The organism is Escherichia sp. 20412-1, assembly GCF_003027595.1.
Lineage (GTDB): Bacteria > Pseudomonadota > Gammaproteobacteria > Enterobacterales > Enterobacteriaceae > Escherichia > Escherichia marmotae.
The window spans coordinates 115,343-173,013 of the sequence record NZ_PYQM01000002.1; the positions used below are offsets into that span (position 1 = coordinate 115,343).

The following is a 57,671-nucleotide window of genomic DNA, read 5'->3' on the forward strand; positions in this document are numbered from 1 at the left end:
TCATTCTGCTGTTCGGTTTCCTCATCATCAAGATTGCCATGCTGTGGCTGATTGCCAGACCGTTGCAGGTGCCGAATAAACAGCGTCGCTGGTTTGCGGTGCTGTTAGGGCAGGGCAGTGAGTTTGCCTTTGTGGTGTTTGGCGCGGCGCAAATGGCGAATGTGCTGGAGCCGGAGTGGGCGAAATCATTGACCCTGGCGGTGGCGCTGTCGATGGCAGCAACGCCGATTTTGCTGGTGATCCTCAACCGTCTTGAGCAATCCGGCACTGAAGAGGCGCGCGAAGCTGATGAGATCGACGAAGAACAGCCGCGGGTGATTGTTGCCGGATTCGGGCGTTTTGGTCAGATCACCGGACGTTTGCTGCTCTCCAGCGGAGTGAAAATGGTTGTGCTCGATCATGATCCTGACCATATAGAAACGTTGCGCAAATTTGGCATGAAGGTGTTTTACGGCGATGCCACGCGTATGGATTTGCTGGAATCTGCCGGAGCGGCGAAAGCGGAAGTGCTGATTAATGCCATTGACGATCCGCAAACCAACCTGCAACTGACGGAGATGGTGAAAGAACATTTTCCGCATCTGCAGATTATTGCCCGCGCCCGTGATGTCGATCACTACATTCGTTTGCGCCAGGCTGGCGTGGAAAGGCCAGAGCGTGAAACCTTTGAGGGAGCGCTCAAAACCGGGCGTCTGGCGCTGGAAAGTTTAGGCCTGGGGCCATATGAAGCGCGAGAACGTGCTGATGTGTTCCGCCGCTTTAATATTCAAATGGTGGAAGAGATGGCGATGGGCGAAAACGACACCAAAGCCCGCGCGGCAGTCTATAAACGCACCAGCGCGATGTTAAGCGAAATCATTACTGAAGACCGGGAACATCTGTCATTAATTCAACGGCATGGCTGGCAGGGAACCGAAGAAGGGAAACATACCGGCAACATGGCGGATGAGCCAGAAACTAAGCCGTTGTAATCAAAAAGTGTGATGTGTCGCATGCTTTACAACTAACTGTTTGTTTTTGCGCAACTGTAATGCGGCGAGTCCAGGGACATAGCGTGGACTCGCCAGCAAAATAAAAATTTTCCTCAACATCATCCTCTCGCCAGTCGACGAAGGTTTACGCTTTACGTATAGTGACGACAATTTTTTTTATCGGGAAATCTCAATGATCAGTTTGATTGCGGCGCTAGCGGTAGATCGCGTTATCGGCATGGAAAACGCCATGCCGTGGAATCTGCCTGCCGATCTCGCCTGGTTTAAACGTAACACCTTAAATAAACCTGTGATTATGGGTCGCCATACCTGGGAATCCATTGGTCGCCCGTTACCTGGACGCAAGAATATTGTCATTAGCAGCCAGCCGGGTACGGATGATCGCGTAATGTGGGTGAAATCGGTTGATGAAGCCATCGCTGCCTGTGGTGACGTACCGGAGATTATGGTGATTGGCGGCGGTCGCGTATACGAGCAGTTTCTGCCGAAAGCGCAAAAACTGTATCTGACGCATATCGATGCGGAAGTAGAAGGCGACACCCATTTCCCGGATTACGAGCCGGATGACTGGGAATCGGTGTTCAGCGAGTTCCACGACGCCGATGCGCAGAACTCTCACAGCTATTGCTTTGAGATTCTGGAACGGCGGTAAGTTTGTATAGAATTGACGGCTAGTGCCGGATGCGACGCCGGTCGCGTCTTATCCGGCCTTCCTGTATCAGGCTGTGTTTAAGACGCCGCCGCTTCCCCCATATCCTTGTGCCGGTTCGACGGCTGGACAAAATACTGCTTATCTTCCCAGCGCAGGCAGGTTAATGAACCGCCCCAGCAGCAACCGGTATCCAGCGCGTAAATGCCTTCCGGTGTGCCTTTTCCTTCCAGCGATGCCCAGTGACCAAACACAATGTTGTACTCTTCGCTAACTGGCCCAGGAATGGTAAACCACGGTTTCAACGGTGCAGGTGCGTCTTCCGGCGACTCTTTGCTGTACATATCCAGTTGACCGTTCGGGAAGCAAAAACGCATCCGGGTAAATGCGTTGGTGATAAAACGCAGTCGCGCCAGACCACGTAACTCTGGCGTCCAGTTGTTCGGCATGTCGCCGTACATGGCGTCAAGGAAGAAAGGATAGGAGTCACTCGACAACACCGCTTCTACGTCGTGAGCACACTCTTTGGCGGTCTCTAAGTCCCATTGCGGCGTGATCCCCGCATGGGCCATCACCAGTTTTTTCTCTTCGTCGATTTGCAGTAAAGGCTGACGGCGTAGCCAGTTAAGTAACTCGTCGGCGTCAGGTGCTTCCAGTAAAGGAGTCAGGCGATCTTTCGGCTTGTTGCGGCTGATTCCGGCGAATACCGCCAGAAGGTGTAAATCGTGATTGCCCAGTACCAGACGCACGCTGTCACCTAATGATTTCACGTAGCGCAGGACATCCAGCGAACCAGGGCCGCGCGCGACCAGGTCGCCCGTCAGCCAGAGGGTATCTTTCCCAGGGGTAAATTCTATTTTGTGTAGCAATGCGATCAGTTCATCGTAACAGCCATGAACATCGCCAATAAGGTATGTCGCCATATTATTTTAATGAATGAGTATTGGAACGGAGAGTCGGAATACGGGAATATCGATGCTGAACGGAACGCCGTTTTCATCGATCATTTCGTAGTGACCCTGCATGGTGCCCATCGGTGTTTCGATAATCGCACCGCTGGTGTACTGGTACTCTTCGCCAGGGGCGATATGTGGCTGGACGCCCACCACACCTTCGCCCTGGACTTCGGTTTCACGGCCATTGCCGTTAGTGATCAGCCAGTAACGTCCCAACAACTGCACTGGCGCTCGCCCCAGGTTGCGTATGGTTACAGTATAAGAAAAAACGTAACGCTCATTATCAGGTGAAGACTGCGCTTCAATGTAAACACTTTGAACCTGAATACACACTCGGGGCGAATTGATCATCGTTAACTCTCCTGCAAAGGCGCGTTCTCCGCCAGATAGTTCGCCATCTGGCAATATTGCGCGACAGAGATGTTTTCCGCTCGCATCGCCGGGTCGATGCCCATTCCTGTTAACACCTCGACGCTAAACAGATTGCCGAGACTGTTACGAATGGTTTTACGACGCTGGTTAAAGGCTTCGGTGGTGATACGGCTTAACACGCGAACATCTTTAACCGGGTAAGGCATCGTTGCATGAGGAACCAGGCGCACGACGGCGGAATCCACTTTTGGTGGTGGTGTAAAGGCTGATGGCGGTACTTCCAGCACCGGGATCACGTTGCAATAATATTGCGCCATGACGCTTAATCGACCATACGCTTTGCTGTTCGGTCCTGCAACCAGACGATTCACCACCTCTTTTTGCAACATAAAGTGCATGTCGGCAATGGCATCAGTATAGCTAAACAGATGGAACATCAACGGTGTGGAGATGTTATATGGCAGGTTACCGAAAACACGTAGCGGCTGACCCATTTTCTCGGCCAGTTCACCGAAGTTAAAGGTCATTGCATCCTGCTGATAAATCGTCAGTTTCGGGCCTAAGAACGGATGCGTTTGCAGACGTGCCGCCAGATCGCGGTCAAGTTCGATGACCGTCAGTTGATCCAGACGCTCACCGACAGGCTCGGTCAACGCTGCCAGACCGGGGCCGATTTCGACCATCGCCTGACCCTTCTGCGGGTTAATGGCAGAAACAATGCTGTCGATCACGAACTGATCGTTGAGAAAGTTTTGCCCGAAGCGTTTACGGGCTAAGTGGCCCTGGTGGACTCGTTTATTCATTGGGTATTAACAATCATTTTGATGGCGAGATTAAGCGCCGTAATAAAACTGCCGACATCAGCTTTGCCACGTCCCGCCAGTTCCAGCGCGGTGCCGTGGTCAACAGATGTGCGAATAAAGGGCAGGCCCAGCGTAATGTTCACACCGCGCCCGAAGCCCTGGTATTTTAGCACGGGAAGACCCTGATCGTGGTACATCGCCAGCACCGCGTCGGCGTTGTCGAGATATTTAGGCTGAAACAGGGTATCGGCAGGCAGCGGCCCGTTGAGTTTCATCCCCTGCGCCCGTAACTCGTCGAGCACTGGAATGATGGTATCTATCTCTTCCGTGCCCATATGACCGCCTTCGCCCGCATGCGGATTCAGGCCACAGACCAGAATCCGCGGTTCGGCAATACCAAATTTCGTACGCAAATCGTGATGTAAAATAGCAATCACTTCGTGCAGAAGTTGTGGGGTGATGGCGTCAGCAATATCGCGCAGCGGTAAATGCGTGGTTGCCAGCGCGACGCGAAGTTCTTCGGTTGCCAGCATCATCACCACTTTTTTCGCCTGCGAGCGTTCTTCGAAAAACTCGGTATGACCGGTAAACGGAATACCGGCGTCGTTAATGACGCCTTTATGCACCGGCCCGGTGATCAGCGCGGCAAATTCACCGTTCAGGCAGCCATCGCACGCTCGCGCCAGCGTCTCCACCACATAATGCCCATTTTCAACCGCTAATTGACCCACAGTTACAGATGCACGTAGCGCGACAGGAAGCAGCGTTAATGTGCCCGCAGTTTGCGGTTGCGCAGGGGAGTTGGGGGAATAAGGGCGGAGGGTAAGCGGCAAACCGAGCATCGCTGCCCGGTCGGTAAGGAGAGTGGTATCGGCACAAACAACCAGTTCGACCGGCCACTCACGTTGTGCAAGCTGGACAACTAAGTCCGGGCCAATCCCGGCTGGCTCGCCGGGAGTGATCACAACACGTTGGGTTTTAACCATTAGTTGCTCAAAATTTTCACATAGGCGCTGGCGCGTTGTTCCTGCATCCAGCTTGCTGCTTCTTCCGAGAACTTACGGTTCATCAGCATCCGGTAAGCACGATCTTTCTGCGCCGCATCGGTTTTATCAACATTACGGGTATCCAGCAGTTCGATTAAATGCCAGCCGAATGAAGAGTGAACCGGTGCGCTCATTTGACCTTTGTTCAGACGGGTCAGCGCGTCACGGAAGGCCGGATCAAAAATATCTGGCGTAGCCCAGCCGAGATCGCCGCCCTGGTTAGCAGAGCCGGGATCCTGGGAGAACTCTTTCGCCGCAGCGGCAAACGTGGTTTTGCCACTCTTGATATCGGCAGCAATCTGTTCCAGTTTCACGCGGGCCTGTTCGTCAGTCATGATCGGAGATGGTTTCAGCAGAATATGGCGAGCGTGTACTTCGGTCACCGAGATATTTTTGCTTTCGCCGCGCAGGTCGTTAACTTTCAGAATGTGAAAGCCGACGCCGGAACGAATCGGACCAACAATATCGCCTTTCTTCGCGGTACTTAATGCCTGGGCGAAAATCCCTGGCAGTTCCTGAATGCGGCCCCAGCCCATCTGGCCACCGTTCAGCGCCTGCTGATCGGCAGAGTGAGCGATCGCCAGCTTACCGAAATCAGCGCCGTTACGAGCCTGATCGACAATGGCGCGCGCCTGCGTTTCCGCTTCGTTCACCTGCTCAGAAGACGGATTTTCCGGCAGCGGGATCAGGATGTGGCTCAAGTTCAGTTCAGTGCTGGCATCATTCTGATTACCGACCTGCTGCGCCAGAGCTTCAACTTCCTGCGGCAGGATAGTGATGCGACGACGTACTTCGTTGTTACGCACTTCAGAGATAATCATCTCTTTGCGGATCTGGTTACGATAGGTGTTGTAGTTCAGTCCATCGTAGGCCAGACGGCTGCGCATCTGATCCAGCGTCATGTTGTTCTGTTTGGCAATGTTAGCAATCGCCTGATCGAGCTGCTCATCGGAGATTTTTACTCCCATTTTCTGCCCCATCTGCAGGAGGATTTGATCCATGATCAAACGCTCCATGATTTGGTGGCGCAGTGTCGCGTCATCAGGAAGTTGCTGCCTTGCCTGGGCGGCATTCATTTTTACCGACTGCATTAATCCATCAACGTCGCTTTCCAGCACGACGCCGTTATTGACGACGGCTGCGACTTTATCGACTACCTGGGGGGCAGCAAAACTGGTATTCGCGATCATCGCGATACCGAGAAGCAGCGTTTTCCAGTTCTTCATACTTTTTCCATTTCAATTAACCGCACTGCGGATTACGTGGTAAATCAACAAATCACAAAGAGTTTTGATACGGCAGAATGTTCGAACGTAGCATCTCTTGCGTACCCAGACCGTAGTTGGAACTCAGGCCGCGCAGTTCGATGTTAAAGCCGATTGCGTTGTCATATACCGCATGTTGTTTATCGTTATCCCAACCGTTCAGCTTCCGCTCGTAACCGACGCGAATCGCATAGCAGCAGGAGCTGTATTGCACACCTAACATTGAGTCGGCCTGCTTGTTCGCATTGGTATCGTAGTAGTAGGCTCCAACGATTGACCAACGATCGGCAATCGGCCAACTGGCGACGGCACCTACCTGCGAAATACCGTTCTTATACTGTTCGGCAGTGGAATAGTATTTAGGCAATGTAGCCTGAATATATTCCGGGCTGGCGTAACGGTAGTTGAACTGCACCAGACGGTCTTCATCCCGACGGTATTCAATGCTGGAGCTACTGGTTGCTACGTTATCCAGACGAGTATCGTACTGAATCCCGCCACGCAGCCCCCAACGCTCGGAGATGCGCCAGTAAGTATCGCCTGCCCATACCAGTGAGCCAGTTTTGTCGTCATTCTCCCATTTTATGTTGTCATCGCCGGTGCGAGACTCCGTGAAATAGTAGATTTGACCAACGGAAATATTAAAACGTTCAACGGCAGCATCATCATATATGCGAGATGTGACACCGGTCGTCACCTGGTTAGCGGAAGAAATACGGTCAAGACCGCCGTAAGTCCGGTCCCGGAACAGGCCCGAGTAGTCGGATTGCAACAAAGCAGAATCGTAGTTGTAGATATCGCTCTGATCGCGATACGGCACGTACAGATATTGCGCGCGCGGTTCCAGCGTTTGGGTGTAACCCGGTGCCAGCATTTCCATATCGCGTTCAAAGACCATTTTGCCGTCAACTTTGAATTGCGGCATCACACGGTTAACGGATTCGTCCAGCTTGGTCGTGTTTCTGGAGTTATACCAGTCAAGATTGGTTTGCTGATAATGGGTTGCCAGCAACTTCGCTTCGGTATTGATGCTGCCCCAGTTATTAGAGAGCGGCAAATTGATGGTCGGTTCCAGGTGAACACGGGTTGCTTCAGGCATGTCGTCTCTGGTGTTAACAAAGTGCACAGCCTGGCCGTAAATACGCGTATCAAACGGACCAACATCATTCTGGTAGTAGTTAACGTCTAACTGCGGCTCTGCCGAGTAGCTACTGGTGTTTTGCTCGCTGAAGACCTGGAACTGCTTGGTTGAAACGGTGGCATTGAAGTTTTGCACCGCATAGCCAACGCTGAATTTTTGCGTTGCGTAACCATCAGTACTGGAACCGTACTTGTTATCGAAATCATTGAAATAGGTAGGGTCGCTAACTTTGGTGTAGTCAATGTTAAAGCGCCACACCTGATCCATGACCCCGGAGTGTTGCCAGTAGAACAACCAACGACGTGAATTGCTATCTTCTGGATGTTCATCTTCATAGACTTTATCCGAAGGTAGATAGTCCAGCTCCATCAAGCCAGCACCCGCCTGGGTGAGATAACGGAATTCGTTTTCCCACATAATGTTGCCACGACGATGCATATAATGCGGCGTGATGGTGGCATCCATATTTGGCGCGATGTTCCAGTAATATGGCAGGTAGAACTCAAAATAGTTGGTAGATGTGTACTTGGCGTTCGGGATCAAGAAACCTGAACGGCGTTTGTCACCCACCGGTAACTGCAGATACGGGCTATAAAAGATCGGAACCGGACCCACTTTAAAGCGGGCGTTCCAGATCTCTGCGACTTGTTCTTCGCGGTCATGAATAATTTCGCTACCTACCACGCTCCATGTATCAGAACCAGGCAGACAGGAGGTAAAGCTACCGTTATCCAGAATGGTGTAGCGGTTTTCGCCACGCTGTTTCATCAGGTCCGCCTTACCGCGCCCCTGGCGACCCACCATCTGGTAATCACCTTCCCAGACGTTGGTATCTTTGGTGTTCAGATTCGTCCAACCTTTCGGCCCCTTGAGGATCACCTGGTTATCGTCGTAATGGACGTTACCGAGCGCATCAACGGTACGTACAGGTTCCGGTTGTCCTGGTGCCTCTTTTTGATGGAGCTGCACTTCGTCGGCCTGCAGACGGCTGTTACCTTGCATGATATCCACGCTGCCAGTAAACACGGCGTCATCGGGGTAATTCCCCTTTGCATGGTCAGCATTAATCGTCACGGGTAAGTCGTTAGTATCGCCCTGTACCAGAGGACGGTCATAGCTTGGCACGCCCAACATACACTGTGAGGCGAGGTCGGCTGCCAGTCCCTGTTGACTATAAAGGGCGGTGGCAATCATGGTGGCCAGGAGAGTGGGGATACGTTTTTTCATACGTTGATTTTATTGTTCCATCATCGGTAACGTTGCGCGTGACAAACGGTCAGAGACTAACGTACTCGTCATCTCTACGCTAGTGTTAATCCTGTCCGAATAGCGTCAGTGGTGTTAGGCACGGCATTGAATGACAGGTATGATAATGCAAATTATAGGCGATGTCCCACAATTGACCGCAGCCGGAAAACGGTAAAAGCACCTTTATATTGTGGGAGATAGCCCTGATATCCGTCTGTCGATTTGGGGAATATATGCAGTATTGGGGAAAAATCATTGGCGTGGCCGTGGCCTTACTGATGGGCGGCGGCTTTTGGGGCGTTATATTAGGTCTGTTAATCGGCCATATGTTTGATAAAGCCCGCGGCCGCAAAATGGCGTGGTTCGCCAACCAGCGTGAGCGTCAGGCGCTGTTTTTTGCCACCACGTTTGAAGTGATGGGGCATTTAACCAAATCCAAAGGACGTGTTACTGAGGCTGATATTCATGTCGCCACATTGCTCATGGATCGGATGAATTTACACGGCGCTTCCCGTACAGCGGCGCAAAATGCGTTCCGGGTCGGAAAATCAGACAATTACCCACTGCGCGAAAAGATGCGACAGTTTCGCAGTGTCTGCTTTGGTCGTTTTGACTTAATTCGTATGTTTCTGGAGATCCAGATTCAGGCGGCGTTTGCCGATGGTTCGCTGCATCCAAATGAACGCGCAGTGCTGTATGTGATTGCCGAAGAGTTAGGGATCTCCCGCGCCCAGTTTGACCAGTTCTTGCGTATGATGCAGGGCGGTGCGCAGTTTGGTGGCGGTTATCAGCAACAGTCTGGCGGTGGCAACTGGCAGCAGGCGCAACGAGGCCCGACGCTGGAAGATGCCTGTAATGTGCTGGGTGTGAAGCCGACGGATGAGGCGACCACCATTAAACGTGCCTACCGTAAGCTAATGAGCGAACATCATCCGGATAAGCTGGTGGCGAAAGGTCTACCGCCGGAGATGATGGAGATGGCGAAACAGAAAGCACAGGAAATTCAGCAAGCGTATGAGCTGATTAAGCAGCAGAAAGGATTTAAATAAGTTTCAAATTGTAGGCCTGATAAGACGCGGCCCGCGTCGCATCAGGCAATCGGCGCAAAATTGCCGGATGCGGCGTGAACGCCTTCTCCGGCCTACCGAACTTCGCCAGCGTGACGATTAAAAATCCGCTGGCGCTTTAAACGTCATACTATTGCCATATGCCGGATGGGTAATCGTCAACATCTCTGCATGTAACAATAACCGCGGTGCCATCGCTCTCGCTTCTGGTGAAGCATAAAAACGATCGCCAAGAATCGGATGACCCAGCGCCAGCATATGCACACGTAGCTGATGAGAACGTCCGGTAATCGGCTTTAACACCACTCTTGCGGTGTTATCCGCCGCATACTCCACCACTTCATATTCCGTCTGCGCAGGCTTACCCGTTTCGTAACAGACTTTCTGTTTCGGGCGGTTTGGCCAGTCGCAAATCAGTGGCAGATCGACCAGACCTTCGGCGGGGGATGGATGCCCCCAGACGCGAGCCACATACTGCTTTTTCGGCTCGCGCTCGCGGAACTGACGTTTTAATTCTCGCTCCGCGGCTTTAGTCAGCGCCACTACAATCACGCCGCTGGTGGCCATATCCAGGCGATGTACCGATTCCGCCTGCGGATAATCACGCTGAATGCGCGTCATCACGCTGTCTTTGTGCTCCTCCAGACGCCCCGGCACAGACAACAACCCACTCGGCTTGTTGACCACCATAATGTGATCATCCTGATACAGGACAACCAGCCAGGGTTCCTGCGGCGGATTGTAGTTTTCCATCCCCATCTTCGGCTCCGTTACTGATGCGTTACAACGATCAAACGCAGGGCATCCAGACGCCAGCCTGCCTGATCCAGACTTTCCATAACCTGCTGACGGTTGCTCTCAATGGCAGCCAGTTCGTCGTCACGAATGTTCGGGTTAACCGCGCGCAGTGCTTCCAGACGCGACAGTTCCGCAGACAGTTTTTCGTCGGCTTCGTTACGTGCCGCATCAATCAATGCACGGGCAGACTTCTCAATCTGCGCTTCGCCCAGTTGCAGAATGGCGTGAACCTCTTGTTGCACAGCGTTAACCAGCTTGCTACCGGTGTGGCGATTCACTGCGTTAAGCTGACGGTTGAAGGTTTCAAACTCTACCTGCGCCGCCAGGTTGTTGCCGTTTTTATCCAGCAGCATACGCACTGGTGTCGGCGGCAGGAAGCGGTTGAGTTGCAACTGCTTCGGTGCCTGTGCTTCAACCACGTAAATCAGCTCCAGCAACAGCGTGCCTACAGGCAGCGCTTTGTTTTTTAGCAGCGAAATCGTGCTACTGCCGGTATCGCCAGAAAGGATCAGATCCAGACCGTTGCGGATCAGCGGATGCTCCCAGGTAATAAACTGTGCATCTTCACGCGCCAGCGCTACTTCACGGTCGAAGGTGATGGTAATACCGTCTTCCGACAAACCCGGGAAGTCCGGCACCAGCATATGATCGGAAGGCGTCAGTACGATCAGGTTGTCGCCACGATCGTCCTGGTTGATACCAATAATATCGAACAGGTTCATGGCGAAGGCGATCAGGTTGGTATCGTCATCCTGTTCTTCAATGCTTTCAGCCAGCGCCTGGGCTTTTTCGCCGCCGTTGGAATGGATCTCCAGCAGACGGTCACGGCCCTGCTCCAGTTGCGCTTTCAGGGCTTCATGTTGCTCGCGGCAATTTTTGATCAACTCATCAAAGCCTTCGGTTTGATCCGGTGAAGCCAGGTAGTTAATCAGATCGTTGTACACACTATCGTAGATAGCGCGTCCGGTCGGGCAGGTGTGCTCGAATGCATCCAGACCTTCGTGATACCAGCGCACCAGTACCGACTGGGCTGTTTTCTCCAGATAAGGTACGTGGATCTGAATATCGTGCGCCTGACCGATACGATCCAGACGACCAATACGCTGTTCCAGCAGATCCGGGTTGAACGGCAGATCGAACATCACCATGTGGCTGGCGAACTGGAAGTTACGCCCTTCAGAACCGATTTCTGAGCACAGCAGTACCTGCGCGCCGGTGTCTTCTTCTGCAAACCAGGCGGCAGCGCGGTCACGTTCGATAATCGACATGCCTTCGTGGAACACGGCTGCGCGGATACCTTCACGCTCGCGCAGTACCTGCTCCAGTTGCAGCGCGGTGGCAGCTTTGGCGCAGATCACCAGCACTTTCTGCGAGCGGTGGCTGGTCAGGTAGCCCATCAACCACTCAACGCGCGGATCGAAGTTCCACCAGGTGGCGTTATCGCCTTCAAATTCCTGATAAATACGTTCCGGGTAGAGCATATCGCGAGCGCGATCTTCCGCACTCTTACGTGCGCCCATAATGCCGGACACTTTAATTGCCGTCTGATACTGCGTCGGCAGCGGCAGCTTAATGGTGTGCAGTTCGCGTTTCGGGAAGCCTTTTACGCCATTACGCGTGTTACGGAACAGCACGCGGCTGGTGCCGTGGCGATCCATCAGCATGGAAACCAGCTCCTGACGGGCGCTCTGGGCATCTTCACTGTCGCTGTTTGCGGCCTGCAATAGCGGTTCGATGTCCTGCTCGCCAATCATTTCACCTAACATGTTCAGCTCGTCGTTGCTCAGTTTGTTACCAGCCAGCAGCATGGCAACGGCATCGGCCACCGGACGATAATTTTTTTGCTCTTCGACGAATTGCGCGAAATCGTGGAAACGGTTCGGGTCCAGCAGACGCAGGCGGGCAAAGTGGCTTTCCATCCCCAGTTGTTCCGGGGTTGCGGTCAGCAGCAGAACGCCAGGCACATGCTCTGCCAGTTGTTCAATGGCCTGATATTCACGGCTCGGCGCATCTTCGCTCCACACCAGGTGGTGCGCTTCATCGACAACCAGAAGATCCCATTCGGCTTCGCACAGATGTTCCAGACGCTGTTTGCTGCGGCGGGCAAAATCTAGCGAGCAAATCACCAGTTGTTCGGTATCGAACGGGTTGTAGGCGTCGTGCTGGGCTTCGGCGTAACGCTCGTCATCAAACAGCGCAAAACGCAGGTTGAAGCGGCGCAGCATTTCTACCAGCCACTGATGTTGCAAGGTTTCCGGCACGATAATCAGCACACGCTCGGCAGCGCCAGACAGTAGTTGCTGATGCAGGATCATCCCGGCTTCAATGGTTTTCCCTAAACCGACTTCGTCAGCCAGCAGGACACGCGGCGCATGGCGGCGGCCGACATCATGCGCGATGTTGAGCTGATGCGGGATCAGGCTGGTACGCTGACCGCGCAGGCCACTGTACGGCATACGGAACTGTTCGCTGGAATACTTACGCGCGCGATAACGCAACGCAAAGCGGTCCATACGGTCAATCTGCCCGGCAAACAGACGATCCTGCGGTTTGCTGAACACCAGCTTGCTATCAAGGAAAACTTCACGCAGAGCCACGCCGGACTCTTCGGTATCCAGGCGAGTACCGATATAGGTCAGCAAGCCATTTTCTTCTTTTACTTCTTCGACTTGCATCTGCCAGCCGTCATGGCTGGTAATGGTATCACCAGGGTTGAACATCACGCGGGTCACGGGAGAATCACTGCGTGCATACAGACGGTTTTCACCAGTAGATGGGAAAAGTAAAGTGACAGTTCGCGCATCCACCGCGACAACGGTTCCAAGTCCTAATTCGCTTTCTGTATCGCTGATCCAGCGTTGACCAAGTGTAAAAGGCATATGTGTTTGGCTCTATATCTTTAATTGCAGGCAATAACTACCCGCTACCAAGCTAATGCGGTAGTGGTGTTATTCAGGTCCAGGAATGGAAAGGGCGCTATGGTACTGGATGGCGGCGCTTTCGTCACGCATCAAAATGGCATCTGACGAACTCTTTTTTTGCTCAAAATAGCCCAAGTTGCCCGGTCATAAGTGTAGCAAAATTATCCTCAATAAAGGGGAGTATTCCTTCCGCCACAGGTTGAAGCTGGCGGGTCAGATAGTGTTCGTAATCCAGCGGCGAACGTTGATAGTCCAGCGGCTCCGGGCCGTTGGTGGTCCATACGTACTTAATGGTGCCGCGGTTCTGGTATTGCAAGGGGCGGCCGCGCTTTTGGTTTTCTTCATCGGCAAGGCGAGCAGCGCGTACGTGAGGCGGCACATTTCGTTGATATTCGCTTAGCGGGCGGCGGAGCCGTTTACGGTAAACCAGTCGGGCATCCAGTTCGCCCGCCATCAGTTTGTCGATAGTTTCGCGCACGTATTCCTGATACGGTTCATTGCGAAAGACACGCAAATACAGCTCCTGCTGAAACTGCTGAGCCAGCGGTGTCCAGTCGGTACGCACGGTTTCCAGTCCTTTAAACACCATCCGTTGCTTGTCGCCTTCCTGAATCAGCCCGGCATAACGCTTTTTACTGCCGGTATCAGCTCCGCGAATGGTAGGCATCAGAAAACGGCAGAAATGTGTTTCATACTCCAGTTCCAGTGCGCTGGTCAGCCGTTGTTTTTGCAGCGTTTCCGCCCACCAGGCGTTAACGTGCTGTACCAGTGCGCGACCGATTTTCGCCGCCTCTTCTTCGCAATGTGCGCCTTTCAGCCAGACAAATGTTGAGTCGGTGTCACCGTAGATCACGTCATAACCCTGTGCTTCAATTAACGCTTTGGTTTGTCGCATGATCTGATGGCCGCGCATGGTGATCGACGACGCCAGGCGCGGATCGAAGAATCGACAGGCGGTGGTGCCGAGCACGCCATAAAAGGCATTCATAATGATCTTCAGCGCCTGCGACAGCGGCTTATTGCCCTGGCGTTTGGCTTCATCACGCCCGTGCCAGATGTTAGTCACAATCTCCGGCAGGCAATGTTTCTCCCGCGAAAACCACGCATCGAGAAAACCTTCTGTGCTGTGCTCTGGATCAGGCTGCGCCATGCCTTCCACCAACCCGACGGGATCAATCAGAAAGGTGCGGATGATCGACGGGTACAGGCTTTTGTAGTCCAGCACCAACACCGAATCATAAAGTCCGGGTCGTGAATCCATCACATAGCCGCCAGGGCTGGCGTGAGGCGGCACTTCACCGAGATTGGGGGCGACATATCCGGCGCGATGCATACGCGGAAAATAGAGATGACCAAACGCAGCCACCGAACCGCCGTGCCTGTCAACCGGCAGGCCGTTCACCGTCGCTCGTTCGAGTAAAAATGGCATGATCTCGGTTTTATGGAAGATCTGTGTGACCAGTTCGCAATCTTTCAGGTTATAAGTCGCCAGTGCAGGCTTATCTTCGGTGAAACGGCGGTCAATTTCGTCCATGCGATCCCACGGGTTATCGATAGATTTGCCTTCGCCTAACAATTCCTGGGCAACGGTTTCCAGCGAAAACGAAGAGAAATTCCAGAACGCAGATTTCAGCGCTTCAATACCATCGATAATCAGCCGACCTTTGGCCTGGGCGAAAAAGACACCGTTTTTAAAGCCGTGCTCGCGCCACTCCAGCTCACTGTTATCGCGCCCCAGACGCAGGGGAATGCGATAACGCTCGGCATGTTTTTGCAGCATCCGTAGATCGAACTGCACTACGTTCCAGCCGATGATCACATCCGGATCGTGAGTTGCAAACCAGGCGTTGAGTTTTTCCAGTAGTTGCGGACGGCTGGCAACATACTCCAGATCGAAATTGAGCGCGGAGGCGTCGCCATTCTCTGGCCCCAGCATATAAACGATTCGCTGCCCGCAACCTTCCAGGCCGATACAGTACAGCTCACCGTGGCGGGTGGTTTCAATATCAATAGAAACCCACTTGAGCGGCGGACGATAGTCGGGATTAGGTTTCAGACGGGCGTTGACGATAGCGCCATCACGGAAATCACCGTCGACCCACACCGGAGCGGTGATAAAACGCTCCATCAGATAACGTTCTGGCGGACGCACATCGGCCTCGTAAACGGTGACGCCAGCTTCACGCAGGCGCTTTTCGTAATTCATCAACTGGCGATGGGCGCGACAGTAAAGGCCATGCACTGGCTGGCGGTGAAAATCCTTTAACGCCAGCGGCGTCAGACGAAATCCTTGCTCACTTTGCAAAATGAGCTGGGCGCGGAGAACCTGATCGGTGGGAATAAACGCCACGGATTCTTGCGGCGCAAGCGTAACGTGCAACGGCCCGTTGTCCGTCGCTAACCAAAAGGAAACTTCGGTTCCTTGCGGGGTATCCCGCCAGTGTCGGGTTAAGATAAAACCTGCCTGCGCCACGCTGAAAATCCATCAAAAAACCAGGCTTGAGTATAGCCTGGTTTCGGTCGATTGGCTGTGGTTTTATACAGTCATCACTGCCCGTAATACGCCTTCGCGCCATGTTTACGCAGGTAGTGCTTGTCCAGCAGCGTTTGCTGCATATCCGGTAACCGTGGCGCTAACTGGCGGCAGAAAATCCCCATATAAGCGACTTCTTCCAGCACGATGGCGTTGTGTACCGCATCTTCGGCGTTTTTACCCCACGCAAACGGGCCGTGAGAATGCACCAGCACGCCAGGCATTTGCGCCGCATCGATACCCTGTTTTTCGAAGGTTTCGACGATGACATTACCGGTTTCCCACTCATATTCGCCGTTGATTTCCGCATCGGTCATTTTGCGGGTGCAGGGAATGGTGCCGTAGAAATAGTCGGCGTGGGTAGTGCCAGTTGCCGGGATTGACTGGCCTGCCTGTGCCCAGATCGTGGCATGGCGGGAGTGGGTGTGCACAATGCCGCCGATGGACGGGAATGCCTGATAGAGCAGCCGGTGAGTTGGCGTGTCGGAGGAGGGCTTTTTCGTTCCTTCAACCACTTCACCGGTTTCGATGCTGACCACGACCATATCGTCGGCGGTCATGATGCTGTAATCGACGCCGGAAGGTTTGATCACAAAGACGCCGCGCTCGCGATCAACGGCGCTGACGTTGCCCCAGGTCAGTGTGACCAGGTTGTGTTTTGGGAGCGCCAGGTTGGCTTCTAATACCTGACGTTTGAGATCTTCTAACATGTTGACTCCTTCGTGCCGGATGCGCTTTGCTTATCCGGCCTACAAAATCAGCCTTCGGCTCGCAATCGCAGGCCTGATAAGACGCGCCAGCGTTGCATCAGGTGCTGAATGCCGGATGCGCTTTGCTTATCCGGCCTACAAAATCAGCCTTCGGCTCGTAATCGCAGGCCTGATAAGACGCGCCAGCGTTGCATCAGGTGCTGAATGCCGGATGCGCTTTGCTTATCCGGCCTACAAAATCAGCCTTCGGTTCGTAATCGCAGGCCTGATAAGACGCGCCAGCGTTGCATCAGGCGTTGCTTACCTGATGTCGCTAATTAGCGACGAAATCCGTAATACACTTCGTTCCAGCGCAGCGCGTCTTTAAACGCAGGCAGGCGGGTGTCGTTATCAATCACCGTGATTTCAATGTCGTGCATCTCGGCAAACTGGCGCATATCGTTCAGGTTCAGCGCATGACTGAAGACGGTATGGTGTGCGCCACCAGCGAGGATCCACGCTTCGGAAGCGGTTGGCAGATCCGGTTGCGCTTTCCACAGTGCATTCGCCACCGGCAGTTTCGGCAGGGAGTGCGGCGTTTTCACCGTATCGATGCAATTAACCAGCAGACGATAACGATCACCGAGATCAATCAGGCTGGCGACAATGGCCGGGCCAGTTTGAGTGTTGAAGATCAGGCGGGCAGGATCATCTTTACCGCCAATACCAAGGTGCTGAACGTCGAGGATCGGTTTCTCTTCCGCCGCGATCGACGGACAGACTTCCAGCATGTGGGAGCCGAGCACCAGGTCATTACCTTTCTCGAAATGATAGGTATAGTCCTCCATAAAGGAGGTGCCGCCCTGCAGACCGGTTGACATCACCTTCATGATGCGAAGCAGGGCGGCAGTTTTCCAGTCGCCTTCGCCCGCAAAGCCATAGCCCTGTTGCATCAGACGTTGTACGGCGAGACCAGGGAGTTGTTTCAGACCGTGCAGATCTTCAAAGGTGGTAGTGAACGCGTGGAAGCCACCTTGTTCCAGGAAACGCTTCATTCCCAGCTCAATCCGTGCCGCTTCCAGCACGTTCTGCCGTTTTTCACCGTGGATCTGTGTGGCAGGCGTCATGGTGTAGCTGCTTTCGTACTCATCAACCAGCGCGTTGACATCGCCATCGCTGATTGAGTTAACCACCTGCACCAGGTCGCCAACCGCCCAGGTATTAACGGAGAAACCGAACTTGATCTGCGCGGCAACTTTATCGCCGTCAGTGACCGCCACTTCACGCATATTGTCGCCAAAGCGGCAGACTTTCAGATGACGGGTATCCTGTTTAGACACAGCCTGGCGCATCCAGGAGCCGATACGTTCATGAGCTTGTTTATCCTGCCAGTGACCGGTGACCACGGCATGTTGCTGGCGCATACGAGCGCCGATGAAGCCGAACTCGCGGCCGCCGTGTGCGGTCTGGTTCAGGTTCATAAAGTCCATATCGATGCTGTCCCACGGTAATGCAGCGTTAAACTGGGTGTGGAATTGCAGCAGTGGTTTGTTGAGGATGGTCAATCCGTTGATCCACATTTTGGCCGGGGAGAAAGTGTGCAGCCACACCACCAGACCCGCGCAACGATCGTCATAATTGGCGTCACGGCAAATCGCGGTGATTTCATCCGGCGTGGTGCCCAGTGGTTTCAGCACCAGTTTACAGGGCAGTTTCGCTTCCGTATTCAGCGCCTTAACGACGTGCTCGGCATGTTGGGTGACCTGACGCAGGGTTTCCGGGCCATACAGATGCTGGCTGCCAATGACAAACCACACTTCATAATTATCAAAAATCGTCATTATCGTGTCCTTATAGAGTCGGAACGGCCTGGGCAGCCTGTGCCGGGGCAGAAGTTGGAAGATAGTGTTGTTCGGCGCTCATCGCCCACTGCTGATAGCGGCGATAAAGCTGTTCAAAGTGTTGTGCCTGTTCGCTGCGCGGTTGCAGCGTTTTCTCGACCGCGCTGGCCATTTTTTGTTGTGCTGATGGGATATCTGAGTGCACTTTTGCAGCAACGGCGGCGAAAATCGCTGCGCCGAGCGCGCAGCACTGGTCAGAAGCGACAATTTGTAGCGGGCGATTCAGCACGTCGCAGCAGGCCTGCATAATGACCTGGTTTTTGCGGGCGATGCCGCCCAGCGCCATCACGTTATTGACGGCGATCCCCTGCCCGGTGAAGCACTCCATAATTGCGCGCGCGCCAAAGGCGGTAGCGGCAATCAAACCGCCAAACAGCAGAGGAGCATCGGTAGCGAGGTTCAGATCGGTAATCACCCCTTTCAGGCGTTGGTTAGCGTTTGGCGTGCGGCGACCGTTAAACCAGTCGAGTACCACCGGCAGGTGATCCAGAGACGGATTTTTGGCCCACGCCTCGGTCAGCGCAGGTAACAGTTGTTTCTGGCTGGCGTTGATTTGTTCTTTCAGTTCCGGATGCCGGGCGGCAAGTTGTTCCAGCGGCCAGCCGAGTACGCGACCAAACCAGGCGTAGATATCACCAAATGCTGACTGACCGGCCTCCAGGCCGATAAACCCAGGCACTACACTGCCATCAACCTGACCGCAAATACCTTTCACTGCGCGCTCGCCAACGCTGTGTTTGTCGGCAATGAGAATGTCGCAGGTAGAAGTACCGATCACTTTTACCAGTGCGTTAGGCTGTGCGCCCGCGCCGACCGCGCCCATATGGCAGTCAAACGCGCCACCAGAAATCACTACGCTTTCAGGCAGACCGAGACGCTGCGCCCATTCCGGGCATAAAGTGCCAACTGGAATATCGGCAGTCCAGGTGTCAGTAAACAGCGGGGAGGGCAAATGTCGATTGAGGAGCGGGTCCAACTCATCAAAGAAACTGGCTGGTGGAAGACCGCCCCAGCTTTCATGCCACAGTGATTTGTGTCCGGCGCTGCAACGCCCGCGACGGATATCTTGCGGGCGAGTGGTGCCAGAGAGCAGGGCTGGCACCCAGTCACATAGCTCAATCCATGACGCGGCTGATTGCGCCACGGCGCTGTCCTGGCGGGTAACGTGGAGTATTTTCGCCCAGAACCATTCGCTGGAATAAATACCGCCAATATAGCGAGAATAGTCAACTTTGCCGGGTGCGTGACACAAGCGGGTGATCTCTTCCGCTTCTTCAACCGCTGTGTGGTCTTTCCACAAGACGAACATCGCGTTCGGGTTTTCAGCAAACTCCGGGCGTAGCGCCAGCACGTTGCCGTCGGCGTCGATTGGTGCAGGCGTGGAGCCCGTGCTATCCACACCAATGCCGACCACATCCGCGCGTTGTTCGGCGTTAAGCTCTGCAAGCACAGTTTTTAGCGCCGCTTCCATTGACTCAATGTAGTCACGTGGATGATGACGGAACTGGTTATTTGGGGCATCACAAAATTGCCCTTCCTGCCAACGGGGATACCACTCTACGCTGGTGGCGATCTCTTCACCGGTGGCGCAGTCCACCGCCAAAGCTCGCACAGAATCACTGCCAAAATCGAGGCCAATTGCAATCGCCATCGTTTCACTCCATCCAAAAAAACGGGTATGGAGAAACAGTAGAGAGTTGCGATAAAAACAGTCAGGCAGTATTCGCTAATCTTATGGATAAAAATGCTATGGCATAGCAAAGTGTGACGCCGTGCAAATAATCAATGTGGACTTTTCTGCCGTCATTATAGACACTTTTGTTACGCGTTTTTGTCATGGCTTTCGGCCCCCTTTGTTACAAAATGCTTTTCACAAGCGGGGTTGCCGGTTGGATTAGCGAGAAGAGCCAGTAAAAGACGCAGTGACGGTAATGTCTGATGCAATATGGACAATTGGTTTCTTCTCTGAACGGCGGGAGTATGAAAAGTATGGCTGAAGCGCAAAATGATCCCTTGCTGCCGGGTTACTCGTTTAACGCCCATCTGGTGGCGGGTTTAACACCGATTGAGGCCAACGGTTATCTCGATTTTTTTATCGACCGACCGCTGGGAATGAAAGGCTATATTCTCAATCTCACCATTCGTGGACAGGGTGTGGTGAAAAATCAGGGACGAGAATTTGTTTGCCGACCGGGGGATATTTTGTTGTTCCCGCCGGGAGAAATTCATCACTATGGTCGTCATCCGGAGGCTCGTGAATGGTATCACCAGTGGGTTTACTTTCGTCCTCGCGCCTACTGGCACGAATGGCTTAACTGGCCGTCGATATTTGCCAATACCGGTTTCTTTCGCCCGGACGAAGCGCACCAGCCGCATTTCAGCGACTTGTTTGGGCAAATTATTAACGCCGGACAAGGAGAAGGGCGCTATTCGGAACTGCTGGCGATAAATCTTCTTGAGCAATTGTTACTGCGGCGGATGGAAGCGATCAATGAGTCGATGCATCCGCCAATGGATAATCGGGTACGCGAGGCTTGTCAGTACATCAGCGACCACCTGGCAGACAGCAATTTTGATATCGCCAGCGTTGCACAGCATGTCTGCCTGTCGCCGTCGCGTTTGTCGCATTTGTTCCGTCAGCAGTTAGGGATTAGCGTCTTAAGCTGGCGTGAGGATCAACGCATTAGCCAGGCGAAGCTGCTATTGAGTACAACCCGGATGCCTATCGCGACGGTCGGGCGCAATGTTGGCTTTGATGATCAACTCTATTTCTCGCGGGTATTTAAAAAATGTACTGGGGCCAGCCCAAGCGAGTTCCGTGCTGGTTGTGAAGAAAAAGTGAATGATGTAGCTGTCAGGTTGTCATAACTGGTAACGAATCAGAGAATTGACGGCTTGACGGAGTAGCATTGGGTTTGCAGAATCCCTGCTTCGTCCATTTGACAGGCACATTATGCAAGCATTGCTGGAACACTTTATTACCCAATCCACCGTTTATTCGCTGATGGCGGTGGTATTGGTGGCTTTTCTGGAGTCGCTGGCGCTGGTCGGTTTGATTTTGCCCGGTACGGTACTGATGGCGGGGCTGGGAGCGCTGATTGGCAGCGGCGAGTTAAGTTTCTGGCACGCCTGGCTGGCGGGGATTGTTGGCTGCCTGATGGGGGACTGGATCTCTTTCTGGCTGGGCTGGCGTTTTAAAAAGCCGCTCCATCGTTGGTCGTTTCTGAAGAAAAACAAAGCGTTGCTCGATAAAACCGAACATGCGTTGCATCAACACAGCATGTTTACCATTCTGGTCGGTCGTTTTGTCGGCCCGACGCGTCCGCTGGTGCCAATGGTGGCAGGGATGTTGGATCTGCCCGTAGCAAAATTTATTACGCCAAATATTATCGGCTGCCTGCTGTGGCCACCGTTTTACTTCCTGCCGGGGATTCTGGCGGGGGCGGCGATTGATATTCCTGCCGGGATGCAGAGCGGTGAATTTAAGTGGTTGTTGCTGGCAACGGCGGTGTTTTTGTGGGTTGGCGGCTGGTTGTGCTGGCGGTTATGGCGCAGTGGCAAAGTAACCGATCGCTTAAGCCATTATTTGTCGCGTGGTCATCTGCTGTGGCTGACGCCGCTAATTTCTGGCGTTGGGGTAGTGGCGCTGGTGGTGTTGATTCGCCATCCGTTGATGCCGGTGTATATCGATATTTTGCGTAAAGTGGTTGGGGTTTAGGGGCATAGTCTTGTACGGGGCGCCTGATGCGACGCTTGCCGCGTCTTATCAGGCCCACAATACGCCCCCCGTAGGTCGGATAAGGCGTTCACGCCGCATCCGACAGTGCATATTAGCCTTTAATTCCCAACAGCGCCGAAGCACTCGCCTTACCGCTCAATAACTCATTTGTCTTCCCCTGCCAGGCGATGCGCCCGTCGGCAACCACCACCGAGCGCGTGGCGATCCGCGCGGCATCTTCTACGCTATGTGACACCATCAATAGCGTCATTTTTTGCTGCTGGCAGCTCGTGCTCACCAGCGTCAACATCTCCTGACGCAGCGCCGGATCGAGTGCGGAGAACGGTTCATCAAGCAATAAAATGGGCTGTTCACGTACCAGACAGCGCGCTAACGCCACGCGCTGCCGCTGGCCGCCGGAAAGCTCACCCGGTAACCGCGGCATTAAATTATCAATCCCCATCTGACGGGCGATTGCGTGCATTTTCTCCTGCTGTATTGCGTTCAACTTCAATCCCGGATTCAATCCCAGCCCGATGTTCTGCGCTACCGTCAGGTGGCTGAACAGGTTGTTCTCCTGAAACAGCATTGATACCGGACGGCGTGACGGCGGTGTCGTCGTGTGATCAATACCGTCGATAGTCAGCGAACCGCTGGCTGGCGTCAGAAAACCGGCGATCAAATTCAGCAGGGTACTTTTACCTGCGCCGCTTGGCCCGAGGATCGCCACTTGCTCGCCGCGTTCCACCGTTAAGCTAAAACGCATTGGCAAATGGTGATAAAGCCAGGTGATATCAGTCAGTCTTAACATTTCGCCCCGGTAGTTTTTCAATCATGGTAAACAGCAGAAAACAGAGCAGCAGCAGAATTAATGCGGTGACCGCGCCGTCCTGGCTGCGGTAAGAGCCAATTTGCTGGTAGAGATAAAACGGCAGGGTGCGGAAATCATCGTTACCGAACAATGCCACCACACCAAAATCACCAATCGACAGCACGCAGGCAAAAGCCAGTGCCTGCGCCAGCGGACGTTTCAGGGCGCGCAGCTCGACCACTTTTAAACGCGACCAGCCTTCAATGCCCAACGACTGACACAACATGCTGTAGCGGGCGGTGATATCGCGCATCGGGTTTTCCAGCACTTTCAGCGCGTAAGGGATCGCCATTAGCGCATTGGTGAAAATCACAATGCCGTCAGCAGATTGTGGCAGGCCAGTAGTGTTGTTGAGCAATAAAAAGAAGCCCGTTGCCAGCACAATGCCGGGCATGGCGAGGATCAGCATTCCGCTCATCTCCAGTGTCTGACCAGCCAGCATTTTCTGCCGCGCCCGCAGTTCGCGACTGCTCCACAGCAGCATCATGGTCAGCACTACGCACAATACGCCTGCCGCCAGCGCGATGCGCAATGAGGTCCACAGTGCCTGCCACAGTACCGGTTGTGCCAGCACTTCTGGCAACTGGTAATTCACGCCATCAACGATCACCGCCAGTAACGGTGGCAGCAACAACAGCAGCGCCAGCACGATCAGCACCGTATCGCAAATGCGGCTGTGCAGACGATCGTCCGGGTCGCGCCAACCGTGCAGCAGCGTAGTGCCGGGGGCGATGGCCTTACTTAATCGTTGGCTCAACAACACCAGTCCCAGACAGCACACCATCTGGATCAGCGCCAGCATTGCTGCGCGGGCGGGATCGTAGTCGTAACTCAGCGCCTGATAGATTGCCAGTTCGATAGTCGTCGCCTGTGGCCCGCCGCCCAGCGCCAGCACGGTGGCGAAGCTGGCGAAACAGAGCATAAAGATAAGCGCAGCAACCGGCGGGATTTGTCGCCGTAACCACGGCCATTCGACGAAGCGGAAAAAATGCCAGCCGCGCATCCCAAGCTGGGCGGCAAGTTGACGTTGTTCACCGGGGATGTTTTCCAGTGCCTGGAGTAATAAGCGGCTCGCCATCGGCAGATTAAAAAATACGTGCGCCAGCAAAATGCCTTGCAGGCCGTAGGGCGAAAAAGTCCACTCCAGCCCAAGCAATTGCCAGAGCGATGCCAGCCAGCCCTGGCGACCATAAACGCTAAGAATGCCGAAAACAGCGACCAGCACAGGCAGGATTAAGGTCATGGCGCACAGACGCAACAGCGCCTGCCGCCCCGGAAAGCGCCTGCGGTAGAGGGCGCGGGCGAGGAATATTGCGGGCACGACAGAGAGCAGCGCAGAGAGAAACGCCTGCCAGAAGGAGAAGCGCACCACATGCCACAGGTAGCTGTCCTGCCATATTGTTGCCCAGTCCCCCTGCGGCGCGTTCCACCACAGCGCGAGAAACGCCGCCAGTGCAACCACCACCACCAGCGTGGCGGCGCTTACACCTGGAATTAACCAGCCAGGAATTAACGGCTGACGGCGCGTTGCCATTCGCTAATCCATGCCTGACGTTGTGCCGCCACTTCGGCTGGCGTGAATTCCAGCGTGGTGGCCGGTTTGGTCAGTTGTTCAAAACCGGCAGGTAGTGCGACGTTTGCTACCGGATACATCCAGTTGCCGGTTGGGATCGCATTCTGGAAAGCCGGAGAAACCATAAACTGGAGGAATTTTTGTGCCAGCTCCGGCTGCTTGCTGGCAGCGGTGCGGGCGGCGACTTCCACTTGCAGATAGTGACCTTCGCTAAAGTTGGCGGCGGCGTAGTTATCTTTCTTCTCTTCGAGAATGTGATAAGCCGGAGAAGTGGTGTAGCTCAATACCAGATCGCTTTCGCCTTTTAAAAACAGGCCATAGGCTTCGCTCCAGCCTTTGGTGACGGTGACGGTTTTCTTCGCCAGTTTCTGCCAGGCTTGCGGGGCGTCATCGCCATAGACTTTTTGCATCCACAGCAGCAGACCCAGACCTGGCGTACTGGTGCGTGGATCTTCATAAATCACCCGCCAGTTTTGATCGCTCTCAACCAGTTCTTTCAGGCTTTGCGGCGGATTTTTCAGTTTGTTCTTGTCATAGACGAAGGCGAAGTAGCCGTAATCAAATGGTACGAAAGTGTCATTATTCCAGCCGCCGGGTACATTGATCGCATCCGCTGACACGCCGCTTTTGGTAAACAGCCCGGTTTTGCTGGCGGCATCTAACAGATTGTTATCCAGACCCAGCACCACATCGGCTTTGCTGTTTTTACCTTCCATCCGCAGACGGTTGAGCAGCGAGACGCCATCTTCCAGCGCCACCAGTTTCAGTTCGCAATGACAGTCGGCTTCAAAGGCTTTTTTGACTACCGGACCTGGCCCCCAGTCGGCAGCGAAGGAGTCGTAGGTATAGACGGTCAGAACAGGTTTCGCAAAAACGGGCGCTGTGCACAGCAACAGCAAAGGAAGACATTTTTTTAACACTTTGCACCTCAAAGAAGAGTGGCAAAGGACTTGAGAAGGAGCCTCAAATCCCTTCGCCGGCGTTATCCGGATCAGGTTCGACGGGTATTTTCTCAGCGCACGCATTTGCGTGGCACCCCGTTGAGAACGGCGTTAGTGTAGTGAGTTTGTTATCAACCAGCAATCATGGATCCGGCGGTGCAAACCACGCTGATTTAAAATCGAACCATCCAAGGGTATTCATGCGCAGGCCGCGCATACTGCGTTGCCCCTGAATGATCAGCCAGTGATGGATCAATGGCACCATCGCTTTGCTGGTCACTAACTGCTGGCACCAGTTCGCCAGATTCATCTCGCCATTGCGCCAGCGCGCGGCATCGGCTTGCCAGTCGATCGGAATACAGTGTTGTAGCAGCGGCACTTCGCACAAATGCGCGAACAGCGAAAAATCCAGCGGCAGCGTAAAGTTGGCGCTGTTAAGCCAGATATCGCTTTCGATCTCTCCCGCATGCCACTGATCGTAGCTGATCTCGTTGATGTTAAGCGTTACCTGATGACTCGCCAGAATTTGCTGCATGATCCTGGCAATTACCCGATGTTCAATATGATCCTGATAAAAGGTCAGGGTAAGGCTTTCCAGCCCGGCGGGTTTTTCGCAATGCGTGGGGCGGGCATGGTGCCAACGGGGGAGCAGTCCGTAGGCCGGGAACCAGAGTTGCTGGTACTGTTCTTCCGCGAAGTAGACCAGATTGCTCGGAGAAAGAACGTAGCTTACCCAGTCTCTGACTTGCTGATTCGCCCCGCGATGGGTGCGGCTGTCGAACAGTAAATAGTAGCAACCTTCTTCCAGGCGGCTTTCAATCTCTTTTTCCTCACCCTGCGGCCCTTTCAGCATTAGCCCTCCGGCTGGCTCGTCGGCAATTTCCGGCAGAACCCAGACGTTAACTTCATCGATGAGTGCCCGATAACCGAAGAAGTCATCGAATGCCTGAATTTTCAACTGATTGGCGCTGTTACGCATTACCGCATACGGACCGGTGCCGATCGGATGACTGGCAAAGTTGCTGATGGTTTCCCATTCCCGCGGCAGGATCATCGCCGGAACTTGCCCCAGTAGTAACGGCAACCAACGATCGGGCTGCGTAAGATGGATATCCAGCGTCCAGGGCGTTGGCGAAACAATTTCAGCAATGTGGGAATAGAGCGGCTGCGTATTGAGCCGTTTCAAAGAGGCGATGACATCGTCCATTTCCAGCTCACGGCCATGATGAAATTGGATACCGGGACGTAAAAAGAAACGCCAGTGAAGTGGGGAAATTTGTTGCCAGTGGTGGGCAATGTCCGCCTCCAGTTCCCCATTTTCCTCATTTATGCGGGTTAACGCGCTGAAGATTTGCCGGGCGATATGCGTTTCGGAACGGCGTAATGCGCTGCCAGGTAGCAGATTACGCAACGGACGATAGTAGAGCACGCGCAGAATGTGCCGCCCCTGGCGGAAGCTACGCCCCAGATGGGAAACCAACATTTGCCGCACAGCGGTTTTATCACCGACGAGTTGCACCAGTTGATCGATACGATCCTGTTCCAGCAGATCCTCCGCCCGCTGTTGCTGAAGCGCAAGTCCGGTGTAGAGGAAGGTCAAACGCGAGCGTTTACCGCGGCCAACCTCCGCCTCCCACGTCAGCCAGCCACGATCCTGCATGGTGTTTAGCAGGGTGCGCATATGACGGCGGGAACAGCTCAATAACTCTGCCAGTTCGTTGAGCGTCGTGTTCTGCGATTTACCCTCGCAGCATTGCCACAGCCGGATGAACTGTTGTTGCAGACGACCTGAAGGCATAAAAGGGGAACTCCTGCGCAAAAGTCAGCAATTTTATTATCCCTATATTAAGTCAATAATTCTTAACGATGAAGCAAGGAGGTATCCCATTCGTCAGTTTTATCGGCACTATTTTGCAATGACAGCAATGATGTGCTGACTGAGTTGGTTAAGCGTTCCACAACGATTAGCCATGCTTGAATAACTGATGCAGTGGGAGGGGAGTCATTCTGACTACTGATCTGCAGACATCATGTGTGACTGAGTATTGGTGTTAATCGCCACGCCAGCAGTGAATACCTGCTGGCTTTTTTCTTTTTGGCGATTGAGTGCCGGATGCGGCGTGAATGCCTTATCCGACTCATAAAACTAGCGCATAAACGCCGGTTGCTTCTCTTCATAATCAGCAATGGCATCGCCGTGCTGCAACGTCAGACCGATGCTATCGAGACCGTTCATCATGCAGTGGCGGCGGAAGGCATCGATGGTAAAACGATAAGTTTTATTCCCCGCTTTCACCTCTTGCGCTTCCAGATCCACGTCGAAGTGAATTCCCGGATTAGCCTGCACCAGTGTAAACAGCTCGTCCACTTCGGCATCGCTTAATTTCACCGGCAGCAACTGGTTGTTAAAGCTGTTGCCGTAGAAGATGTCCGCGAAACTGGGCGCAATCACCACCTTAAATCCGTAATCGGTCAGCGCCCAGGGAGCGTGCTCACGCGAGGAGCCACAGCCGAAGTTTTCCCGCGCCAGTAAAATGGAAGCGCCCTGATATTGTGGGAAATTCAGCACGAAGTCCGGGTTTGGCTGTTGGCCTTTTTCATCCAGAAAACGCCAGTCGTTAAACAGATGCGCGCCAAAACCAGTGCGCGTCACTTTCTGCAAAAACTGTTTCGGGATAATGGCATCAGTGTCGACATTGGCGGCATCCAATGGAACAACCAGGCCTGTGTGTTTGATAAATTTCTCTGCCATGGTGTGCTCCTTATTTAATGTTGCGAATGTCAGCGAAATGACCGGTGACGGCAGCGGCGGCCGCCATTGCCGGGCTAACCAGATGCGTGCGCCCGCCGCGCCCCTGGCGGCCTTCAAAGTTACGGTTGCTGGTGGAGGCACAACGCTCGCCCGGATTCAGGCGATCGTTGTTCATCGCCAGACACATTGAGCAGCCAGGCAAGCGCCATTCAAAACCCGCTTCAATAAAAATTTTGTCCAGCCCTTCTGCTTCTGCCTGCGCTTTTACCGGGCCGGAGCCGGGAACGACCAGTGCCTGAACGCCTGGCGCAACTTTCCGCCCTTTGGCGATTTCCGCCGCTGCACGTAAATCTTCAATACGTGAGTTGGTGCAGGAACCGATAAATACTTTATCGATAGCGACTTCGGTCAGCGGAATACCCGGTTTCAGCCCCATATAGGCCAACGCTTTTTCTGCTGACGCGCGCTCAACCGGATCGGCAAACGAAGCGGGATCGGGAATATTGTCGTTCACGGAGATCACCTGGCCTGGGTTGGTGCCCCAGGTGACTTGCGGCGCAATCTCTTCTGCTTGCAGAGTGACAACGGTATCGAAAGTTGCACCTTCGTCGGTTTGCAGTGTTTTCCAGTAGGCGACGGCGTCGTCGAAATCTTTGCCTTTCGGCGCATGAAGACGGCCTTTGACATAGTTAAAGGTGGTTTCGTCCGGCGCAACCAGACCGGCTTTTGCGCCCATTTCGATTGCCATATTGCACAGGGTCATGCGACCTTCCATGCTTAAATCACGGATTGCTTCACCGCAAAACTCCACCACATGCCCGGTGCCGCCTGCACTGCCGGTTTTACCGATAATTGCCAGCACGATATCTTTCGCAGTAATTCCTGGTGCGGCTTTACCCTGGACTTCAATTTTCATGGTCTTCGCACGACCCTGCTTCAGGGTTTGCGTTGCCAGCACGTGTTCAACTTCGGAAGTACCGATGCCAAACGCCAGTGCGCCAAACGCGCCGTGGGTGGCGGTATGCGAGTCGCCGCAAACAATGGTCATTCCCGGTAAGGTGACGCCTTGTTCTGGCCCCATCACGTGGACAATTCCCTGATACGGGTGATTCAGGTCATACAGCTCGACGCCAAAATCTTTGCAGTTTTTGATCAGCTCCTGCATCTGGATGCGCGCCATTTCTCCGCAGGCATTAATGTCTTTGGTCTGGGTCGAGACGTTGTGGTCCATAGTGGCGAAAGTTTTACCTGGCTGACGTACCGGGCGTCCGTGGGTGCGCAGACCATCAAACGCCTGCGGTGACGTCACTTCATGCACCAGATGGCGGTCGATATATAACAGCGGGGTTTCGTTTTCAGCTTCGTAAACTACATGAGCGTCGAACAATTTTTCGTATAACGTCTTAGCCATAATTACACCCCTTCTGCCACATAGCGGGCAATGATATCGCCCATTTCATCGGTACTTACGGCGGCAGCGCCACGGGCCAAATCTCCGGTGCGAATGCCTTCTTCTAATGCGCGGTTAATGGCGCGTTCAATAGCGGAAGCCGCATCATCGGCATCCAGGCTGTAGCGCAACAGCAGCGCCAGCGACAGAATTTGCGCAATTGGATTAGCGATGTTTTTTCCTGCGATATCCGGCGCAGAGCCGCCCGCCGGTTCATACAGACCAAAACCTTGTTCGTTCAGGCTGGCGGAAGGCAACATCCCCATCGAACCGGTAATCATCGCGCATTCGTCAGAAAGAATGTCACCAAACAGGTTGGAGCACAGCAGCACGTCAAATTGCGACGGATCTTTAATCAACTGCATGGTGGCGTTGTCGATGTACATATGTGCCAGTTCAACATCCGGATATTCAATGGCGATCTCGTTAACGATCTCCCGCCATAAAATAGAGGATTGCAGCACGTTGGCTTTGTCGATTGACGTGACTTTGCGGCGACGTTTGCGGGCAGATTCAAACGCGATGCGGGCAATGCGCTCGATCTCAAAACGGTGATACACCTCGGTATCAAACGCTTTTTCATACTGACCGCTACCTTCACGGCCTTTCGGTTGACCGAAATAGATGCCGCCGGTTAACTCACGCACGCACAGGATGTCGAAGCCGTTAGCGGCAATATCAGCACGTAGCGGACAGAATGCTTCCAGCCCCTGATACAGTTTTGCCGGGCGCAGATTGCTGAATAATTTGAAATGTTTACGCAGAGGTAACAGCGCGCCGCGTTCTGGTTGTTGGTCTGGCGGCAAATGCTCCCACTTCGGGCCACCTACCGAGCCAAACAGTACGGCATCGGCTTGTTCACAGCCTTCAACCGTCGCTGGCGGCAACGGCTGCCCGTGGTTATCAATGGCTGCGCCGCCAACATCATAATGGCTGGTGGTGATACGCATCGCAAAGCGGTTACGCACGGCATCCAGTACTTTCAGGGCCTGGGTCATGACTTCCGGCCCGATCCCATCCCCAGGTAAAACAGCAATATGGTAATTCTTCGACATCACACGGTTTCCTTGTTGTTTTCGTTGTGTTGAGCTTTGCGTTGTAACTCTTTTTCGACTTCTGCGGCGCGCCAGATATTGTTCAGCACGTGCACCATTGCTTTGGCGGAGGACTCGACAATATCGGTGGCCAGGCCGACGCCGTGGAAGCGGCGACCGTTGTAGTTAGCGACGATATCCACCTGACCCAGCGCATCTTTACCGTGGCCTTTGGCGGTCAGGCTGTATTTCACCAGTTCGACGTTGTAGTCAGTGATACGGTTAATCGCCTGGTAGACGGCATCGACCGGGCCATTACCGTTGGCGGCTTCTGCTTTGACTTCCTCGCCACAGGCCAGTTTGACGGCGGCAGTGGCGATATCGTTAGAACCCGACTGCACACTGAAGTAATCCAGACGGAAGTGTTCCGGTTCTTCTTGCTGTTTACCAATAAAGGCCAGAGCCTCCAGGTCGTAATCAAATACTTGGCCTTTTTTATCTGCCAGTTTCAGGAAAGCGTCGTACAGATTGTCTAAATTATATTCACTTTCTTTATATCCCATCTCATCCATGCGGTGTTTTACTGCCGCACGACCAGAACGAGAGGTTAGATTTAACTGGATTTGGTTCAGACCAATAGATTCTGGTGTCATGATTTCGTAGTTTTCGCGATTTTTCAGCACGCCATCCTGATGAATACCGGAGGAGTGTGCGAACGCGCCGCTGCCAACAATGGCTTTGTTTGCCGGGATCGGCATATTGCAAATCTGGCTAACTAACTGACTGGTGCGCCATATCTCCTGGTGATTAATGGCGGTGTGGACGTTGAGAATATCCTTACGCACTTTGATCGCCATGATCACTTCTTCCAGCGAACAGTTACCCGCGCGTTCACCGATCCCGTTCATCGCACCTTCTACCTGCCGTGCTCCGGCATGTACCGCCGCCAGCGAGTTGCCGACCGCCAGGCCTAAATCATCGTGAGTGTGTACGGAAATAATGGCTTTATCGATGTTTGGTACGCGTTCATACAGACCGCTGATGATTCCGGCGAACTCAAATGGCATGGTATAGCCCACGGTGTCCGGGATGTTGATGGTAGTGGCACCGGCGTTAATTGCTGCTTCGACCACTCGCGCCAGATCGGCAATCGGTGTGCGTCCGGCGTCTTCGCAAGAAAATTCAACATCATCGGTGTAATTGCGTGCACGTTTCACCATATAGATGGCGCGTTCGATCACCTCATCCAGCGTGCTGCGCAGCTTGGTGGCAATGTGCATTGGGGAGGTGGCAATAAAGGTATGAATACGGAAGGCTTCGGCAACTTTCAGGGATTCTGCCGCCACGTCGATATCTTTTTCCACGCAACGGGCTAACGCACAAACGCGGCTATTTTTGACCTGGCGAGCAATGGTTTGCACCGATTCGAAATCGCCCGGAGAAGAGACGGGGAAACCGACTTCCATCACGTCAACCCCCATTCGCTCAAGGCCCAGCGCAATTTGCAGTTTTTCTTTCGCACTCAAGCTTGCCTGTAACGCCTGTTCACCGTCGCGCAATGTGGTATCGAAAATAATGACTTGCTGGCTCATAGTTTGGATCCTTGTCTCTTTTAGGGCGCTTCGCTTCGGGCATAAAAAAACCCGCGCAATGCGCGGGTTTTTTGTCTGACTGCGTGCTGGCTTAATGCTGGATGCCGCTCACTCGTCTACCGCGCAAAGAAGATGCGTTTAGTAGTAGTAGACCGTTAAAGCGAACGATGTGAGTCATTAAATCAGCTCCGGATGAATGCGATATGCTTTTAGAGTTACTGGATACAAAAACGGATGTCAACCCTGATGCAACAAAAACGGTTCACCAGCGAGAGTTCTGTATGCGTCAAATTAGCTAATTGTGCTGCAAGAGTAAAAACAGTCGATATTAATTTCTGTTTAACCGCTCATACTTTTCATTGGTAGACATACTTCAGAATAATTTATTGCATTTAATCAACGAGGTAAGAAAGAGTAAAACTTGCTCGCTACCGCAACTATCCTGATGATTTGTATTGAATTATATGCTGTACGAATGTTTTTATATTGATTTAGTGAATATTATTGATCGATTAATGTTAAGGATTAATATATTAAACGCATAAAATAAGCATTAAATTAGCACAATTAATCCATTTTTTAGATGATTGAGTATTCGCGGTGGTTATGATTAGAATGTTTTCGCAACAAAAACATTATGGATTATTAAGCTGTGATGAATGACTCTTCGCACGGCAATGGATTCTGTTTTTATCAGAACCCTTATCTTTATGTTTTCCTAATTTTACTCATTTTCCTTCTTCTTATTTTATATGCATGGTAAATCATATTTTTCAGGATTATTTCTCTGCATTCCAATAAGGGAAAGGGAGTTAAGTGTGACAGTGGAGTTAAGTATGTCAGAGGTAAAAACAGATCATCCAGAGATTGCGGAGATTGTGGAGTTAAGCAAGCCACAGTTGCGTATGGTCGATTTAAACTTATTAACCGTTTTCGATGCTGTGATGCAGGAGCAGAATATTACTCGTGCCGCGCATGTTCTGGGAATGTCGCAACCTGCGGTCAGTAATGCTGTTGCACGCCTGAAGGTGATGTTTAATGACGAGTTGTTTGTTCGTTATGGTCGTGGCATCCAACCGACTGCCCGCGCATTTCAGCTTTTTGGCTCTGTGCGTCAGGCGCTGCAATTAGTACAAAACGAGTTACCGGGTTCAGGGTTTGAGCCTTCCAGCAGCGAGCGCGTATTCCATCTCTGCGTTTGCAGCCCGTTAGATAGCATTCTGACCTCGCAGATTTATAATCACATTGAGCAAATTGCGCCAAATATTCATGTGATATTCAAGTCTTCATTAAATCAGAACACCGAACATCAATTCCGTTATCAGGAAACAGAGTTCGTTATTAGTTATGAAGACTTCCATCGTCCTGAATTTACCAGCGTTCCATTATTTAAAGATGAAATGGTACTGGTAGCCAGTAAGAAGCATCCGACGATTAACGGCCCATTACTGAAACATGATGTTTATAACGAACAACATGCGGCAGTTTCGCTCGACCGTTTCGCGTCGTTTAGTCAACCGTGGTACGACACAGTAGATAAACAAGCCAGTATCGCTTATCAGGGAATGGCAATGATGAGCGTCCTTAGCGTGGTGTCACAAACGCATCTTGTCGCTATTGCGCCTCGTTGGCTGGCTGAGGAGTTTGCTGAATCCTTAGAATTGCAGATATTACCGCTGCCATTAAAACAAAATAGCAGAACCTGTTACCTCTCCTGGCATGAGGCAGCCGGGCGTGATAAAGGTCATCAATGGATGGAAGAGCAATTAGTCTCTATTTGTAAACGTTAAGCAGAGGCAGAGTAAATCAGGTGTGCATCTCTGGTTTATTCTGCATTTTTTATTCAATGTAGAATTTTATTCTGAATGCATGTTCACCCTGATATTAGAAATAATAAAAAAATAGAGAAATTGCTGTAACGAGGCAGATTTAGCCGATTTATTATCAATTCTGTCCACCATTCTGGAGTATTTTATCGTTTATTTTCTCCTTTCCTCCTGTTTATTCTTATTTATTCACGCTTGTGACTCTGCCTGTCAATTGCTTAAGCCAGATCGGACGGTTAATGTGTTTTACACATTTTTTCCGCCAAACAGTGAGACAAGCCATGGAGATGTTGTCTGGAGCCGAGATGGTCGTCCGATCGCTTATCGATCAGGGCGTTAAACAAGTATTCGGTTACCCCGGAGGCGCAGTCCTTGATATTTACGATGCATTGCATACCGTGGGCGGTATTGATCACGTATTAGTTCGTCATGAACAGGCGGCAGTGCATATGGCCGATGGTCTGGCGCGCGCGACCGGAGAAGTGGGCGTTGTGCTGGTGACATCGGGCCCTGGGGCCACCAACGCAATTACTGGTATCGCCACTGCCTATATGGACTCCATTCCGCTGGTTATCCTTTCCGGGCAGGTAGCAACCTCGCTGATAGGTTACGATGCCTTTCAGGAGTGTGACATGGTGGGAATTTCCCGGCCGGTGGTTAAACACAGTTTTCTGGTTAAGCAAACGGAAGATATACCGCAGGTGCTGAAAAAGGCATTCTGGCTGGCGGCAAGCGGTCGTCCTGGGCCTGTGGTGGTTGATTTACCGAAAGACATTCTTAATCCGGCGAACAAATTACCGTACGTCTGGCCGGAGTCGGTCAGTATGCGCTCTTATAACCCAACAACGCTGGGCCATAAGGGGCAGATTAAACGCGCGCTGCAAACGCTGGTGGCGGCGAAAAAACCGGTAATTTACGTTGGCGGTGGCGCAGTGACTGCGGGTTGCCATCAACAACTCAAACAGATTATTGAGCAACTTAATCTTCCTGTCGTCTCGTCATTAATGGGATTAGGTGTGTTTCCGGCAACGCATCGTCAGGCCTTGGGAATGCTGGGAATGCACGGCACTTACGAAGCTAATATGACGATGCATAATGCCGATGTCATTTTTGCGGTTGGTGTACGCTTTGATGATCGCACCACTAACAATCTGGCAAAGTACTGCCCAAATGCGACAGTGTTACATATTGATATCGATCCTACCTCGATCTCAAAAACCGTGACCGCCGACATCCCGATCGTTGGCGATGCGCGTCTGGTGTTGGAGCAAATGCTGGAATTGTTACCGCAAGAAACCTCTTCGCAACCTCTGGATGAGATCCGCGACTGGTGGCAGCAAATTGAACAGTGGCGCGCTCGCCAGTGCCTGAAATATGATACCCACAGTGAAAGCATTAAACCGCAGGCGGTGATCGAGACGCTCTGGCGACTGACGAAGGGGGACGCTTATGTGACGTCCGATGTCGGGCAACACCAGATGTTCGCCGCGCTTTATTATCCTTTCGATAAACCGCGTCGCTGGATCAACTCCGGCGGCCTCGGCACTATGGGCTTTGGTTTACCTGCGGCGCTGGGCGTCAAAATGGCACTGCCGGGAGAAACCGTGGTCTGCGTCACTGGCGATGGCAGTATTCAGATGAACATTCAGGAACTGTCTACAGCCTTGCAATATGAACTGCCGGTGCTGGTGGTGAATCTCAATAACCGCTACCTGGGGATGGTGAAGCAATGGCAGGACATGATCTATTCCGGCCGTCATTCACAATCTTATATGCAGTCGCTACCAGATTTCGTCCGTCTGGCAGAAGCCTATGGCCATGTGGGTATCCAAATTTCACGTCCGGATGAGCTGGAAAGCAAACTGAGCGAGGCACTTGAGCAGGTCGGTAATAACCGCCTGGTGTTTGTTGATGTTACCGTTGATGGCAGTGAGCATGTCTACCCGATGCATATTCGCGGGGGTGGAATGGATGAAATGTGGTTAAGCAAAACGGAGAGAACCTGATTATGCGCCGGATATTATCAGTATTACTCGAAAATGAATCAGGCGCGTTATCCCGTGTGATCGGCCTTTTTTCCCAGCGTGGCTATAACATTGAAAGTCTGACCGTTGCGCCAACCGACGATCCGACATTATCGCGCATGACTATCCAGACCGTGGGCGATGAAAAAGTGCTTGAGCAGATCGAAAAGCAATTACACAAGCTGGTCGATGTCTTGCGCGTGAGCGAACTGGGGCAGGGCGCGCACGTTGAGCGGGAAATTATGCTGGTGAAAATTCAGGCCAGCGGCTACGGACGTGACGAAGTGAAACGTAATACGGAAATATTCCGTGGGCAAATTATCGATGTCACACCGTCGCTTTATACCGTTCAACTGGCGGGAACCAGCGATAAACTCGATGCATTTTTAGCATCGATTCGCGATGTGGCGAAAATTGTTGAAGTTGCCCGCTCCGGCGTTGTCGGACTTTCACGCGGCGATAAAATAATGCGTTAAGAATGATCTCAATGCGCAATTTACAGCCCAGCATGTCACGTTGGGCTTTTTTTGCGAATTCAGTAGGAACCTGGAATAAAAGCAGTTGCCGCAGTTAATTTTCTGCGCTTAGATGTTAATGAATTTAATCCATACCAGTACAATGGTTATGGTTTTTACATTTTACGCAAGGGGCAATTGTGAAACTGGATGAAATCGCTCGGCTGGCGGGAGTATCGCGGACCACTGCAAGCTATGTTATTAACGGCAAAGCGAAGCAATACCGTGTGAGCGACAAAACCGTTGAAAAAGTCATGGCTGTGGTGCGTGAGCACAATTACCACCCGAATGCCGTGGCGGCTGGGCTTCGTGCTGGACGCACACGTTCTATTGGTCTTGTGATCCCCGATCTGGAGAACACAAGTTACACCCGTATTGCTAACTATCTTGAACGCCAGGCGCGGCAACGTGGTTATCAGCTATTAATTGCCTGTTCCGAAGATCAGCCAGACAACGAAATGCGTTGTATTGAGCATCTTTTACAGCGTCAGGTCGATGCCATCATTGTTTCGACGTCGCTGCCGCCAGAGCATCCTTTCTATCAACGCTGGGCTAACGACCCGTTCCCGATTGTCGCGCTGGATCGTGCGCTTGATCGTGAACACTTTACCAGCGTCGTTGGCGCTGACCAGGATGATGCTGAAATGTTGGCGGAAGAGTTACGTAAGTTTCCGGCCGAGACAGTGCTTTATCTTGGTGCACTGCCGGAGCTTTCTGTCAGCTTCCTGCGTGAACAGGGTTTCCGCACGGCCTGGAAAGATGATCCGCGCGAAGTGCATTTTCTTTATGCCAACAGCTATGAGCGGGAAGCCGCTGCCCAGCTATTCGAAAAATGGCTGGAAACGCATCCGATGCCGCAGGCGCTGTTTACTACCTCTTTTGCATTGTTGCAGGGGGTTATGGATGTTACGTTGCGCCGCGATGGCAAACTTCCTTCCGATCTGGCGATTGCGACCTTTGGCGATAACGAATTGCTCGACTTCTTACAATGCCCAGTGCTGGCGGTGGCTCAGCGTCATCGTGATGTCGCAGAACGCGTGCTGGAGATTGTCCTGGCGAGCCTGGATGAGCCGCGTAAGCCAAAACCGGGCTTAACGCGCATCAAACGAAATCTCTATCGCCGTGGCATCCTCAGCCGTAGCTAAGCGTTAAACAGAAAATGATGCGTCAGCGGATTGTCGCTGGCGCATTGAGTACGTAATTGGACATCAATATCCTTTATGTAAATAAGACTATTCCTGACAATTATCCATAAGACCTTCGAAATATCTCCCCAATTAACTTCATTCTTTGTGCCTAATGATAATTAAGGCGTAACGCCAGGTTGCGATTGCATTATTTTGTTACATGCAAATCGTCAATTGCCGATTAAACAAACACTTTTCTAAACTTTTACACAAAGCCACTGGCGTCAGGCGCGGTGCACGCGCAACAGGGACTGTTATCCGGGGGCGATATGTCCTAAAATGCCGCTCGCGTCGCAAACTGACACTTTATATTTTCATTAAGGAAAATGGAGTCGTTTTTAAAACGGTAATGATGAGTGGGAATTTTTCTTACAACTATTCATGACGTTAATTTGCTTCGTTCGTTGGGCGATTTTTAAACAATGCAGATATTAGTCGTAAACATTGGGTTTTTTGCTTCGGTAAAGAATGTTCCTGGCTTGACAAGCTTTTCCTCCGCTCCGTAAACTCCTTTTAGTGGGAATTTGTGGGATAAAGTGGTAATTGGGGGAAGACTGGCATGTTCCGGGGAGCAACGTTAGTCAATCTCGACAGTAAAGGGCGCTTATCGGTGCCCACCCGTTATCGGGAAGAGCTGCTCGGGAACGCTGCCGGTCAAATGGTATGTACCATTGACATTCATCACCCATGCCTGCTGCTTTACCCCCTTCCTGAATGGGAAATTATCGAGCAAAAATTATCGCGTCTGTCGAGCATGAACCCGGTTGAGCGCCGTGTGCAGCGCCTTCTGTTAGGCCATGCCAGTGAATGTCAGATGGATGGCGCAGGTCGATTATTAATCGCGCCAGTACTGCGGCAACATGCCGGGCTGACAAAAGAAGTGATGTTGGTTGGACAGTTCAACAAGTTTGAACTGTGGGATGAAACAACCTGGCATCAACAGGTCAGGGAAGATATCGACGCTGAACAGTCTGTTACCGAAAGCTTGTCGGAACGACTGCAGGACTTGTCTCTATAAAATGATGGAAAACTATAAACACACCACGGTGCTGCTGGACGAAGCCGTAAACGGCCTCAATATCCGTCCTGATGGCATTTACATTGATGGGACTTTCGGTCGCGGTGGTCACTCACGTCTGATCCTTTCGCAACTTGGCGAAGAGGGGCGTTTGTTGGCAATCGATCGCGATCCGCAGGCTATCGCCGTCGCAAAGACTATTGATGATCCGCGCTTCTCCATCATACATGGACCTTTCTCCGCGCTGGGCGAATACGTCGCTGAGCGTGATCTTATCGGCAAGATTGACGGAATTCTTCTCGATCTTGGTGTCTCTTCACCGCAACTCGATGATGCAGAACGCGGTTTTTCCTTTATGCGCGACGGTCCGCTGGACATGCGTATGGATCCGACACGCGGCCAGTCTGCCGCCGAGTGGCTACAAAGCGCAGAAGAAGCTGATATTGCCTGGGTATTAAAAACTTATGGCGAAGAGCGTTTTGCCAAACGCATTGCGCGCGCCATTGTTGAGCGTAACCGCGAACAGCCGATGACCCGTACCAAAGAACTGGCGGAAGTCGTTGCTGCGGCAACCCCGGTGAAGGACAAATTCAAACATCCCGCGACCCGTACCTTCCAGGCGGTGCGCATTTGGGTGAACAGTGAACTGGAGGAGATAGAGCAGGCGCTAAAAAGCTCGCTCAGCGTGCTGGCCCCGGGTGGGCGGCTTTCGATCATCAGTTTTCATTCGCTGGAAGATCGTATAGTGAAACGCTTTATGCGTGAAAACAGTCGCGGTCCGCAGGTTCCGGCAGGGTTACCGATGACCGAAGAGCAGCTCAAAAAACTGGGTGGCCGTCAGTTGCGAGCACTAGGCAAGTTGATGCCGGGCGAAGAAGAGGTGGCTGAGAACCCTCGTGCCCGAAGTTCAGTTCTGCGTATTGCAGAGAGGACGAACGCATGATCAGCAGAGTGACAGAAGCTCTAAGCAAAGTTAAAGGATCGATGGGAAGCCACGAGCGCCATGCCTTGCCTGGCGTTATCGGTGACGATCTTTTGCGGTTCGGGAAGCTGCCACTCTGTCTGTTCATTTGCATTATCTTGACGGCGGTGACCGTGGTGACCACGGCGCACCATACCCGTTTGCTGACCGCTCAGCGCGAACAACTGGTGCTGGAGCGAGACGCTTTAGACATTGAATGGCGCAACCTGATTCTTGAAGAGAATGCGCTCGGTGACCATAGCCGGGTGGAAAGGATCGCCACAGAGAAGCTGCAGATGCAGCATGTTGATCCATCACAAGAAAATATTGTAGTGCAAAAATAAGGATAAACGCGACGCATGAAAGCAGCGGCGAAAACGCAGAAACCAAAACGTCAGGAAGAACATGCCAACTTTATCAGTTGGCGTTTTGCGTTGTTATGCGGCTGTATTTTGCTGGCACTGGCTTTTCTGCTGGGACGCGTAGCGTGGTTACAGGTTATCTCCCCGGACATGTTGGTGAAAGAGGGCGATATGCGCTCTCTTCGCGTTCAGCAAGTCTCCACCTCCCGCGGCATGATTACCGACCGCTCTGGTCGTCCGTTAGCGGTGAGCGTACCGGTAAAAGCGATTTGGGCTGACCCGAAAGAAGTGCATGACGCTGGCGGCATCAGCGTCGGTGACCGCTGGAAGGCGCTCGCTAACGCACTTAACATTCCGCTGGATCAGCTCTCAGCCCGCATTAACGCCAACCCGAAAGGACGTTTTATCTATCTGGCGCGTCAGGTTAACCCTGACATGGCTGACTACATCAAAAAACTAAAACTACCGGGGATTCATCTGCGTGAGGAATCCCGCCGTTACTATCCGTCCGGCGAAGTGACCGCTCACCTCATTGGCTTTACCAACGTCGATAGCCAGGGGATTGAAGGTGTTGAGAAGAGTTTTGATAAATGGCTCACTGGGCAACCGGGCGAGCGTATTGTGCGTAAAGACCGCTACGGCCGCGTAATTGAAGATATTTCTTCCACCGACAGCCAGGCGGCGCACAACCTTGCGTTGAGTATTGATGAACGCCTGCAGGCGCTGGTTTATCGCGAACTGAACAACGCGGTGGCCTTTAACAAGGCAGAATCCGGTAGTGCCGTGCTGGTGGATGTCAATACCGGCGAAGTGCTGGCGATGGCTAACAGCCCGTCTTACAACCCAAACAATCTGAGTGGCACGCCGAAAGAGGCGATGCGTAACCGTACCATCACCGACGTGTTTGAACCTGGCTCAACGGTTAAACCGATGGTGGTGATGACCGCGTTGCAACGTGGTGTGGTGCGGGAAAACTCAGTATTGAATACCGTTCCTTATCGAATTAACGGCCACGAAATCAAAGATGTGGCGCGCTACAGCGAATTGACCCTGACCGGGGTTTTACAGAAGTCGAGTAACGTCGGTGTTTCCAAGCTGGCGTTAGCGATGCCGTCCTCAGCGTTAGTAGATACTTACTCACGTTTTGGACTGGGAAAAGCGACCAATTTGGGGTTGGTCGGAGAACGCAGTGGCTTATATCCTCAAAAACAACGGTGGTCTGACATAGAGAGGGCCACCTTCTCTTTCGGCTACGGGCTAATGGTAACACCGTTACAGTTAGCGCGAGTCTACGCAACCATCGGCAGCTACGGCATTTATCGCCCGCTGTCGATTACCAAGGTTGACCCCCCGGTTCCCGGTGAGCGCGTCTTCCCGGAATCCATTGTCCGCACCGTGGTACATATGATGGAAAGCGTGGCGCTACCAGGCGGTGGCGGTGTGAAGGCGGCGATTAAAGGCTATCGCATTGCTATTAAAACCGGTACTGCGAAAAAGGTCGGGCCGGATGGTCGCTACATCAATAAATATATTGCTTATACCGCAGGCGTTGCGCCTGCGAGTCAGCCGCGCTTCGCGCTGGTTGTTGTTATCAACGATCCGCAGGCGGGTAAATACTACGGCGGTGCCGTTTCCGCGCCGGTCTTTGGTGCCATCATGGGCGGCGTATTGCGCACCATGAACATCGAGCCGGATGCGCTGACAACGGGTGATAAAAATGAATTTGTGATTAATCAAGGCGAGGGGACAGGTGGCAGATCGTAATTTGCGCGACCTTCTTGCTCCGTGGGTGCCAGACGCACCTTCGCGAGCACTGCGAGAGATGACGCTTGACAGCCGTGTGGCTGCGTCGGGCGATCTCTTTGTAGCTGTAGTAGGTCATCAGGCGGACGGGCGTCGATATATCCCGCAGGCGATAGCGCAAGGTGTGGCTGCCATTATTGCAGAGGCGAAAGATGAGGCGACCGACGGTGAAATCCGTGAAATGCACGGTGTACCAGTCATCTATCTCAGTCAGCTCAACGAGCGTTTATCAGCACTGGCGGGTCGCTTTTACCATGAACCCTCTGACAATCTACGTCTCGTGGGCGTAACGGGCACCAACGGCAAAACCACAACGACTCAGCTTCTGGCGCAATGGAGCCAACTGCTTGGTGAAACCAGCGCGGTAATGGGCACTGTTGGTAATGGCCTGCTGGGTAAAGTGATCCCGACGGAAAATACCACCGGTTCGGCAGTCGACGTTCAGCATGAGCTGGCAGGGCTGGTGGATCAGGGCGCGACTTTTTGCGCAATGGAAGTTTCCTCACACGGGCTGGTACAGCACCGTGTGGCGGCATTGAAATTTGCGGCGTCGGTCTTTACTAACTTAAGTCGCGATCACCTTGATTATCATGGTGATATGGAACACTACGAAGCGGCGAAATGGTTGCTTTACTCCGAACATCATTGCGGTCAGGCGATTGTCAACGCTGATGACGAAGTAGGCCGCCGCTGGCTGGCAAAATTGCCGGACGCGGTTGCCGTGTCGATGGAAGAAAATATCAATCCGAACTGTCATGGCCGCTGGTTGAAAGCGACTGGCGTGAACTATCACGACAGCGGTGCGACCATTCGCTTCACCTCAAGCTGGGGCGATGGGGAAATAGAAAGCCGCCTGATGGGCGCATTCAACGTTAGTAACCTGCTGCTGGCGCTGGCGACGCTGCTGGCGCTCGGTTACCCATTAGCTGACCTGCTGAAAACCGCCGCGCGTCTGCAACCGGTTTGCGGACGTATGGAAGTGTTCACTGTGCCAGGCAAACCGACGGTTGTTGTGGATTATGCTCACACTCCGGATGCGCTGGAAAAAGCCTTGCAGGCTGCGCGCCTGCACTGTGCGGGTAAGCTGTGGTGCGTCTTCGGCTGTGGCGGCGATCGCGATAAAGGCAAGCGCCCACTGATGGGGGCGATTGCTGAAGAGTTTGCCGACGTGGCGGTGGTAACGGATGACAACCCGCGTACTGAAGAGCCGCGTGCCATCATCAACGATATTCTGGCGGGGATGTTAGACGCCGGACATGCCAAAGTGATGGAAGGGCGCGCCGAAGCGGTAACGTGCGCCGTTATGCAGGCGAAAGAAAATGATGTCGTGTTGGTCGCGGGTAAAGGCCATGAAGATTACCAGATTGTCGGTAATCAGCGTCTGGACTACTCCGATCGCGTCACGGTGGCGCGTTTGCTGGGGGTAATCGCATGATTAGTGTAACCCTTAGCCAACTGGCGAATATTCTCAACGGCGAACTGAAAGGGGCTGATATCACCCTTGACGCCGTAACCACCGATACCCGTAAATTGACACCTGGCTGTCTGTTCGTCGCCCTGAAAGGCGAACGTTTCGATGCCCATGATTTTGCCGACCAGGCGAAAGCTGGAGGGGCAGGCGCGCTGCTGGTTAGCCGTCCGCTGGATATCGACCTGCCACAGTTAATCGTTAACGATACGCGTCTGGCATTTGGTGAACTGGCAGCATGGGTTCGTCAGCAAGTTCCTGCTCGTGTGGTTGCCCTGACCGGTTCCTCCGGTAAAACCTCTGTGAAAGAGATGACCGCGGCGATTTTAAGTCAGTGTGGCAACACGCTTTATACGGCTGGCAATCTCAACAACGACATCGGCGTGCCAATGACGCTGCTGCGTTTAACGCCGGAATACGATTACGCGGTCATTGAGCTTGGCGCTAACCATCAGGGCGAAATTGCCTGGACTGTTAGCCTGACCCGTCCGGAAGCCGCACTGGTCAACAATCTGGCGGCTGCGCATCTGGAAGGTTTCGGCTCGCTTGAGGGTGTCGCGAAAGCGAAAGGCGAAATCTTTACCGGCCTGCCAGAAAACGGTATCGCTATCATGAATGCCGATAACAACGACTGGCTGAACTGGCAGAGTGTGATTGGCTCACGCAAAGTGTGGCGTTTTTCGCCAAATGCCGCCAACAGCGATTTTACCGCTACCAATATCCATGTGACTTCACATGGTACTGAATTTACGCTGCAAACCCCAACAGGTAGCGTCGATGTTCTGCTGCCGCTGCCGGGGCGTCACAATATCGCAAATGCGTTGGCTGCCGCGGCGCTCTCCATGTCCGTGGGTGCAACGCTTGATGCCATCAAAACGGGACTGGCAAATCTGCAAGCTGTTCCTGGTCGTCTGTTCCCCATTCAACTGGCGGAAAACCAGTTGCTGCTCGACGACTCCTACAACGCCAATGTTGGCTCAATGACCGCCGCAGTTCAGGTACTGGCTGAAATGCCGGGTTATCGCGTGCTGGTGGTTGGTGATATGGCCGAGCTGGGTGCTGAAAGTGATGCCTGTCATGTCCAGGTGGGGGAAGCGGCGAAGGCGGCTGGTATTGACCGCGTGTTAAGCGTGGGCAAGCAAAGCCATGCTATCAGCACCGCCAGCGGTGCTGGCGAACATTTTGCTGATAAATCCGCGTTGATTACGCGTCTTAAATCACTGATTGCAGAGCAACAGGTGATTACGATTTTAGTTAAGGGTTCACGTAGTGCTGCCATGGAAGAGGTAGTACGCGCTTTACAGGAGAATGGGACATGTTAGTTTGGCTGGCCGAACATTTGGTCAAATATTATTCCGGCTTTAACGTCTTTTCCTATCTGACGTTTCGCGCCATCGTCAGCCTGCTGACTGCGCTATTCATCTCATTGTGGATGGGCCCGCGCATGATTGCTCATTTGCAAAAACTCTCCTTCGGGCAGGTTGTTCGTAACGATGGCCCTGAATCACACTTCAGTAAGCGCGGCACGCCGACCATGGGTGGGATCATGATCCTGACTGCGATTGTCGTCTCCGTGATCTTGTGGGCTTATCCCTCCAACCCGTATGTCTGGTGCGTACTGGTGGTGCTGGTCGGTTACGGCATTATTGGTTTTGTTGATGACTATCGCAAAGTCGTGCGCAAAGACACCAAAGGTTTAATCGCGCGCTGGAAGTATTTCTGGATGTCGGTGATTGCGTTGGGCGTTGCTTTCGCACTTTATCTTGCAGGAAAAGACACGCCAGCAACGCAACTGGTGGTGCCGTTCTTTAAAGATGTGATGCCGCAGTTAGGCTTGTTTTATATCCTGCTGGCGTATTTTGTGATTGTCGGTACGGGTAACGCGGTAAACCTGACCGATGGCCTCGACGGTCTGGCCATTATGCCGACCGTCTTTGTCGCAGGTGGTTTTGCACTGGTGGCCTGGGCTACCGGCAACATGAACTTTGCCAGCTACTTACATATACCGTATCTGCGACACGCCGGGGAGCTGGTTATCGTCTGCACCGCGATAGTCGGGGCAGGGCTGGGCTTCCTGTGGTTTAACACCTATCCCGCGCAGGTCTTTATGGGCGACGTTGGTTCGCTGGCGTTAGGTGGCGCGTTGGGCATTATCGCTGTGCTGCTGCGTCAGGAATTCCTGCTGGTGATTATGGGGGGCGTGTTTGTTGTCGAAACCCTGTCGGTTATTTTGCAGGTCGGCTCCTTTAAACTGCGCGGGCAACGTATTTTCCGCATGGCGCCGATCCATCACCACTATGAACTTAAAGGCTGGCCGGAACCGCGTGTCATCGTGCGTTTCTGGATTATTTCGCTGATGCTGGTCCTGATTGGTCTGGCAACGCTGAAGGTGCGTTAATCATGGCTGATTACCTGGGTAAAAATGTCGTCATTATCGGCCTGGGCCTCACCGGGCTTTCCTGCGTAGACTTTTTCCTTGCTCGCGGCGTGACGCCGCGCGTTATGGATACGCGTATGACACCGCCTGGCCTGGATAAATTACCCGAAACGGTAGAACGTCATACTGGCGGTCTTAATGATGAATGGCTGATGGCGGCAGATCTTATTGTCGCCAGCCCCGGCATTGCGCTGGCGCATCCATCCTTAAGCGCCGCTGCCGATGCCGGAATCGAAATCGTTGGTGATATCGAACTGTTCTGCCGCGAAGCGCAAGCGCCGATTGTGGCGATCACGGGTTCTAACGGCAAAAGTACGGTCACCACCTTAGTGGGCGAAATGGCGAAAGCAGCAGGTGTTAACGTTGGCGTCGGTGGCAACATTGGTCTGCCAGCGTTGATGTTACTCGATGATGAGTGCGAACTGTACGTGTTGGAACTGTCGAGCTTCCAACTGGAAACAACCTCCAGTTTACAGGCGGTGGCAGCGACCATTCTGAACGTAACTGAAGATCATATGGATCGTTATCCGTTTGGTTTGCAACAGTATCGTGCGGCAAAACTGCGCATTTACGAAAATGCGAAAGTTTGCGTGGTTAATGCCGATGATGCCTTAACGATGCCGATCCGCGGTGCGGATGAACGTTGCGTCAGCTTTGGCGTCAACATGGGTGACTATCACCTGAATCATCAGCAGGGCGAAACCTGGCTGCGGGTGAAAGGTGAGAAAGTGTTGAACGTGAAAGAGATGAAACTTTCAGGGCAACATAACTACACCAATGCGCTGGCGGCACTGGCGCTGGCGGATGCCGCAGGGTTACCGCGAGCCAGCAGCCTGACAGCGCTAACGACTTTTACCGGTCTGCCGCATCGCTTTGAAGTGGTGCTTGAGCACAATGGCGTACGCTGGATTAACGACTCGAAAGCTACCAACGTCGGCAGTACGGAAGCCGCGCTAAACGGCTTGCATGTTGACGGTACGCTGCACTTGTTGTTAGGCGGCGATGGCAAATCGGCGGATTTTAGTCCGCTGGCGCGCTATCTGAATGGCGATAACGTTCGTCTGTATTGCTTCGGTCGCGACGGTGCGCAGTTAGCGGCTTTACGCCCGGAAGTGGCTGAACAAACCGAAACCATGGAGCAGGCGATGCGTCTATTGGCTCCGCGCGTGCGACCGGGAGATATGGTTCTGCTCTCTCCGGCCTGTGCCAGCCTCGATCAGTTCAAGAACTTTGAACAACGGGGCAATGAATTTGCTCGTCTGGCGAAGGAGTTTGGTTGATGCGTTTATCTTTCCCTCGCCTGAAAATGCCGCGTCTGCCGGGATTCAGTATCCTGGTCTGGATCTCCACGGCGCTGAAGGGCTGGGTGATGGGCTCGCGGGAAAAAGATACCGACAGCCTGATCATGTACGATCGTACCTTGCTGTGGCTGACCTTCGGCCTCGCGGCGATTGGCTTTATCATGGTGACCTCGGCGTCAATGCCCATCGGGCAACGCTTAACCAACGATCCGTTCTTCTTCGCGAAGCGTGATGGTGTTTACCTGATCCTGGCGTTCATTCTGGCGATCATTACGCTGCGCCTGCCGATGGAGTTCTGGCAGCGCTACAGCGCCACAATGCTGCTCGGGTCAATCATCTTGCTGATGATCGTGCTGGTGGTGGGTAGCTCAGTTAAAGGGGCATCGCGTTGGATCGATCTCGGCCTGCTGCGTATTCAGCCTGCGGAACTGACTAAGCTGTCGCTGTTTTGCTATATCGCCAACTATCTGGTGCGCAAAGGTGACGAAGTGCGTAATAACTTGCGCGGCTTCCTGAAACCGATGGGGGTGATTCTGGTACTGGCAGTGTTGCTGCTGGCGCAGCCTGACCTCGGTACGGTGGTGGTGTTGTTTGTGACCACGCTGGCGATGCTGTTCCTGGCGGGGGCGAAATTATGGCAATTCATTGCCATTATCGGCATGGGGATTTCAGCGGTTGTGTTGCTGATCCTCGCTGAACCATACCGTATTCGCCGCGTTACCGCGTTCTGGAACCCGTGGGAAGACCCGTTCGGCAGCGGCTATCAGTTGACGCAATCATTGATGGCGTTTGGTCGTGGCGAATTGTGGGGGCAAGGTTTAGGTAACTCGGTACAAAAACTGGAGTATCTGCCGGAAGCGCATACTGACTTTATTTTCGCCATTATCGGAGAAGAACTGGGGTATATCGGTGTGGTGCTGGCGCTTTTAATGGTATTCTTCGTCGCTTTTCGTGCGATGTCGATTGGCCGTAAAGCGTTAGAAATTGACCACCGCTTTTCTGGTTTTCTCGCCTGTTCAATTGGCATCTGGTTTAGTTTCCAGGCGCTGGTTAACGTAGGCGCGGCGGCGGGGATGCTACCGACCAAAGGTTTGACATTGCCGCTGATCAGTTACGGTGGTTCGAGTTTACTGATTATGTCGACAGCCATCATGATGCTGTTGCGTATTGATTATGAAACGCGTCTGGAGAAAGCGCAGGCGTTTGCACGAGGTTCACGATGAGTGGTCAAGGGAAGCGATTAATGGTGATGGCTGGCGGTACTGGCGGACATGTGTTCCCCGGGCTGGCGGTTGCGCACCATTTAATGACCCAGGGGTGGCAAGTTCGCTGGCTGGGTACTGCCGATCGTATGGAAGCGGACTTAGTGCCGAAACACGGTATTGAGATCGACTTTATTCGTATCTCCGGCCTGCGTGGTAAGGGGCTCAAAGCATTACTCGTGGCTCCGCTGCGTATCTTTAACGCCTGGCGGCAGGCGCGGGCAATTATGAAAGCTTACAAGCCTGATGTGGTGCTCGGGATGGGCGGCTACGTTTCCGGGCCTGGTGGTCTGGCAGCATGGTCGTTAGGCATTCCGGTTGTACTTCACGAACAAAACGGCATTGCAGGCTTGACCAATAAATGGCTGGCGAAAATTGCCACCAAAGTGATGCAGGCGTTTCCAGGCGCTTTCCCCAATGCGGAAGTGGTTGGTAACCCGGTGCGTACCGATGTGCTGGCGCTGCCGTTACCGCAGCAACGTTTGGCCGGGCGTGAAGGCCCGATTCGTGTGTTGGTGGTGGGTGGTTCGCAGGGCGCGCGTATTCTTAACCAGACAATGCCTCAGGTCGCAGCAAAGCTGGGCGATACGGTAACTATCTGGCATCAGAGTGGCAAAGGTTCGCAACAATCTGTTGAACAGGCTTATGCCGAAGCGGGGCAACCGCAGCATAAAGTGACAGAATTTATTGATGATATGGCGGCGGCCTATGCATGGGCGGATGTCGTTGTTTGCCGCTCCGGCGCGTTGACGGTGAGTGAAATCGCCGCGGCGGGGCTACCGGCATTGTTTGTGCCGTTTCAGCATAAAGACCGCCAGCAATACTGGAATGCGCTGCCGCTGGAAAAAGCGGGCGCAGCCAAAATTATCGAGCAACCGCAACTTACTGTGGACGCTGTCGCCAACACCCTGGCCGGGTGGTCGCGAGAAACCTTATTAACCATGGCAGAACGCGCCCGTGCTGCATCCATTCCGGATGCCACCGAGCGAGTGGCAAATGAAGTGAGCCGGGCTGCCCGGGCGTAATTGTGGCGATGCCTTTTGCATCGCATGAATTTGAGAAGTTAATGGCGTAAAGAATGAATACACAACAATTGGCAAAACTGCGTTCCATCGTGCCCGAAATGCGTCGCGTTCGGCACATACACTTTGTCGGCATCGGTGGTGCCGGTATGGGCGGTATTGCCGAAGTTCTGGCCAATGAAGGGTATCAGATCAGTGGTTCCGATTTAGCGCCAAATCCGGTCACGCAGCAGTTAATGAATCTGGGGGCGACGATTTACTTCAACCATCGCCCGGAAAACGTGCGTGACGCCAGCGTGGTCGTTGTTTCCAGCGCGATTTCTGCTGACAACCCAGAGATTGTTGCTGCCCATGAAGCGCGTATTCCGGTAATTCGTCGTGCGGAAATGCTGGCTGAGTTAATGCGTTTTCGTCATGGCATCGCCATTGCCGGGACACACGGTAAAACCACCACCACCGCGATGGTTTCCAGCATCTACGCAGAAGCGGGCCTCGACCCGACCTTCGTTAACGGTGGGCTGGTAAAAGCGGCGGGTGTTCATGCACGTTTAGGTCACGGGCGTTACCTGATTGCCGAAGCGGATGAGAGCGACGCATCGTTCCTGCATCTGCAACCGATGGTGGCGATTGTCACCAATATCGAAGCCGATCACATGGATACCTACCAGGGTGACTTCGAGAATTTAAAACAGACTTTTATTAATTTTCTGCACAACCTGCCGTTTTACGGACGTGCGGTGATGTGTGTTGACGACCCGGTGATCCGTGAGTTGTTACCGCGCGTTGGCCGTCAGATTACCACTTATGGTTTCAGTGAAGATGCTGACGTTCGTGTGGAAGATTATCAGCAGATTGGCCCGCAGGGGCACTTTACGTTGCTGCGCCAGGACAAAGAGCCGATGCGCGTTACTCTGAATGCGCCAGGCCGTCATAATGCGCTGAACGCTGCCGCTGCGGTTGCGGTCGCCACGGAAGAGGGGATTGACGACGACGCTATTCTGCGTGCGCTGGAGAGCTTCCAGGGAACCGGTCGTCGCTTTGATTTCCTCGGTGAGTTTCCGCTGGAGCCGGTCAACGGTAAAAGCGGTACAGCAATGCTGGTCGATGACTACGGCCACCATCCGACAGAAGTGGATGCGACGATTAAAGCGGCGCGTGCTGGCTGGCCGGATAAAAACCTGGTGATGCTGTTTCAGCCGCACCGTTTCACCCGCACTCGTGATCTGTATGACGATTTTGCCAATGTCCTGACCCAGGTCGATACCTTATTGATGCTGGACGTTTATCCGGCTGGCGAAGCACCGATTCCGGGAGCGGACAGCCGTTCGTTGTGTCGTACAATTCGTGGACGTGGGAAAATTGATCCCATTCTGGTGCCTGATCCGGCGCAGGTAGCCGAGATGTTAGCACCGGTATTAACTGGTAACGACCTGATTCTTGTGCAGGGGGCGGGTAATATCGGAAAAATTGCTCGTTCTTTAGCTGAAATCAAACTGAAGCCGCAAACTCCGGAGGAAGAGCAACATGACTGATAAAATCGCGGTCCTGTTGGGCGGGAACTCCGCAGAGAGAGAAGTTTCTTTGAATTCTGGTGCTGCAGTGTTAGCCGGGCTGCGTGAAGGCAGTATCAACGCGCATCCTGTCGATCCGAAAGAAGTCGACGTGACGCAACTGAAGGCGATGGGCTTTCAGAAAGTATTTATCGCTCTGCACGGGCGCGGCGGTGAAGACGGCACATTGCAGGGCATGCTCGAGCTGATGGGGCTACCTTATACCGGCAGCGGGGTGATGGCATCTGCGCTTTCAATGGATAAACTACGCAGCAAATTGCTGTGGCAGGGAGCAGGTTTACCGGTAGCGCCGTGGGTGGCATTAACCCGCGCAGAATTTGAAAAAGGCCTTAGTGATAAGCAGTTAGCAGAAATTTCTGCCTTAGGTTTGCCGCTTATTGTCAAGCCGAGTCGCGAAGGTTCCAGCGTTGGAATGTCAAAAGTAGTAGCAGAAAATGCTCTACAAGATGCATTAAGATTGGCATTTCAGCACGATGAAGAAGTATTGATTGAAAAATGGCTAAGTGGGCCGGAGTTCACGGTTGCGATACTCGGTGAAGAAATTTTACCGTCAATACGTATTCAACCCGCCGGAACCTTCTATGATTATGAGGCAAAGTATCTCTCTGATGAGACACAGTATTTCTGCCCCGCAGGTCTGGAAGCGTCACAAGAGGCCAATTTGCAGGCATTAGTGCTGAAAGCATGGACGACTTTAGGCTGCAAAGGATGGGGGCGTATTGACGTCATGCTGGACAGTGATGGACAGTTTTATCTGCTGGAAGCCAATACCTCACCGGGTATGACCAGCCATAGTCTGGTGCCGATGGCGGCGCGTCAGGCGGGGTTAAGCTTCTCGCAGTTGGTAGTACGAATTCTGGAACTGGCGGACTAATATGTCGCAGGCTGCTCTGAACACGCGAAACAGCGAGGAAGAGATTTCTTCTCGCCGCAATAATGGAACACGTCTGGCGGGGATCCTTTTCCTGCTGACGGTTTTAACGACAGTGTTGGTGAGCGGCTGGGTCGTGTTGGGCTGGATGGAAGATGCGCAACGCCTGCCGCTCTCAAAGCTGGTGTTGACCGGTGAACGGCATTACACGCGTAATGACGATATCCGGCAGTCGATCCTGGCGTTGGGTGAGCCGGGTACTTTTATGACCCAGGATGTCAACATCATCCAGACGCAAATAGAACAACGCCTGCCGTGGATTAAGCAGGTGAGCGTCAGAAAGCAGTGGCCTGATGAATTGAAGATTCATCTGGTTGAATATGTGCCGATTGCGCGGTGGAATGATCAACATATGGTAGACGCCGAAGGAAATACCTTCAGCGTGCCACCAGATCGCACCAGCAAGCAGGTGCTCCCGATGTTGTATGGCCCGGAAGGCAGCGCAAATGAAGTGTTGCAGGGCTATCGCGAAATGGGGCAGATGCTGGCAAAGGACAGATTTACTCTGAAGGAAGCGGCGATGACCGCGCGGCGTTCCTGGCAGTTGACGCTGAATAACGATATTAAGCTCAACCTTGGCCGGGGCGATACGATGAAACGTTTGGCTCGCTTTGTAGAACTTTATCCGGTTTTACAGCAGCAGGCGCAAACCGATGGCAAACGGATTAGCTACGTTGATTTGCGTTATGACTCTGGTGCGGCAGTAGGCTGGGCGCCCTTGCCGCCAGAGGAATCTACTCAGCAACAAAATCAGGCACAGGCAGAACAACAATGATCAAGGCGACGGACAGAAAACTGGTAGTAGGACTGGAGATTGGTACCGCGAAGGTTGCCGCTTTAGTAGGGGAAGTTCTGCCCGACGGTATGGTCAATATCATTGGTGTGGGCAGTTGCCCGTCACGTGGTATGGATAAAGGCGGGGTTAACGACCTCGAATCCGTGGTCAAATGCGTACAACGCGCTATTGACCAGGCAGAATTGATGGCAGATTGTCAGATCTCTTCAGTATATCTGGCGCTTTCTGGTAAGCACATCAGTTGTCAGAATGAAATAGGTATGGTGCCCATTTCTGAAGAAGAAGTGACGCAAGAAGATGTGGAAAACGTCGTCCATACCGCGAAATCGGTGCGCGTGCGTGATGAACATCGTGTGTTGCACGTGATCCCGCAAGAGTACGCGATTGACTATCAGGAAGGGATCAAGAACCCGGTGGGGCTTTCCGGCGTGCGAATGCAGGCAAAAGTGCACCTGATCACATGTCACAATGATATGGCGAAAAACATTGTTAAAGCGGTTGAACGTTGTGGCCTGAAAGTTGACCAACTGATATTTGCCGGACTGGCATCAAGTTATTCGGTATTGACGGAAGACGAACGTGAATTGGGAGTCTGCGTCGTCGATATCGGTGGTGGTACAATGGATATCGCCGTTTATACCGGTGGGGCATTGCGCCACACCAAGGTAATTCCTTATGCTGGCAATGTGGTGACCAGTGATATCGCCTATGCCTTTGGCACGCCGCCAAGCGACGCCGAAGCGATTAAAGTTCGCCATGGCTGCGCGTTAGGCTCCATCGTTGGTAAAGATGAGAGTGTGGAAGTGCCGAGCGTAGGTGGGCGACCACCGCGTAGTCTGCAACGTCAGACGCTGGCGGAGGTGATTGAGCCACGGTATACCGAGCTGCTCAATCTGGTCAACGAAGAGATATTGCAGTTGCAGGAAAAGCTTCGCCAACAAGGTGTGAAACATCACCTGGCGGCGGGCATTGTATTAACCGGTGGCGCGGCGCAGATCGAAGGTCTTGCCGCCTGCGCTCAGCGAGTGTTTCATACGCAGGTGCGTATTGGCGCGCCGCTGAATATCACTGGTTTAACTGATTATGCTCAGGAGCCGTATTACTCGACGGCTGTGGGATTGCTTCACTACGGGAAAGAGTCACATCTTAACGGTGAAGCGGAAGTAGAAAAACGTGTTACAGCATCAGTTGGCTCGTGGATCAAGCGACTCAATAGTTGGCTGCGAAAAGAGTTTTAATTTTTATGAGGTCGACGGTGATTACGGCCTCAGGCGACAGGCACATATCGGAGAGAAACTATGTTTGAACCAATGGAACTTACCAACGACGCGGTGATTAAAGTCATCGGCGTCGGCGGCGGCGGCGGTAATGCTGTTGAGCACATGGTGCGTGAGCGCATTGAAGGTGTTGAATTCTTCGCGGTAAATACCGATGCACAGGCGCTGCGTAAAACAGCGGTTGGGCAGACGATTCAGATCGGTAGTGGTATAACCAAAGGACTGGGAGCTGGCGCTAATCCAGAAGTTGGCCGTAATGCGGCTGATGAGGATCGCGATGCACTGCGTGCGGCGCTGGAAGGTGCAGACATGGTATTTATTGCAGCAGGTATGGGGGGCGGTACTGGTACAGGTGCTGCGCCGGTCGTTGCTGAAGTTGCAAAAGATTTGGGGATCCTGACCGTTGCTGTCGTGACTAAGCCTTTCAACTTTGAAGGCAAGAAGCGTATGGCCTTCGCGGAGCAGGGGATCACTGAATTGTCCAAGCATGTGGACTCACTGATTACCATCCCGAACGATAAACTGCTGAAGGTGCTCGGTCGCGGTATTTCCCTGCTTGATGCGTTTGGCGCAGCGAATGATGTGCTGAAAGGTGCTGTTCAGGGTATCGCTGAACTGATTACTCGTCCGGGTCTGATGAACGTCGACTTTGCAGACGTTCGTACCGTGATGTCTGAAATGGGCTACGCGATGATGGGTTCTGGTGTGGCAAGCGGCGAAGACCGTGCGGAAGAAGCGGCTGAAATGGCTATCTCTTCTCCGCTGCTGGAAGACATCGACCTGTCTGGCGCGCGCGGCGTGCTGGTTAACATCACGGCGGGCTTCGACCTGCGTCTGGATGAATTCGAAACCGTAGGTAACACCATCCGTGCATTTGCTTCGGATAACGCGACTGTGGTTATCGGTACATCTCTTGACCCGGATATGAACGATGAACTGCGTGTAACCGTGGTTGCAACAGGCATCGGCATGGACAAACGTCCTGAAATCACTCTCGTGACCAATAAACAAGTTCAGCAGCCGGTGATGGATCGTTACCAACAGCACGGTATGGCACCGCTGACTCAGGAACAGAAACCGGTCGCTAAAGTGGTGAACGACAATACGCCGCAAACCGCGAAAGAACCTGATTATCTGGATATCCCTGCATTCTTGCGTAAGCAAGCTGACTAAGAATAAGCTGGAATTTGGGTTACGAGGCTCTTTGTGCTAAACTGGCCTGCCGAATGTATAGTACACTTCGGTTGGATAGATAATTTGGCGAGATAATACGATGATCAAACAAAGGACACTTAAACGTATCGTTCAGGCGACGGGTGTCGGTTTACATACCGGCAAGAAAGTCACCCTGACGTTACGCCCTGCGCCGGCCAACACCGGGGTCATCTATCGTCGCACCGACTTGAATCCACCGGTAGATTTCCCGGCCGATGCCAAATCTGTGCGTGATACCATGCTCTGTACGTGTCTGGTCAACGAGCATGATGTACGGATTTCAACCGTTGAGCACTTGAACGCTGCGCTCGCGGGCTTAGGCATCGATAACATCGTTATCGAAGTTAACGCACCGGAAATCCCGATTATGGACGGCAGCGCTGCTCCGTTTGTTTACCTGCTGCTTGATGCTGGTATCGACGAACTCAACTGCGCCAAGAAATTTGTTCGCATCAAAGAGACTGTTCGTGTCGAAGATGGCGATAAGTGGGCTGAATTTAAGCCATATAATGGTTTTTCGCTGGATTTCACCATCGATTTCAACCATCCGGCTATCGATTCCAGCAATCAACGCTATGCGATGAACTTCTCTGCTGATGCGTTTATGCGTCAGATCAGCCGTGCGCGTACATTCGGTTTCATGCGCGATATTGAATATCTGCAGTCTCGTGGTTTGTGCCTGGGCGGCAGCTTCGATTGTGCCATCGTTGTTGACGATTATCGCGTACTGAACGAAGACGGTTTGCGTTTTGAAGACGAATTTGTGCGTCACAAAATGCTTGACGCGATCGGTGACTTGTTCATGTGTGGTCACAATATTATTGGTGCATTTACCGCCTATAAATCCGGTCATGCACTGAATAACAAACTGTTGCAGGCTGTCCTGGCAAAACAGGAAGCCTGGGAATATGTGACCTTCCAGGACGACGCAGAACTGCCGTTGGCCTTCAAAGCGCCTTCGACGGTACTGGCATAACGACATTTATACTGTCGTATAAAATTCGACTGGCAAATCTGGCACTCTCTCCGGCCAGGTGAACCAGTCGTTTTTTTTGAGTTGTTATCAGGGCCGTAAGAAACGGTGCGAACGCTGTTTTCTTAAGCACTTTTACGCACAACTTATCTTCATTCCTGCTGTGGACTTCGGCCTTTAATGATAAGATTTGTGCGCTAAAAACGTTTGAATACGATTGGGATGGCAATAACGTGAGTGGAATACTGACGCGCTGGCGACAGTTTGGTAAACGCTACTTCTGGCCGCATCTCTTATTAGGGATGGTCGCGGCGAGTTTAGGTTTGCCTGCGCTCAGCAACGCCGCCGAACCAAATGCGCCCGCAAAAGCGACAACCCGCAACCACGAGCCTTCCGCCAAAGTTAACTTTAGTCAGTTGGCCTTGTTGGAAGCGAATACGCGCCGCCCAAACTCGAACTATTCCGTTGATTACTGGCATCAACACGCAATTCGCACGGTAATCCGTCATCTTTCCTTCGCAATGGCACCGCAAACGCTGCCCGTTGCTGAAGAGTCTTTACCGTTTCAGGCGCAACATCTTGCTTTACTGGATACGCTCAGCGCGCTGCTGACCCAGGAAGGCACGCCGCCTGAAAATGGTTATCGCATTGATTATGCGCATTTTACTCCGCAAGCAGCATTCAGCACGCCCGTCTGGATCAGCCAGGCGCAAGGTATCCGTGCTGGCCCTCAACGCCTTAGCTAATAACGACAAAACCTTTATTTCATTTTATTAACTCCGCACTGCGGGGCGTTTGAGATTTTATTATGCTAATCAAATTATTAACAAAAGTTTTCGGTAGCCGTAACGACCGCACCCTGCGCCGGATGCGCAAAGTCGTCAACCTCATCAATGCCATGGAACCGGAGATGGAAAAACTCTCCGACGAAGAACTGAAGGGAAAAACTGCAGAGTTTCGCGCACGTCTGGAAAAAGGCGAAGTGCTGGAAAACCTGATCCCGGAAGCCTTTGCCGTTGTGCGTGAAGCAAGTAAGCGTGTCTTTGGGATGCGTCACTTCGACGTTCAGTTGCTCGGCGGCATGGTTCTTAATGAACGCTGTATCGCGGAAATGCGTACTGGTGAAGGTAAAACACTGACCGCAACGCTGCCTGCTTACCTGAACGCATTAACCGGTAAGGGCGTGCACGTTGTTACCGTCAACGATTACCTGGCGCAGCGTGACGCCGAAAACAACCGTCCGCTGTTTGAATTCCTCGGTATGACCGTCGGCATCAACCTACCGGGCATGCCTGCGCCAGCGAAACGTGAAGCCTATGCGGCCGACATTACTTACGGTACTAACAACGAGTACGGTTTCGACTACCTGCGCGACAACATGGCGTTCAGCCCAGAAGAGCGTGTACAGCG

General features: G+C 52.8%; 49 protein-coding genes and 1 riboswitch (2 of these 50 running past the window's edge). Of the genes, 28 read left to right on the top strand and 21 right to left on the bottom strand.

Annotation, left to right across the window (positions count from 1 at the left end):
* Together kefC and folA are read left to right on the top strand one after the other, a co-directional pair.
* Window positions 1–971, top strand: the 3' portion of a protein-coding gene (kefC, locus tag C7B16_RS02255) for a glutathione-regulated potassium-efflux system protein KefC (protein WP_001517728.1). It extends 889 nt beyond the left edge of the window; the window shows 971 of its 1,860 coding nt (coding positions 890–1,860); its start codon lies beyond the left edge, outside the window; the stop codon is at window positions 969–971.
* 193 nt (window positions 972–1,164) lie between these two features.
* Window positions 1,165–1,644: a type 3 dihydrofolate reductase gene (gene folA, locus C7B16_RS02265; protein ID WP_000624377.1), complete on the top strand. Its 480-nt coding sequence runs from the start codon at window positions 1,165–1,167 to the stop codon at window positions 1,642–1,644.
* Between the two features lie 77 nt (window positions 1,645–1,721).
* On the opposite strand, the gene apaH is transcribed toward folA, so the two are convergent.
* The 6 genes from apaH to lptD are packed head-to-tail and all read right to left on the bottom strand — an operon-like array spanning window position 1,722 to window position 8,451.
* Complete coding sequence (gene apaH / locus C7B16_RS02270) at window positions 1,722–2,564, bottom strand: bis(5'-nucleosyl)-tetraphosphatase (symmetrical) ApaH (RefSeq protein WP_000257165.1); 843 nt, start codon at window positions 2,562–2,564, stop codon at window positions 1,722–1,724.
* 6 nt (window positions 2,565–2,570) lie between these two features.
* Window positions 2,571–2,948 carry a Co2+/Mg2+ efflux protein ApaG gene (gene apaG, locus C7B16_RS02275; protein ID WP_000610905.1) on the bottom strand — a complete coding sequence of 126 codons (378 nt, stop codon included), beginning with the start codon at window positions 2,946–2,948 and terminating at the stop codon, window positions 2,571–2,573.
* 2 nt (window positions 2,949–2,950) lie between these two features.
* Entirely contained in the window at window positions 2,951–3,772 is an 822-nt protein-coding gene (gene rsmA / locus C7B16_RS02280; protein ID WP_001042778.1) for a 16S rRNA (adenine(1518)-N(6)/adenine(1519)-N(6))-dimethyltransferase RsmA, read from the bottom strand.
* On the bottom strand, window positions 3,769–4,758 hold the full coding sequence (gene pdxA / locus C7B16_RS02285) for a 4-hydroxythreonine-4-phosphate dehydrogenase PdxA (protein WP_061091023.1): 990 nt from the start codon (window positions 4,756–4,758) through the stop codon (window positions 3,769–3,771). Before pdxA ends, rsmA begins: the two co-directional genes overlap by 4 nt.
* Window positions 4,758–6,044, bottom strand: coding sequence for a peptidylprolyl isomerase SurA (surA, locus tag C7B16_RS02290; protein ID WP_000800488.1), 1,287 nt, complete (start codon window positions 6,042–6,044; stop codon window positions 4,758–4,760). The genes pdxA and surA overlap by 1 nt, the downstream gene beginning before the upstream one ends.
* 52 nt (window positions 6,045–6,096) lie before the next feature.
* Window positions 6,097–8,451, bottom strand: coding sequence for an LPS assembly protein LptD (gene lptD, locus C7B16_RS02295; RefSeq protein WP_001517729.1), 2,355 nt, complete (start codon window positions 8,449–8,451; stop codon window positions 6,097–6,099).
* Window positions 8,452–8,705: 254 nt separating this feature from the next.
* Between lptD and djlA the strand changes: the two genes are divergently transcribed.
* Window positions 8,706–9,521, top strand: a complete 816-nt coding sequence (gene djlA, locus C7B16_RS02300; protein ID WP_001200563.1) for a co-chaperone DjlA — start codon at window positions 8,706–8,708, stop codon at window positions 9,519–9,521.
* 117 nt (window positions 9,522–9,638) lie between these two features.
* Here the strand turns inward: djlA and rluA are convergent, their stop codons facing one another.
* From rluA to araB, 6 genes are all read right to left on the bottom strand, one after another.
* On the bottom strand, window positions 9,639–10,298 hold the full coding sequence (rluA, locus tag C7B16_RS02305) for a bifunctional tRNA pseudouridine(32) synthase/23S rRNA pseudouridine(746) synthase RluA (RefSeq protein ID WP_000525208.1): 660 nt from the start codon (window positions 10,296–10,298) through the stop codon (window positions 9,639–9,641).
* Between the two features lie 11 nt (window positions 10,299–10,309).
* Complete coding sequence (rapA, locus tag C7B16_RS02310) at window positions 10,310–13,216, bottom strand: RNA polymerase-associated protein RapA (RefSeq protein WP_001116999.1); 2,907 nt, start codon at window positions 13,214–13,216, stop codon at window positions 10,310–10,312.
* 163 nt (window positions 13,217–13,379) lie between these two features.
* The gene (gene polB, locus C7B16_RS02315) at window positions 13,380–15,731 is read right to left on the bottom strand and encodes a DNA polymerase II (protein WP_107179313.1); all 2,352 of its coding nucleotides are present in this window, start codon (window positions 15,729–15,731) and stop codon (window positions 13,380–13,382) included.
* A 74-nt stretch (window positions 15,732–15,805) separates the two neighbouring features.
* On the bottom strand, window positions 15,806–16,501 hold the full coding sequence (gene araD, locus C7B16_RS02320) for an L-ribulose-5-phosphate 4-epimerase (RefSeq protein ID WP_000888659.1): 696 nt from the start codon (window positions 16,499–16,501) through the stop codon (window positions 15,806–15,808).
* A gap of 317 nt (window positions 16,502–16,818) precedes the next feature.
* Window positions 16,819–18,321 (bottom strand): L-arabinose isomerase, encoded by a 1,503-nt coding sequence (gene araA, locus C7B16_RS02330; RefSeq protein ID WP_001517732.1) that lies wholly within the window; start codon window positions 18,319–18,321, stop codon window positions 16,819–16,821.
* A 10-nt stretch (window positions 18,322–18,331) separates the two neighbouring features.
* Entirely contained in the window at window positions 18,332–20,032 is a 1,701-nt protein-coding gene (gene araB, locus C7B16_RS02335; RefSeq protein ID WP_000951828.1) for a ribulokinase, read from the bottom strand.
* A gap of 338 nt (window positions 20,033–20,370) precedes the next feature.
* On the opposite strand from araB, the gene araC reads away from it, so the two are divergent.
* Both araC and C7B16_RS02350 read left to right on the top strand, forming a co-directional pair.
* Window positions 20,371–21,249, top strand: a complete 879-nt coding sequence (gene araC / locus C7B16_RS02345) for an arabinose operon transcriptional regulator AraC (RefSeq protein ID WP_107179346.1) — start codon at window positions 20,371–20,373, stop codon at window positions 21,247–21,249.
* An 85-nt stretch (window positions 21,250–21,334) separates the two neighbouring features.
* Window positions 21,335–22,099, top strand: a complete 765-nt coding sequence (locus C7B16_RS02350; protein WP_016249604.1) for a DedA family protein — start codon at window positions 21,335–21,337, stop codon at window positions 22,097–22,099.
* Between the two features lie 112 nt (window positions 22,100–22,211).
* Here the strand turns inward: C7B16_RS02350 and thiQ are convergent, their stop codons facing one another.
* The 9 genes from thiQ to leuL form a co-directional block, all read right to left on the bottom strand.
* Window positions 22,212–22,910 (bottom strand): thiamine ABC transporter ATP-binding protein ThiQ, encoded by a 699-nt coding sequence (gene thiQ, locus C7B16_RS02355; protein ID WP_107179315.1) that lies wholly within the window; start codon window positions 22,908–22,910, stop codon window positions 22,212–22,214.
* Window positions 22,894–24,504: a thiamine/thiamine pyrophosphate ABC transporter permease ThiP gene (gene thiP, locus C7B16_RS02360; RefSeq protein ID WP_107179316.1), complete on the bottom strand. Its 1,611-nt coding sequence runs from the start codon at window positions 24,502–24,504 to the stop codon at window positions 22,894–22,896. The genes thiQ and thiP overlap by 17 nt, the downstream gene beginning before the upstream one ends.
* A complete protein-coding gene (gene thiB, locus C7B16_RS02365) occupies window positions 24,480–25,463 on the bottom strand; it encodes a thiamine ABC transporter substrate binding subunit (RefSeq protein ID WP_001517735.1) in 984 nt (327 codons plus the stop codon). The genes thiP and thiB overlap by 25 nt, the downstream gene beginning before the upstream one ends.
* A gap of 30 nt (window positions 25,464–25,493) precedes the next feature.
* A riboswitch (TPP riboswitch) is annotated at window positions 25,494–25,593 on the bottom strand.
* 33 nt (window positions 25,594–25,626) lie between these two features.
* Window positions 25,627–27,282, bottom strand: a complete 1,656-nt coding sequence (gene sgrR, locus C7B16_RS02370; RefSeq protein ID WP_001517736.1) for a DNA-binding transcriptional regulator SgrR — start codon at window positions 27,280–27,282, stop codon at window positions 25,627–25,629.
* 348 nt (window positions 27,283–27,630) lie between these two features.
* The gene (leuD, locus tag C7B16_RS02380; RefSeq protein WP_001517737.1) at window positions 27,631–28,236 is read right to left on the bottom strand and encodes a 3-isopropylmalate dehydratase small subunit; all 606 of its coding nucleotides are present in this window, start codon (window positions 28,234–28,236) and stop codon (window positions 27,631–27,633) included.
* 10 nt (window positions 28,237–28,246) lie between these two features.
* Window positions 28,247–29,647 (bottom strand): 3-isopropylmalate dehydratase large subunit, encoded by a 1,401-nt coding sequence (gene leuC, locus C7B16_RS02385; RefSeq protein WP_001140679.1) that lies wholly within the window; start codon window positions 29,645–29,647, stop codon window positions 28,247–28,249.
* A 2-nt stretch (window positions 29,648–29,649) separates the two neighbouring features.
* On the bottom strand, window positions 29,650–30,741 hold the full coding sequence (gene leuB, locus C7B16_RS02390) for a 3-isopropylmalate dehydrogenase (RefSeq protein ID WP_000042367.1): 1,092 nt from the start codon (window positions 30,739–30,741) through the stop codon (window positions 29,650–29,652).
* Entirely contained in the window at window positions 30,741–32,312 is a 1,572-nt protein-coding gene (gene leuA / locus C7B16_RS02395) for a 2-isopropylmalate synthase (protein WP_000082825.1), read from the bottom strand. The genes leuB and leuA overlap by 1 nt, the downstream gene beginning before the upstream one ends.
* Window positions 32,313–32,403: 91 nt before the next feature.
* A complete protein-coding gene (gene leuL / locus C7B16_RS02400; RefSeq protein ID WP_010378126.1) occupies window positions 32,404–32,490 on the bottom strand; it encodes a leu operon leader peptide in 87 nt (28 codons plus the stop codon).
* Between the two features lie 658 nt (window positions 32,491–33,148).
* On the opposite strand from leuL, the gene leuO reads away from it, so the two are divergent.
* The 23 genes from leuO to secA form a co-directional block, all read left to right on the top strand.
* Window positions 33,149–34,102: a transcriptional regulator LeuO gene (leuO, locus tag C7B16_RS02405; protein WP_107179317.1), complete on the top strand. Its 954-nt coding sequence runs from the start codon at window positions 33,149–33,151 to the stop codon at window positions 34,100–34,102.
* Between the two features lie 317 nt (window positions 34,103–34,419).
* Window positions 34,420–36,144, top strand: coding sequence for an acetolactate synthase 3 large subunit (ilvI, locus tag C7B16_RS02410; RefSeq protein ID WP_000425629.1), 1,725 nt, complete (start codon window positions 34,420–34,422; stop codon window positions 36,142–36,144).
* A 2-nt stretch (window positions 36,145–36,146) separates the two neighbouring features.
* On the top strand, window positions 36,147–36,638 hold the full coding sequence (ilvN, locus tag C7B16_RS02415) for an acetolactate synthase small subunit (RefSeq protein ID WP_001252744.1): 492 nt from the start codon (window positions 36,147–36,149) through the stop codon (window positions 36,636–36,638).
* Window positions 36,639–36,649: 11 nt separating this feature from the next.
* Entirely contained in the window at window positions 36,650–36,736 is an 87-nt protein-coding gene (locus C7B16_RS24475) for a hypothetical protein (RefSeq protein ID WP_032141500.1), read from the top strand.
* Between the two features lie 81 nt (window positions 36,737–36,817).
* The gene (gene cra / locus C7B16_RS02420) at window positions 36,818–37,822 is read left to right on the top strand and encodes a catabolite repressor/activator (RefSeq protein ID WP_001517741.1); all 1,005 of its coding nucleotides are present in this window, start codon (window positions 36,818–36,820) and stop codon (window positions 37,820–37,822) included.
* 601 nt (window positions 37,823–38,423) lie between these two features.
* Window positions 38,424–38,882, top strand: a complete 459-nt coding sequence (gene mraZ, locus C7B16_RS02425) for a division/cell wall cluster transcriptional repressor MraZ (protein ID WP_000488289.1) — start codon at window positions 38,424–38,426, stop codon at window positions 38,880–38,882.
* A gap of 1 nt (window position 38,883) precedes the next feature.
* Window positions 38,884–39,825 carry a 16S rRNA (cytosine(1402)-N(4))-methyltransferase RsmH gene (rsmH, locus tag C7B16_RS02430; RefSeq protein WP_000970467.1) on the top strand — a complete coding sequence of 314 codons (942 nt, stop codon included), beginning with the start codon at window positions 38,884–38,886 and terminating at the stop codon, window positions 39,823–39,825.
* Entirely contained in the window at window positions 39,822–40,187 is a 366-nt protein-coding gene (gene ftsL, locus C7B16_RS02435) for a cell division protein FtsL (protein ID WP_000625658.1), read from the top strand. The genes rsmH and ftsL overlap by 4 nt, the downstream gene beginning before the upstream one ends.
* A gap of 15 nt (window positions 40,188–40,202) precedes the next feature.
* On the top strand, window positions 40,203–41,969 hold the full coding sequence (gene ftsI / locus C7B16_RS02440; protein WP_000642204.1) for a peptidoglycan glycosyltransferase FtsI: 1,767 nt from the start codon (window positions 40,203–40,205) through the stop codon (window positions 41,967–41,969).
* A complete protein-coding gene (murE, locus tag C7B16_RS02445) occupies window positions 41,956–43,443 on the top strand; it encodes a UDP-N-acetylmuramoyl-L-alanyl-D-glutamate--2,6-diaminopimelate ligase (protein ID WP_016249607.1) in 1,488 nt (495 codons plus the stop codon). The genes ftsI and murE overlap by 14 nt, the downstream gene beginning before the upstream one ends.
* A complete protein-coding gene (gene murF, locus C7B16_RS02450) occupies window positions 43,440–44,798 on the top strand; it encodes a UDP-N-acetylmuramoyl-tripeptide--D-alanyl-D-alanine ligase (RefSeq protein ID WP_107179318.1) in 1,359 nt (452 codons plus the stop codon). The genes murE and murF overlap by 4 nt, the downstream gene beginning before the upstream one ends.
* Window positions 44,792–45,874, top strand: coding sequence for a phospho-N-acetylmuramoyl-pentapeptide-transferase (mraY, locus tag C7B16_RS02455; protein ID WP_000964135.1), 1,083 nt, complete (start codon window positions 44,792–44,794; stop codon window positions 45,872–45,874). Before murF ends, mraY begins: the two co-directional genes overlap by 7 nt.
* Window positions 45,875–45,876: 2 nt before the next feature.
* Window positions 45,877–47,193 (top strand): UDP-N-acetylmuramoyl-L-alanine--D-glutamate ligase, encoded by a 1,317-nt coding sequence (murD, locus tag C7B16_RS02460; RefSeq protein WP_000796427.1) that lies wholly within the window; start codon window positions 45,877–45,879, stop codon window positions 47,191–47,193.
* Window positions 47,193–48,437 carry a cell division protein FtsW gene (gene ftsW, locus C7B16_RS02465; RefSeq protein WP_001517743.1) on the top strand — a complete coding sequence of 415 codons (1,245 nt, stop codon included), beginning with the start codon at window positions 47,193–47,195 and terminating at the stop codon, window positions 48,435–48,437. Before murD ends, ftsW begins: the two co-directional genes overlap by 1 nt.
* Window positions 48,434–49,501 (top strand): undecaprenyldiphospho-muramoylpentapeptide beta-N-acetylglucosaminyltransferase, encoded by a 1,068-nt coding sequence (murG, locus tag C7B16_RS02470; RefSeq protein ID WP_107179319.1) that lies wholly within the window; start codon window positions 48,434–48,436, stop codon window positions 49,499–49,501. Before ftsW ends, murG begins: the two co-directional genes overlap by 4 nt.
* A gap of 53 nt (window positions 49,502–49,554) precedes the next feature.
* Window positions 49,555–51,030, top strand: coding sequence for a UDP-N-acetylmuramate--L-alanine ligase (gene murC / locus C7B16_RS02475; RefSeq protein ID WP_001096039.1), 1,476 nt, complete (start codon window positions 49,555–49,557; stop codon window positions 51,028–51,030).
* On the top strand, window positions 51,023–51,943 hold the full coding sequence (gene ddlB / locus C7B16_RS02480; RefSeq protein ID WP_000130029.1) for a D-alanine--D-alanine ligase: 921 nt from the start codon (window positions 51,023–51,025) through the stop codon (window positions 51,941–51,943). The genes murC and ddlB overlap by 8 nt, the downstream gene beginning before the upstream one ends.
* 1 nt (window position 51,944) lies before the next feature.
* Complete coding sequence (gene ftsQ, locus C7B16_RS02485) at window positions 51,945–52,775, top strand: cell division protein FtsQ (protein ID WP_000075732.1); 831 nt, start codon at window positions 51,945–51,947, stop codon at window positions 52,773–52,775.
* On the top strand, window positions 52,772–54,034 hold the full coding sequence (ftsA, locus tag C7B16_RS02490) for a cell division protein FtsA (RefSeq protein ID WP_000588474.1): 1,263 nt from the start codon (window positions 52,772–52,774) through the stop codon (window positions 54,032–54,034). Before ftsQ ends, ftsA begins: the two co-directional genes overlap by 4 nt.
* Before the next feature lie 60 nt (window positions 54,035–54,094).
* A complete protein-coding gene (gene ftsZ, locus C7B16_RS02495) occupies window positions 54,095–55,246 on the top strand; it encodes a cell division protein FtsZ (protein WP_000462777.1) in 1,152 nt (383 codons plus the stop codon).
* A 100-nt stretch (window positions 55,247–55,346) separates the two neighbouring features.
* Window positions 55,347–56,264, top strand: coding sequence for a UDP-3-O-acyl-N-acetylglucosamine deacetylase (lpxC, locus tag C7B16_RS02500; protein ID WP_000595484.1), 918 nt, complete (start codon window positions 55,347–55,349; stop codon window positions 56,262–56,264).
* A gap of 230 nt (window positions 56,265–56,494) precedes the next feature.
* Window positions 56,495–57,007, top strand: coding sequence for a secA translation cis-regulator SecM (gene secM / locus C7B16_RS02505; protein WP_000014327.1), 513 nt, complete (start codon window positions 56,495–56,497; stop codon window positions 57,005–57,007).
* Window positions 57,008–57,069: 62 nt separating this feature from the next.
* A protein-coding gene (gene secA, locus C7B16_RS02510; protein WP_000905806.1) for a preprotein translocase subunit SecA crosses the window boundary here: on the top strand, window positions 57,070–57,671 show its beginning. The gene runs 2,104 nt beyond the window's last position; the window shows 602 of its 2,706 coding nt (coding positions 1–602); the start codon lies at window positions 57,070–57,072; its stop codon lies beyond the right edge, outside the window.

Excerpts from the sequence above, each read along its gene's own strand:
- folA (WP_000624377.1), top strand. The coding sequence starts at position 1,165 with ATGATCAGTTTGATTGCGGCGCTAGCGGTAGATCGCGTTATCGGCATG.
- apaH (WP_000257165.1), bottom strand. The coding sequence starts at position 2,564 with ATGGCGACATACCTTATTGGCGATGTTCATGGCTGTTACGATGAACTG.
- apaG (WP_000610905.1), bottom strand. The coding sequence starts at position 2,948 with ATGATCAATTCGCCCCGAGTGTGTATTCAGGTTCAAAGTGTTTACATT.
- rsmA (WP_001042778.1), bottom strand. The coding sequence starts at position 3,772 with ATGAATAAACGAGTCCACCAGGGCCACTTAGCCCGTAAACGCTTCGGG.
- pdxA (WP_061091023.1), bottom strand. The coding sequence starts at position 4,758 with ATGGTTAAAACCCAACGTGTTGTGATCACTCCCGGCGAGCCAGCCGGG.
- surA (WP_000800488.1), bottom strand. The coding sequence starts at position 6,044 with ATGAAGAACTGGAAAACGCTGCTTCTCGGTATCGCGATGATCGCGAAT.
- lptD (WP_001517729.1), bottom strand. The coding sequence starts at position 8,451 with ATGAAAAAACGTATCCCCACTCTCCTGGCCACCATGATTGCCACCGCC.
- djlA (WP_001200563.1), top strand. The coding sequence starts at position 8,706 with ATGCAGTATTGGGGAAAAATCATTGGCGTGGCCGTGGCCTTACTGATG.
- rluA (WP_000525208.1), bottom strand. The coding sequence starts at position 10,298 with ATGGGGATGGAAAACTACAATCCGCCGCAGGAACCCTGGCTGGTTGTC.
- rapA (WP_001116999.1), bottom strand. The coding sequence starts at position 13,216 with ATGCCTTTTACACTTGGTCAACGCTGGATCAGCGATACAGAAAGCGAA.
- araD (WP_000888659.1), bottom strand. The coding sequence starts at position 16,501 with ATGTTAGAAGATCTCAAACGTCAGGTATTAGAAGCCAACCTGGCGCTC.
- araA (WP_001517732.1), bottom strand. The coding sequence starts at position 18,321 with ATGACGATTTTTGATAATTATGAAGTGTGGTTTGTCATTGGCAGCCAG.
- araB (WP_000951828.1), bottom strand. The coding sequence starts at position 20,032 with ATGGCGATTGCAATTGGCCTCGATTTTGGCAGTGATTCTGTGCGAGCT.
- araC (WP_107179346.1), top strand. The coding sequence starts at position 20,371 with ATGGCTGAAGCGCAAAATGATCCCTTGCTGCCGGGTTACTCGTTTAAC.
- C7B16_RS02350 (WP_016249604.1), top strand. The coding sequence starts at position 21,335 with ATGCAAGCATTGCTGGAACACTTTATTACCCAATCCACCGTTTATTCG.
- thiQ (WP_107179315.1), bottom strand. The coding sequence starts at position 22,910 with ATGTTAAGACTGACTGATATCACCTGGCTTTATCACCATTTGCCAATG.
- thiP (WP_107179316.1), bottom strand. The coding sequence starts at position 24,504 with ATGGCAACGCGCCGTCAGCCGTTAATTCCTGGCTGGTTAATTCCAGGT.
- sgrR (WP_001517736.1), bottom strand. The coding sequence starts at position 27,282 with ATGCCTTCAGGTCGTCTGCAACAACAGTTCATCCGGCTGTGGCAATGC.
- leuD (WP_001517737.1), bottom strand. The coding sequence starts at position 28,236 with ATGGCAGAGAAATTTATCAAACACACAGGCCTGGTTGTTCCATTGGAT.
- leuC (WP_001140679.1), bottom strand. The coding sequence starts at position 29,647 with ATGGCTAAGACGTTATACGAAAAATTGTTCGACGCTCATGTAGTTTAC.
- leuB (WP_000042367.1), bottom strand. The coding sequence starts at position 30,741 with ATGTCGAAGAATTACCATATTGCTGTTTTACCTGGGGATGGGATCGGG.
- leuA (WP_000082825.1), bottom strand. The coding sequence starts at position 32,312 with ATGAGCCAGCAAGTCATTATTTTCGATACCACATTGCGCGACGGTGAA.
- leuL (WP_010378126.1), bottom strand. The coding sequence starts at position 32,490 with ATGACTCACATCGTTCGCTTTAACGGTCTACTACTACTAAACGCATCT.
- leuO (WP_107179317.1), top strand. The coding sequence starts at position 33,149 with ATGTCAGAGGTAAAAACAGATCATCCAGAGATTGCGGAGATTGTGGAG.
- ilvI (WP_000425629.1), top strand. The coding sequence starts at position 34,420 with ATGGAGATGTTGTCTGGAGCCGAGATGGTCGTCCGATCGCTTATCGAT.
- ilvN (WP_001252744.1), top strand. The coding sequence starts at position 36,147 with ATGCGCCGGATATTATCAGTATTACTCGAAAATGAATCAGGCGCGTTA.
- C7B16_RS24475 (WP_032141500.1), top strand. The coding sequence starts at position 36,650 with ATGCGCAATTTACAGCCCAGCATGTCACGTTGGGCTTTTTTTGCGAAT.
- mraZ (WP_000488289.1), top strand. The coding sequence starts at position 38,424 with ATGTTCCGGGGAGCAACGTTAGTCAATCTCGACAGTAAAGGGCGCTTA.
- rsmH (WP_000970467.1), top strand. The coding sequence starts at position 38,884 with ATGATGGAAAACTATAAACACACCACGGTGCTGCTGGACGAAGCCGTA.
- ftsL (WP_000625658.1), top strand. The coding sequence starts at position 39,822 with ATGATCAGCAGAGTGACAGAAGCTCTAAGCAAAGTTAAAGGATCGATG.
- ftsI (WP_000642204.1), top strand. The coding sequence starts at position 40,203 with ATGAAAGCAGCGGCGAAAACGCAGAAACCAAAACGTCAGGAAGAACAT.
- murF (WP_107179318.1), top strand. The coding sequence starts at position 43,440 with ATGATTAGTGTAACCCTTAGCCAACTGGCGAATATTCTCAACGGCGAA.
- mraY (WP_000964135.1), top strand. The coding sequence starts at position 44,792 with ATGTTAGTTTGGCTGGCCGAACATTTGGTCAAATATTATTCCGGCTTT.
- murD (WP_000796427.1), top strand. The coding sequence starts at position 45,877 with ATGGCTGATTACCTGGGTAAAAATGTCGTCATTATCGGCCTGGGCCTC.
- ftsW (WP_001517743.1), top strand. The coding sequence starts at position 47,193 with ATGCGTTTATCTTTCCCTCGCCTGAAAATGCCGCGTCTGCCGGGATTC.
- murG (WP_107179319.1), top strand. The coding sequence starts at position 48,434 with ATGAGTGGTCAAGGGAAGCGATTAATGGTGATGGCTGGCGGTACTGGC.
- murC (WP_001096039.1), top strand. The coding sequence starts at position 49,555 with ATGAATACACAACAATTGGCAAAACTGCGTTCCATCGTGCCCGAAATG.
- ddlB (WP_000130029.1), top strand. The coding sequence starts at position 51,023 with ATGACTGATAAAATCGCGGTCCTGTTGGGCGGGAACTCCGCAGAGAGA.
- ftsQ (WP_000075732.1), top strand. The coding sequence starts at position 51,945 with ATGTCGCAGGCTGCTCTGAACACGCGAAACAGCGAGGAAGAGATTTCT.
- ftsA (WP_000588474.1), top strand. The coding sequence starts at position 52,772 with ATGATCAAGGCGACGGACAGAAAACTGGTAGTAGGACTGGAGATTGGT.
- ftsZ (WP_000462777.1), top strand. The coding sequence starts at position 54,095 with ATGTTTGAACCAATGGAACTTACCAACGACGCGGTGATTAAAGTCATC.
- lpxC (WP_000595484.1), top strand. The coding sequence starts at position 55,347 with ATGATCAAACAAAGGACACTTAAACGTATCGTTCAGGCGACGGGTGTC.